Consider the following 57,671-nt stretch of genomic DNA (forward strand, 5'->3'; position numbering starts at 1 on the left):
CGTTGCCGACGCTTGCTTCTATTACATTGTTTCTAACGAATCTTCATAGATAATTGGATCAATTCCTGACGCTTCTCAGGACTCGAGTTCACATTGTCATACATTGCATCAATAGCTGCGCGGTTCTCGCGGTAGCTCTTCTCATGCTTGATTGTAGTATGAGACCATTCGATCAGAGCGTTCTCAGCAACAACAAGCTCGTTGTATGAATCGTGGAATCCCGTTGCTTGTACAAGCTCTTCCATGACCTCCTGAGTAATCTCCTGTAATGCGCGTTTAGCTGCAATTTCCTTTTCCAACACTTTTGCTCTATTCTCAAACATATTCTTGGCTTTCATGTAATCCAGCTGTGCTTTTGATAAAATCGGTTTCATCGATGGCTTTCACCTTTCAGAAAATAATATTTTCTACATTATTGTATCGTAAATCGGTGCAGATTACAAAATTTATGTCGCTGGTAATTGTTATCTTTACATCAAAACTCCGACCTGCGAATACTTTTCGCAGGCCGGAGCACTTTTTTATTCTTTAGTTAAAGTTCTTAGGGAAGATGCTTGTACTCTTCTGTAAGAGTGCCACAGTAATCTTACCAGCCTCTGCTCTAGTCAACTTACCCTTCGGGTTAAAGTTATAGACGGGCTTCTTTTGGCCTGTAACGGTCACAGCACTTCCTTCCATAATCTTAGCTTTAGATATAGCTTCAATTGCAGGACGTGAGTAGAAATCCATGTTGCTTGTATCAACAAATGATTTGCTTAAGCTTGCCAACAGTTTACTGTCATTCAACGACATCTTGAGTTTCAACGCCCTAGCTATCATTACTGCGGCTTGTTCACGTGTTAAGGCTTGATCAGGCCCAAAGAAGCCATCACTGAGACCTGTAACAATACCTGCCCTAGCAGCCGTCTCAATGTGTTTGAAATCCCATGTGGCCGCGACGGCTTCTGGCACAATATCAAAGAAGGTTTGTTTATTAGCATCATAGTTCAAAGGAATACTTAATGATTTCACCAACAATGTAGCAAATTCACCACGAGTGGTCAAATCGTCGGCTCCGAATGCATCTGCTCGAAGATTGGTCATAAATCCTTTGGAATACAATCCATTCATTATATTTCTGCCCCATGGATGATTCGTAATATCAACAAAACCACGGCGCAGCTTCATAACAGTGTAATAACCAAATTCATCGAATGGAACGGTGATGGTATGTTTTTTCGTATCTACGACCCCGCCCAAGTTCTCCCACTTACCTGAATCTGTATATCGGAATACTGTAATAGTCGATCCCACTTCATCCACAATGCTGGAGTTGAAAGTAAGCGTCAATTCACCACGTTGAGAAGGTACGATTTTTCTTGTTTGACTATACTGTGTAAAGTATCCAGTCTTTCCACTGGCATCCACGAAATGCGGGGTAACCCCGTTGGTCTCAAGATTAACGCCATCATTTCCTAGACCACCACTGAGCCAATAGATATCCGATACTCTCGAAAAGTTATTAGTAGAGACGGTTGATGTAAAGCGCAGAGCAAGATCCTGTGGAATCACAAGCTGCCCGCCCCCGCCTTCGGTTCTGTCGTCACTACCCGTTACGTTGATAATGTTCCCGTAATCATTCTTACGTTCAACAACGCCATCAGCGGGATCCGCAATACCAAACAACAGTTTTGTATTAGGATAATATTTTGCAGCACCAGAGCTAGTATATCCCTTCATAATCGTGCCTTTAGGGAAGTTCAATTCCAAGGTTTTATTAAAGACACTATACTTCGTAGCTACCTTCTCAGCCATATATTGTGTATCAATCTGCACTGCACTAGCATAATACACATTTATAGTATCGCTTATTGTGGAGTTAGCACGAACCACTTGTATCTTAATGGGATTCGATTTGTCTGCTTTTAAGCCCACATAATCATAGGTGAAGCGATCTTGATTTGGCAAATCCGTACGTTTAATTGCTTCTTCTTTGCCAATTATTACTTTAGTGGCACCTTCAGCCTCAATATCAAAACGAACAAAGTTTTTGTTAACAACAATTTGCTCACCTACCGTCGCTACAGGTGACAGAAGACGATATGGAGCAACTTCCCGCACTACTTCAAGACGTTGTGTAGTTCTTGCTCCTGTTTTGTTAATAAGCTCTAGGGTATAAACTTGACTTCCTGGGGCATCAAATTTAATGTCACGTAATCTTAAAATAAAGTTTTTAGCACTGCCAATGTAGTCATAATACAGACCATTTGCAGCCACTTCATCAGGATAACGTTTAGGACCAATAGGTCCATCGGATTCCGTACCGTCAATTAGCAGCTTATCCTGCCCCGTCGAAGTAAACACCAAAGTAGAGCCCTGATATAGATTCAGCGTTGTAGCACCACTACCTTGTAGTACCAAGTCGAATTTATCTTTGCTTGTTGTATATTTTTCATCCTTATATACAATCTCAGCTGGCAATGCCAGCATGGCATTACGCTCGACTTCATTAGAAAGGGTTGTAGTTGTAAAAGGTAAACGATTATCCCCTAAAGTAGGATGGAATTGTTTTACCCCAGAAATGTTGGTATCAATGATGTAAATTTTAAGTTCTTTTTTGATAATACGTTGGTTACCAGCATTATCTCTTGAGACTCCAGTAAACACGATTTTATTCTCACCGTATACCAGTGGCCCCGTCTGACTGATTGTCACAGTGAAATTAAAAGTTGTTTTATTTACTGTTGAGTTTTTTTCTACTTCAAGCTTAAAAGGATTGCTAGATAATGAGTTACTGTCTGTACCGTTAATTTGCACTTGTGCATTTTCTATATTTTCGAACCCGATATATTCCCCAGCGACATTAAGTTTTCTTTCTACACTGGAATCGAATTCGTAGGTCTGACCATCTTGCAGATTACTTACATATATATAGTTTTTCGATACATATGAAATATCAGCATTATAGAAGGATTCGGATCCTTTATAACGGAATTGTACCTTTTGTTGACCATTAGAGAACCCTGATATTTTATAAATATATTCATTTGTTCCTGTGCCTGCAGTTACATAATCTATGGATAGTGGTTTATTACTCAAAGGCAAATAGTTTGCAGTTATATCTGCTGGGGTTGTTGATCTATTTGTCTTCGCCATTATATAGAAACTATCCGTCTCCAACTGTTGGCCATTCAAAGGCAATTTAGAGATATTGGTAAGATCACCTGAGCCTGTATATCCAGGAAGGTAGTACATTTCTGTTATAACAGTCTCATTTTTCAAAAATTTATATGAATAAAGATGAGAACTGCTGTGGCTGCCATAATCTACAGACAATTTAAAGTCATTTACACCCGCCAAGATTTCTAAATCAGCTGCAGTCTTAAATTTAACCAATTTATACGTTGGCGTAACGCCATCAGGACCAGGAATTGTTAATTCTTCTGTCACAGCACTAATCGTTACAACTTTTTCGGAACTATTACCTTTATTAAGAGTTAGCACAGCATTTGTTGCAAACGGAGCCACGTTATATGGAACTAAGATCTGTCCAGTAAAACCTGCAACACTTGGAGTCAAATCAGCAGTCAACGTAGGCACATTATCATTTAAGATATTATAGTCCGCATTGTCGTGGTTGATGTTCAAAGAAGCGTACGGTTGATCCTTATCAAAGAAATATACGGATCTGTCTATTGTTATTGAATCCGAAGCATTTTGAATAACAATCTTAAGCGTACTTAATCCCGGACTCAAGTTCAGCGCGGGGGTGAAAAATGTTCCGTCTTCCAATAGGGAAGTTTGTAATGCAGTTCCTCCATTCACGGAGACACTGACTTTAGTGGCATTCGTTACTTTACCTTGAAGAGTAACTGTAGATACTGGTACGACAACTTGTGTTCCTTCATTTAAATTAAGCGCAGAAGGACCACCCAAAACTTTTAATTCTGTTACATAGGGCACTTTATCGTAAAGAACATAAAATGATTCTGAACGCTGGAGATTCCCTTGCATACCAGAAAAGGTCACCTTATTAAACCCTGTATACAAAACAAGACCAGATGCTACAAAACGGTTATCTGGGCTATTGGTATCTGTTGTTACCGCTCCCGTAGTCAGGTGAGTAGCATCTGTTACCCATTTATTAGATTGACTATCTTTTGTAAGCTGCTCTACAGTAACCTTCATCGTGGAAGATGTTACCTGGGAGTAGGTTCCTGTAATTGAAAAGGTAGGGCTACTTACTTTGTAAACACTAGAACGGTCAATAAGTCCCTCAGGATTAGGATTAGCAGTTGTTGCTACAACATCCTGTTTCAACAGAACAGTATTACGTAATGTGAGATCATCCGGACTGAAGAAAGTCGTAGAGCTCGTGGTAGCCGCTGCCGCTATGGGCGTGTATTTACCTGGGAACATAGAAACGATCAAAGCCGCCAGCATCAGCCAAACGAACGGTCTCTTAAAGCGTTGCATGTGTTATATCTCTCCTTTGAGTATAAATTCTCGTAAACCTTCACTTTGTTCTTTATCGGTCATAGGAAGCGATATTTTTAGGGAAAACAACAAAAAACTCATCCTAAAAGGGATGAGTTTTGTTAGTTATAGAAAATATTAGAATAATACCATTAATAAATTAAGATTTGGAACCTCTTTCCGGATTAGCCTTCATACGAATTCTTAAAAAGAAATCAATCAGCGGACGTTTAGTCTTACCGATCAAACCTGTAACTTCCGCACCGATCTGCAAGAAGAAGAGCATGATGCAGATGACTACAAAGGTAACCCAGTTCGCCTCGTAAAGAGCGGCAGAGGATTGAATAACAGCTAAAACTCCAAAAAATGCAGCAATACCATAAATAATGAGCACAGTCTGACGATGACTAAAGCCTAGCTCGCGAAGGCAATGATGCAAGTGACCTTTATCTGGTGCAAAGATTGGTTTCTTCTGCAGCTTACGGCGCACGATCGCAAAGAACGTGTCCGACAACGGTACACCAATAATAAGCAAAGGTGTAATAAACGAAACCACGGCAATCTGTTTAAACCCTAGCAAAGCAAGTAAAGCTAAGCAGAAGCCTAAGAACAGCGATCCCGTATCCCCCATAAAAATCTTGGCGGGATGGAAGTTGAAGAACAAGAATCCGATTATGCTACCCAGAAGCAACAGGCATAACATGGCAACCATCGTGTTACCCATCAAGAAAGCCATTACCGCAATCGTAGCAATCGCAATCCCTGATACACCAGCAGCAAGCCCGTCCAACCCGTCAATCAGGTTAACAGCATTGGTGACACCAACAATCCAGAAAATCGTAAGCGGGATAGCAATCCAGCTTTCCAATGAAGAATACGTATTGTTAAATGGAATATTCACAAAATCTACAGTAATACCAAAACCGAAAACTACAATACATGCTGCAACAATTTGGCCCAGCAGCTTCAACTTTGCTGATAATTCAAATCGGTCATCCAAACCTCCGATAAGTACAATCAGTCCGCCGCCACACAGCAGCGCTTTGATGAAGTTGGCCTCCCGCGGAGTGAACTCATATGGAATAATCGGCAATACGGCAAGCAGGCCTAACACAAACGCCAGAAAAATAGCTAATCCGCCAAGGCGGGGCATAATTTTCGTGTGCACTTTACGAGCATTCGGCACATCTGTCGCACCAATCTTAATGGCGAATTTCTTCACCAAAGGTGTGAGGCCAAGTGCGAGTCCCATGCATACGATAAATCCAGCGATGTATATGATTAACATTTGATCAGTCGACCCCCATTTCTCTACCGCATTGAATTATACGCTGTTACAAAAACAAATTCCAATCCCTTTTTTAGGCTATTCATCTGATTTTCTAGGTGAATATCGGCATTTGACTAGACTTTTGTTACTTTATCTTTCTCACGCACCACTTTTAATGCGAATTTCGGCAACGCAAGCATTCTTTTGTACCGCGTAGGCTCTTTTAATAAACGGTACAACCATTCAATTCTCATTTTTTGGAAAACTTTTGGTGCTCTCTTGCTCTTGCCAGAAATTACATCAAAGCTGCCGCCGACCCCCATCATGATCGGAACACCTAACTTGGATTTGTGTTTTGCAATCCATGGTTCCTGACTATCCGCGCCTCTGGCCACAAATAATAAGTCAGGATTGGTTTTAACAATTCCAGCAATAATTTCATCGTCCGATTCCGGACCAAAATAACCGTCATGATATCCTGCAATAATAACACGCGGATATTGCAATTGTAACCTTTCAGCGGTTTCCTGAATCACCTCAGGTGTAGAACCAAGGAGATATATCTTCCAACCATATCTTTCACCCTGTTGCATCAATTCATGTAACAGGTCAAAACCAGCTACCCGTTCGGTTACAGGCTCCTTACAATAATTAGCAGCCCATACCACACCGGTTCCATCTGGGACAACCAATTCAGCTGACTTCATTATCTCCATATAAGCTGGATCTTCCAAAGCAGCCATAACCATAATCGGATTAGCTGTAATCACTTGATGCGGGATACGGGTATGAACCGCCTCTGTCAAATAAGCAACAGTTGCTGCCATATCAACCTTGGAGACTCTAATCCCAAAAATAGGAACTGTAGGTACCGCGCTTTCTGCTTTCACTTTAGATCATCCTTTATGGTGGAAATATTCTACGATTTGCCGTGCTGGAGCCCCTGCTTCTTGAATCAACGAGGAGAGGATCGTCTCCCGCTCATTTCTCCATCCCTCTGCTGTTTCCAAAAGATGGCCTATCTCAGCAGCAACTTGTCCAGCATCTAATGATTGGGTCGTGCCCACAGGCTGACACCGAACTCTGTCTAGAAAATGATCAATTTTCGGATCATAAGAGATACCAATCAGCGGAACTCGCTGCCCTGCGGCATAAATCAGGCTATGAAGACGCATTCCGATCAGCACTTCACATTGCCCTACTTCCCGCAGCATGTGTTGCGGATGACTGGCATCTTCACAAATACTGACCTGCCCCCCATGCTGGCTTATATTTTCTTCCAGCTTCTCCATCACATAACGTGAGGCTTCAATATCAGATGGAAGATGAAACGGAAGGAATCTTAAATGCAATGGTTTTTCAAGATTCGCCTTAATCAAGCCTTGAGCAAGAGCGTCCAGCTCCTTGCGATCTTGTTCCCAATAACGTACCGAAATACCTACTACCGGAAGTGAATCTGAAGACTCTGGTAATTCAACAGCATCAGTCTCTTCAGGTAAAGATAAGCCCATCACCGGGTCAGGAACAACCTCTATGTTCTTCTGTTCTAATCCCATAGAAAGTAAAAGCTCGCGGGATTGTTCATCCCGCACAGAGATATAAGTACATTTGCGAAACACTGATTTGATTAATGGGTGGAAAAGCTTACGATGCACAGGTCCGATACCTTGAGCATAAATAAAGGTCGGTTTACCCATCCACTGCGCAAGCTTAATAATACCTAAATAGTAAGGAATACTCTTGCTTCCTGTTACATCTTGCAGCAAGCTGCCTCCACCGCTAATCAGACCAGAACTCTCATAAATAGCTTGACGGACTTCAACCAGCTTCATCCGGTGCACAGATTTCACTCCATATGTGGCGCTAGTCCACTCAGGATCGATGGACAAGACAATGGGTTCGATCTCTATACCTGCAGCTTGAGAATGTTGTTGCAGTGCAATCAATATAGATTGCAGTACCGCCTCATCCCCGCTGTTATGGAAACCGTAATAACCGGAAATAACTATCTTTTTAGGAGTGGCGACCATCGTTTCCAACACCCTTCTGCAATTTGCCATACGATTACGGCAATCACACCAATGATCAGTCCTAATCCAAGACCGAGCAAGCCACGAATGAGCGAGATCAGAACTGGCGAGTGAATATGAGCAAAGGTATCTACCATCGAGAGCTGACCGATTACAGCAATAATCATGATAAACGCTGCATTCCGATATCTAAAGGCCAAGAATGCGCCAAGAATTAATAACGGATGCGCTAGCAAGAACTCTTTATTACGCGGTCGAACACCAACCGTATTTTCCAAGAATGTACGTAAAACCATTTCCAGCGGACTCACACTGCCACCGTTACCTGTACGGGTCATGTAATAATAGCCAACAACCGCCAAAACAAAGGCAATAATAATCATCGCAAATGTGATTGGTGTCCGCAGCAGCTTACCTGTCTTGTTAAAGACAAAATCCCCGCGATACAAAAGCACGTAAAGTGCCACAAGACCGATAGGCGCCATATGAAGCAGACTGACACCACGGAACTGGTTGAGAACCAGGCTATAAGTAACATTATTAAGCAGTGCTATCATAAACGGCACAGCGCTCAAAGAGATCAGTGAAGTCTTAAAATAAAGCACTAAGCTATGTGTAAACCGGCGTTGCGGGCTCATAGCCTTATAGGTAAGGGGATTGCTCCGTAGAGGTGGTCCCATTTCATTAACCTTACGAATGGCAAGCACAACGGCAAGCGTTGGTGCACTTATCGCAGCGGCAAGCGCGAGCGCTTGTTCAAACATTTCAGGCTTCACTAGCATCAGGCCTGCACTTCCAATCAGACCTAACACCCAGGCAGCAAGCGTGAGCTGTGGAATGAAGTAAGAGACCAGCAGAGCCACTAAAGACACTGCTCCAACCACCGCAACTAGCTTAAAGTAACGTTGATAAGAGGAATCTACAACCTCAAATGCCGTAGCTTGTCCCAGTTTAAATCCATTGTCTTTAATCTGCTCAACAGCTCCGCCTGGTTCGCTTAGGCTGGTAATAAGGTTATCTAATGTATCTGTAACCTGTGCCTTAGCAGTATTTCTTGCAGGAATCGTGTTTAAGTAGATCATGCGGATATTCCGATCCTTTGTTGCCAGAGCGAAACGGTCCGAAATTACTTTTGGATCTAAGGCAGAATCTCCCTCACTAAGGGAATATAAACGTGTCACATTATAATCCAGCAAATAAGCGAGCCTGTTAAAGCCCTTTTGCTGTTTCTTAATATTCTCAATTGCTGCAATCCCCATTCCACGTTCCTTAAGGAGATTAGCAAAGTCAGTGATACTGCCAGTATCGGCATCATCATTAAACCCTTTAACAGACTCACCTTCAAATAGAATCCGTTTAACACCCAATTCCTTATAACGATCCAACAGCTTCTTTACCGTGGCTTCATTATAAGTCAGAGAATCCACAAGACGAGGTACAATACTGAATCCCTTGTTATGCAGCATGTCCAGTGTAAATGGATCGGGCTGCAGCGGCTTCAATGTAGCGTCTTCTAGCGGGGTCTCGATGATAAGACCCTGCTGTCCGCGGAAACTCCAGTCTCTTGAATTAATCCCAAGATTACTAAATGCTTCTTTAATTACAGGCGCTAAAGTATCGCTGTAATCAGCACTGGTAAAAAGAATATAGGTATAGTTTTCATTTTCAGGAATGATCGTGTCCGTAAGATTAGCTATATCAGCCGCACCCCATATCATTAGACGACGCGCCTTACGGTAATCTTCCAATGTGCTTTCGTAAATCGCCATGCTCTGTACACCAGCGTCTTTAAGGCGATCTAACTGTTCGGAAATATAATCTTGTGGATTTGCACGATAGCTGGCTACATCAACCAGATCACGATAATCAAATACAAATTCTACTGTCTTGGAAGACTTCTCCGTCTGCAGTCGATCATAGACCACAGGCAAGGCTGCTATAACGCCAACCACAACTATGATCCACAGCCACTTTCGGGAAGTAATATTCCAACGTTGCCATTTTTGCCGCACCAAAAGTACCTCCTCTTTCGCTTTAAAAACTCTTTTAACAAAAGTAGAAACGGATCGTCATCCTTTTAGAGACGGTACCCGTTTCTACGTAAAATATAATTCACAATATAGAAAGCACTCTATATTTATTATTGTCCCCCGTCAACGCGAGCCATAACCTGTTTCGACAGTGCAGCAACCTTATCCTTAGCATTCTGCAGGGAGTCACCCACTACTGCAAAATAAACCTTAATCTTAGGTTCTGTGCCGGAAGGGCGCAGGCAGAACCAAGATCCGTCAGCCAGCAAATACTTCAGTACATTTTCCTTCGGCAGTCCATTTAAGCCCAGGGAGTAATCCTGAATTTCTGTTACGGCAGATCCAGCAATTTCTTGTGGGGCATTAGAACGCCAATCATTCATGATTCCTTGAATTTGCGCAACGCCATCTTTGCCTTTCAGCGTACGGGACTCCAAGCTTTCCAAGAAGTATCCGAACTGCTTGTACAATTCCTGAAGAACATCATATAATGTTTTGCCTTGAGCTTTATAATAAGCACCTGCTTCAGCGATAAGCATAGCAGCAAGAACAGCATCCTTATCACGAGCATAATTGCCTGCAAGATAACCATAGCTTTCTTCATATCCGAAAAGATATGTGTATTCTCCGGATTGTTCGAACTGGGTCATCTTTTCTCCAATATATTTGAAGCCAGTCAGCGTATTAAATACAGTTGCACCATAATGAGAAGCTACAGCAGCCCCCATTTCACTAGTAACGATAGTCTTTACAACCGCACCATTGCTAGGCAGCTTTCCTTGTTCCTGCAAACGACTCAAATAGTAATGAATCATCAGTGCTCCGGATTGATTGCCGGACAGAACAACGAATTTACCTTCATTGTCGCGAACTACCGCACCCATACGGTCTGCATCAGGATCTGTACCAATCAAAAGGTCAGCATTCAACTCTTCGCCCAGCTTCATAGCCAGCGTAAAAGCTTCACGTTCCTCCGGGTTCGGCGATTTCACTGTAGAGAATTCAGAATCCGGCTGCTCTTGCTCAGGTACAACATGCACCTGGGTGAACCCGATTTTCTCAAGTACACGGCGGACTGGCAAATTACCTGTACCATGCAGCGGAGTGTATACGATTTTAAAGTCTTTTCCAAGCGTAGAGGCAATCTCTTCACTTGCAAGACTGACCGCAGCAACAGTATCAGTAAACGCTTCGTCATCCTTCTCTCCTAGCCAGTGCAACAGCCCTTGAGCTTCAGCTTCTTCTTGCGAAATCCGCTTTACACCATCAAAAGTGTCAACCTCTAGTATGTAAGAAATGACCTTTTCGGCTTCGTGTGGTACAAGCTGTCCGCCTTCCGAATTATAGACCTTATAACCATTGTATTCAGGAGGGTTATGGCTCGCAGTGATTACAATACCACCCGTTGCTTTCAAATAACGCACGCTGAATGACAGCTGTGGTGTTGAACGAAGGGAAGTAAACAAATGCGCCTCGATACCATTAGCAGCCAGTACGAGAGCAGCCTCAAGTGTGAATTCAGGCGAGAAACGGCGAGAGTCATGCGCGATAACAACCGAAGGTCTGCCTTCTCCAGTATGCTTTTCTAGAATATAATTAGCGAAGCCTTGTGTAGCTCTGCCAACAGTATAACGATTGATACGATTGCTGCCCGCACCAATAACCCCACGCAAGCCGCCTGTACCAAACTCTAAGTCTCTGTAAAAACGCTCTTCAAGCTCCTGTGGCTCATTCTCCAGAGCGCGAAGCTCTGCCTTTGTAGCCTCGTCAACAGAAGGGTCCTGCAACCAGCGGGATAATGTGTCTGCCGCTTTCGCACTTAATTGAGTCATATGAATCTCTCCTTTAGATATATTTATAGAAAAATAAAATATTTAGCTCAGAGCAAACATAATTTCTCCAGAGGCTACAACCTTACCTTCAACGGAAGCAGTAGCTTGTCCTTTTCCGATGCTGCCCTTAAGGCGGGTGATCTCTACTTCAAGAGTAAGTGTATCGCCTGGTACCACTTGACCACGGAAACGGAATCCGTCCAGCCCAGCTAAAAAACCGATTCGGCCGCGATTAGCCTCTACTCCCAGGATAGCAACCGCACCCACTTGTGCAAGGGCTTCAGTAATCAGTACACCCGGCATTACCGGATAGCCCGGAAAGTGACCTACAAAGAACGGTTCATTGATCGTTACATTTTTGATTCCTACAGCTTTTTTGCCCATTTCAATCTCGATAATTTTGTCCACCAGCAGAAATGGAGGCCGATGGGGGATGATTTCTTGAATTTGGTTGATATCCAGCATTATGACAAAACTCCTTTCGGATGTTGCACATTTTCTTTTATTCTTTGCCGAAATGCATAAAATTAGGCAGGTTCGGTAAAAACTATATTTATCCTTCACCAACTGCAGAAGTGGAGGTTGAGATAAGGGGCTTTCTCCACCGGATGCGGCAGCATGGCGGAGAGGGCCCTTTTTGCTGCCCGAGGCCCCCCACCATTATACATTTTTCAGCATAAAAAAGAAAACTCCCTTGTATAACAAGGGAGTGGTTAAATCATCTTCATTTATGGAGCAAAAACCAAATCATATACATGTCTCCACGTGCTCCACTGCAGAGCATCGCTTAACTCTTTCTTACCCAGGACAACGTAACCGACGGCCAGGCCGCCTCCAAGTGCAGCTACGAGAAGCAAGGGAATAAGAACCCATTGTATCATGGTCCATTTGGAGATCCCTCGTGGAGAGGGTTCTTTCTTCTCTTCCGATTTAACTTTTTCCTGTCGATCCATTCCTTCACCTCTACGCGCGCATGTTATTGGCTAGACCAAACATCTGATCACTGGACGAAAGTGCCCGAGCTACGAGTTGATACGTGCGTTGAATCTGCATCATTTCTGTCATTTCTGAGGTCATATCGACATTCGACTGCTCCAGCCATCCTGAGCGCACTCCAATTCCAGATGCCTCGCCTGCCGCTCTTTGTACAAAAGCCTGCTGTGCTGTAACTCCATCTGCAAGCATATAGAAATTCCCGTCGACAGCCTTTAAGGCATTCTGTGTCTTAGGTTCTACTATCATTATAGTACCCGCTACCTGAACAGGTCCATTCTCTGTCTTTTTTGTTAACACACGACCAGATTCATCGATAGCAGCATTCACACCTACAGGAACCGTTAGAGGTTTGCCCTCTGTATTTAAAACGGAGTTTCCTGTGTTATCAACCAATACCATCTTTTTGGCATCAGTCGTGTCAGGAATAAAGTGAAAATCACCCTGACGTGTATACGCCGTAGTACCATTGACCTGAACACCAAAAAGCCCGTTGCCCTGAATGGCTAAGTCGGTCGGACTCCCTGTTTCTTTAAGGGGTCCCTCTTCCCAATTCGTTGAGATCGAAGGCACATAAGTCCCAAAACCCATATTAAAGCCTAGGGGTGTAGAACGGCCCGGTTGGTCATAATCATCTGATTGCTGTTGTACACGAGTCAGCACGTCCTCAAAAGAGCCCTGCTTGCTCTTATAACCATTGGTATCCATGTTGGCTAGATTATCCGCTATAATATCAAGCCGCTGCTGAAGGCTCGACATGGAGACTGCTGCACTAATCGTTGAGTTGTTCATAGATCAAACCTCCTATAAGCTCTACCTGTAAAGCTCATTCCTAAGCACTGCCTATACCCTGCCAACTTCACTTACAGCCTTCTGCAAGCTGCCATCATAATATTGAACAATCTTCTGGTTCGCTTCATAAGCCCGATAGGCGGCATTCAAATCCACAGTAACCTGAGTAGGATCTACATTGGAGCTTTCCAGGTAACCTTGGCGTACTTGCATGTTATCTGTTCCGTTAGAGAAACGGATATCTGCCGCCTCTACATCATCAGCGTGAAATACACCATTACCATCACGTACAAGCTCCTGTGGCTTTGTTACTACACTCACACCAAGCTTGGTCCCTGTCGGAAGTCCTGTTACTGGATTAAGCAAATTACCCTGCCCGTCCACTTTAAGGGTGTCCTGATTTCCTGTCAAGACAAGGGGCTTGCCTGTGGAATCAAGAACCTTGAAGCCACCACTGCTCAGTACCTCTCCTGTAGCCGCGTTTATTGAGAAGCTCCCATTTCGCGTATACAGATTATTCCCTTCAGCATCCTGTACAGTAAAGAAGGCCTGTGGACGATAAACAACCTCACCCTCAGGGCTTACATATTTGCCTGAACCATCAAAGGAGATATTTTGACCTGTCACTGGATCAGCTACTTGCAAATCCGTAGATAAAGCAAAATCCATGGTCTTGCCGCTCTCCCTTAAATCACCCTGTAAATATTGGGATATCGATTGTTCTGCAAAAACCCCAGTGTTAAGGCGCCCCACTGGCTTTGTATTGCCATTACTCATAGCAGAGATCAGTACATCCGGAAAAGCATGATTGACACTGTCAACCTGCTTGTACCCCGTTGTATTCAAGTTAGCGATGTTCTGTGTTGCCGTATCATGTCTACGCTGCTGTGTAACCATACCTGCAGCGGCTGTATATAATCCTCTTATCATGAAGGTAGTCCCCTTCCGAATCTTTTGCTACCTTTTATATCGGCTGCTTAGAACTTTTTCTTAACGACCTTGTCCAAATTATCTAGCATTATTCCGGTTCCCTTAACTACACAATGCATCGGGTCTTCCGCTATCCACACCGGAACATGTAATTCTTCTGAGAGGAGCTCGTCCAATCCATTAAGTAAAGCGCCACCACCAGTTAGAACAACACCCCGGTCAATAATATCTGCTGATAGCTCAGGCGGTGTACGTTCCAGAACGGACTTAGCAGCTGCCACAATAGAAGAAACCGGATCCCATAGTGCTTCTTTTACCTCGCCTGAAGTAATAGTGAGCGTCTGAGGGAGTCCACTTACCATATCACGACCACGAATATCCATTTCAGCCTGCATCAGGCCTGGACGCACGGTGCCAATTGTAACCTTAATATCCTCTGCCGTACGTTCACCGATTAACAGCTTATACTTTTGTTTAATATATCTTAAAATGGCCTCATCGAACTTGTCTCCTGCGACTTTAATCGAAGAAGCGGTAACGACGTCGCCCATAGAAAGTACGGCTACATCCGTCGTTCCGCCACCGATATCGACGACCATGTTCCCACTAGGCTGATAAATATCCATTCCCGCTCCGATTGCAGCGGCTTTTGGCTCTTCCTCCATAAAAACTTCCTTAGCCCCGCTCCGCTCTGCCGCTTCCCGTATGGACTTCTGTTCCACAGATGTAATATTTGTAGGGGCGCAAATCAGAATACGGGGCCGTGCGTACCAGGACCGGCCGCCAACGCGGTCGATAAAATACTTGAGCATCATTTCTGTGATTTCAAAATCTGCAATGACACCATCCCGGAGAGGACGGATTGTTATAATATTTCCAGGTGTACGTCCAACCATGCGACGTGCCTGTTCTCCCACCGCAAGGACTCTCTTCGTATCACTTTCAAGTGTGACCACGGAAGGTTCATCCAGAACGACTCCCCTTCCCTTAACATGTATGAGCACATTGGCCGTGCCGAGGTCGATTCCGATATCCTTGCTAAACATAATGAAAGAGCCCCCAAAGTGTTATTTTAATTGAAAAAACAGCAGTTAGTACTAAATTTAAAAATACCATACTTTAGGGGAAGTACACAATGTATTAAAGCTGAATATTTCCTTAAATTTCCGAAAATCTCATGGCTTTGATGCTACAGCAACCTCACGTTTTTTCCCCGTCGATTTTTTATATTTGATTTTTGTGGCTTCTCCCCCCCGAAGATGTCGGATGGACTTGTGATATTCGAGAATGTGCTTCACCTGATCGGCCAGATCAGGGTTGATCTCTGGCAGACGCTCAGTTAAATCTTTATGCACCGTGCTCTTTGAAACGCCAAATTCCTTGGCTATGGTCCGGACCGTATGCCTGGTTTCCACGATGCAGCGTCCGATTTTGATCGTACGTTCCTTGATGTAATCGTGCACGCTCCCGCCTCCCAACTGTGGATAGTTTGGTACATTATATGAGGGGCGGGCTTATATATTCGCGCTTTCAAGACATGACAAGCTATGGAGGGCTCATTTTATTTAATGGACAACCTAATAACCCGTGTTATTAGCATGATGAAAAGCCGTCGTTCTCCCTTTAGGTCAACAACCGTTTCCCGCGTAAACAAAAGGCTCATCACAAACACAACCTTAAAAATCCTTATATACACAAAAAAATAGGGGGCTTTCGCCCCCTGCTATAGAAATTTTTATCGCTGTGGCAGTAAATCCGATGGATTGACTACTTTGCCATCTTCGTACACTTCAAAGTGTACATGATTTCCAAGGTCCTTTTCGATCTCACTGCGACCAGCTGTGGCAAGAGTATCTCCTTGCTTCACTACATCGCCTTGTTTAACTTTTGTTTCACCAAGACTTTGGTATACAGTCTTCAAATTACCTTGATGGGTAATTTCAATCACTTTACCTAATACCGCAACATCTTCCACTCTGGTCACTTCACCGCTGAGCGCTGCTTTAACATCGAACGTATTGTTGTCTTCACGGGCAATATCGATTCCGACATTAGGAATAAATTTGTCGTTATATTGCACCATAGCGGCAACGTGATTGTCCTCTGTACCATTCTCATCATAATACGGCTTAACTACTTCTACTTCACCTGGATTAGCTACTGGCCAAGTCATACTTTCCGTTGAAGCAACAACTTCAAGTGCATCTGGACCTCCGGTTGTTGTACCAGCTTCGTTAGCGGAAGTTCCTACTTGCTGCGAAGTGGCGGCGGTGTCCTGGTTGAGCGGCTTCTGGCCGGCATCCTGATAGACCCACACCAAGGTTAGTATAATTGCCGCTGCCGCCGTGTAGACTGCTGGGAATACCCAACGTTTAGATACCAGTCTGTTCCATGAAGAAGGTTTTGCACCAGGTAAATCTCCCTGAGTTTTTTTGAGAGATTCATCTTGGTTTGTTTTGTTTTTGTCTTGTTCATTCATATGGTTATCACCTCAGTAACCAGTGTTACCGGGGTTTTCTCTTTTATACGTATCTTTCAAGTTATTTTTTCAGAAGAGTTGAGATTTGTGTAAATGAGATACCACTATAATAGTGTTTGAGAATTTGGGTAGCAGTTCCACCCTCTTTAGCCATCCCATTTGCCCCCCACTGGCTCATCCCTACTCCATGCCCATTTCCGAAGGTCGTGATTAAGATCTTATTCCCCTTACGACTCCAACTGAATTGGCTGGATCGTAGGCCCAGCTTCTCTCTCACTTCACGTCCAGTAAATATAGAGCCTCCAATTGAGACCTCTTTAATCCGATGTCCAGTGGTAAGAGACAACACTTCCATAGGTAATCTCGAAGATGATGAAATCTTCGTTGTAGTTCCTGAATTGGTAGTTTCTTTGGAGGCTGGAATGACTTTATCGTTCAGACCCAATCTAGTAAGTATTTCAGCAACAGTAAAGGTGTTAGTCACTGCATAGTTTGGGGTAATCTCTTTCTCCCAAGGACTCGTCACACTGCGCAGATAGGGAATTGCTGCATTCCAATACTCTTCTGAGTTCTCAGTATATCCTCCACTGGAGGCGAAAAAGGAGGCCGTTATCGGCTGCCCTTTATAAGTCATGATCACTCCGCGCGTCTCAAGGACCGCGCGCTGCAGCTTTGCGAGGTCGGCGCTTCTTCCGCCGAGCTTCCATTGCCGTTCCAGCGTGTCCTTAGATATGTAAGCCTGATGGCTTACCGTATCGGTTACATCCGCCTCCGGAACGGGTACGCCGCTTCTGTCGCCAGCCACCAGGCGGCGCATGATAAAGGTGCGGGCCGCTACGGCCTGCGCTTTGAGCGCTTCAAGCTCAAAGTCGGCCGGCATCTCGGCCGCAAGCACGCCGCGGACGTAGTCCTCCAGCGGCAATGTCTCTATTTGTCCGCTGTGCGACAAATAGACAGAGACGTTCGGCTGTGGCGCTTCCTGCGCAGCCGTCTCCGGCGCCGCCGGAGGGGCCGTGACTGCTGGCACGGCCACAGGCGCCGGTTGTCCCCGGTGTAGCGGGACAACCGCCAGCGGAATCAGCAGCGCCGCCAGGAAAGGCGCTGCGAGCCAGGCGACGGGGATGAGTCGCCTGCGCCGGGGAGCAAGGGGACGCGAGTGCCAGCGCGTTGTCTTGTTTCTTCGCAAGTAGCGGAAATCTTTCATCTCTATGGCTCCTTCCGTGAATCACTGGTGATTCTTATAGATATGAATTTGCAGCAACTGCTAGAACACAATTTGAGAGAAAGAGAGTTCCTGTCCTCAATCTATTACTAGACCACAGGCTATTAAATTGCATACAAAAAAATCCTCATCAAATGAGGATTCCATAAAAAAAGACCAAGCTGCAAACTGCAGCCTGGTCTCTCCTAATGATTGATATTATACCCAAGTTGGTTGAACCTGAAAGCGTGGTTTAACCTCTTCGTTTTTAGTCGATTCACTCTTGGATACTTCCGGTTTAAGAACTTCATCCTTCACGGTTTGCGCTGAAGTATCTTCCATGGAGATGCGCCAAATTTCCGCACCCAGTCCGGACAGTTTCTCAGCCAAATGAACATACCCGCGGTCAATATGATGAGTTCCGCTTACTTCAGTAGTGCCCTCAGCAACCAGACCTGCCAAAATAAGCGCAGCTCCCGCACGCAGATCCGTAGCACAAACCTTAGCTCCGACCAATTGTGCATTACCTGTAACGATCGCCGAGCGACCTTCGATTTTAATCTCAGCGTTCATGTTGTGGAATTCATCCACATGCATAAACCGGTTCTCAAATACAGTTTCTGTAACGACACTGGTACCTTCAGAACGCAGCAATAATGCCATCATTTGCGACTGCATATCCGTAGGAAAACCTGGATACGGCAAAGTCTTCAAATCAACAGCTTTGAGAGGCTTGTCACTGATTACACGAATACCGTTCTCGTCAGGAATAATGGTTACGCCCATTTCTTCCATCTTAGCAATAACAGGACCTAAGTGATCAGCAATTGCGCCTTCCACATATACATCGCCACCGGTAATTGCTGCAGCCGCCATGTACGTACCTGCTTCGATACGGTCAGGGATTACATGATGTTTGACCCCATGCAGACGTTCTACCCCTTCAATACGGATAACACCTGTTCCCGCACCGCGTACGATTGCGCCCATACCATTCAAGTAATTGGCCAGGTCGACAATCTCAGGCTCCTTAGCCGCATTCTCGATAACGGTCACGCCTTCGGCTAGTGTAGCTGCCATCATTATATTTTCGGTCGCACCTACGCTTGCTACATCCAAATACACTTTGGCACCGCGCAGGCGTCCGTTGCTTTTCGCTTCAATGTAGCCCTGGCCGAGACTAATCTCCGCACCCAGTGCTTCAAACCCTTTCAAATGCTGATCAATCGGTCGTGTACCAATGGCACAGCCGCCTGGCAGGGAAATTCTTGTCTGACCAAGTCTAGATAACAGTGGGCCCATGACTAAAAAAGACGCCCGCATTTTTCGAACCCATTCATAAGGTGCTTCACAGGATGTGATATTTGTAGCATCCACCTGGATAATATCGTTCTGATATGTAACCCCTGCACCCAGAGATTCCAGCATTTTTGATATCGTCATCACATCATCAAGCGGAGGTGCGTCTACAATGACGCTTACTCCTTCTTCTGCCAATAGAGAGGCGGCTATGATCGGTAATACGGAATTTTTTGCGCCGCTAACTTTCACGCTCCCGGTCAATCTGTTGCCACCGCGGACGATAAATTTGCTCATTTTCGGTTTCCCTCCGCGTCCATTATTTCTTAAATTATTTTTTTAGATTAAAGTAATTGCAAAAAAGTTCTCTACTCCATCAATACGCCCATTTACTCGGGCATGTTCCTTAAAGTTCAGTGTTGACATAATAAAACCTTATTATTCGACACCTTTTGACCACTGCGACCTAAGACACTTATAACCAAACTACATCCCCTTAAAACATATATCGGATCATCCCACTCCAGCTCAGGTAATCCAGGAAGAACCCCGCTACAAAACGACCAAGTACAATGGCCAACAGCAAGTGCAGCAGCCTTCCCTGAGGACTCTTGGGATATCTTATGACCAAATCGAGCTTAAGGTTCTGCAATGCCCACCAAGATAATACAACACTGAGCAAAGATACAATCATTGAGACCATACTGCTGGTTCCAACTGCGCTAGACAACCCACCCGACAATATATCCTCCATGCTAACCCTCCGTGTTCGTATTACTCGGAAATCGACTCTTATATCATACTTGTGAAGGGCAAAAGAATCCAGTACTTTTACAAATTTTTAAACAATTCAACGCCATTATCCAAAATAATGAAGAAATTTTAACCTTTTTTCAATAGATTACTATAATAAAAAGCAGTCAAACCCTAAGGCTTGACTGCTTTTATCCTACTGTTGTCCTTTTCCAGTGGACACTTTAATCCGTGTAACAGCGCGTTGCAGCGCCAATTCCGCACGGCGGTGATCGATATCATCTTGTTTGCTCCGAGTCTGGAGACGGCGTTGAGCCCGTTCTCTAGCCGCTTCGGCGCGCTCAACATCGATATCTGTTGGCAGCTCGGCACTTTCAGCCAGCACGGTTACTTTGTCCTTATGCACTTCAACGAACCCGCCATGAACAGCGATGGAGATCGTAACACCGTCCGATTTGACGGATAACGGAGCAACCTGAAGTGGAGTCACAAGCGGAATGTGTCCCGGCAAAATACCCAACTCGCCTTCGACCCCTCTTACAATCAAGCTATTCACTTGCTTGGAGTAAACGAGATGCTCCGGCGTGACAATTTCCAACAAAAAGGTATTCACTTCCATTCCTCCTTAAAGCTTTACATTGTAAAGCTCGCTTCGAAAGCATGCACTAAGCTTTACGAAGTAAAGCTTGCATCGAAAGCATTAGCTAAGCTCAGGTTACATCGATTTCGCTTTTTCTACTGCTTCTTCAATCGTACCTACAAATAAGAAAGCTGCTTCTGGAAGATCATCATGCTTACCATCCAGGATTTCCTTAAAGCTGCGTACAGTTTCTTTGATTGGTACATATTTACCCTTAAAGCCAGTGAACTGTTCAGCCACGTGGAATGGCTGCGACAGGAAGCGTTCAACTTTACGAGCACGAGCTACGATAACCTTATCATCCTCACTCAATTCATCCATACCCAAGATGGCAATGATGTCTTGAAGCTCGGTATAACGTTGCAGCAATTGTTTAACACCTTGTGCCACGTTGTAATGTTCTTCACCAACAATTTCTGGAGCGAGCAAACGCGAGCTGGAAGCCAGTGGGTCAACCGCTGGGAAAATCCCCTTCTCGGAAATTTTACGCTCAAGGTTAGTTGTTGCATCCAAGTGAGCAAACGCTGTAGCCGGAGCAGGGTCAGTGTAGTCATCCGCCGGTACGTAGATTGCTTGAATCGATGTAACTGAACCTTTTTTAGTCGATGTGATACGCTCTTGCAGCTGGCCCATTTCAGTAGCCAGAGTCGGCTGATAACCAACCGCAGATGGCATACGGCCGAGAAGAGCGGACACTTCGGAACCCGCTTGGGTAAAGCGGAATATATTATCGATAAAGAGCAGCGTATCGCGGCCTTCCACATCACGGAAATATTCCGCCATGGTCAAACCGGTCAAAGCTACACGAAGACGTGCACCTGGAGGCTCGTTCATTTGTCCGAAGACCATTGCTGTCTTCTTAATAACGCCGGAATCCGTCATTTCGTGATAAAGGTCATTACCTTCACGAGTACGTTCACCGACACCTGCGAATACGGAAATACCACCGTGCTCTTGGGCAATGTTATTAATCAATTCTTGGATTGTTACTGTTTTACCTACGCCGGCACCGCCGAAGAGGCCGACTTTACCACCCTTAGCATAAGGTGCGAGCAAGTCGATAACTTTAATACCTGTTTCCAAGATTTCCGCTTGTGTTGACAATTCGTCAAATGTTGGTGCGAGACGGTGAATCGGGTTCTTTTTCTCAGCAAGAACTTCACCAGCGTTATCAATTGGATTGCCAAGTACGTTAAATACACGGCCTAATGTCGCTTCCCCTACAGGAACCGAAATTGGACCTCCTTGATCGATTGCATCCAGTCCACGAACCAGACCATCAGTAGAAGACATCGCGATACAACGTACCAGATTGTCTCCCAAGTGATTGGAAACCTCAAGTGTTAGGTTAAGCTGACGACCATTGTCCAAGACGGTTTCAATTTTGATAGCGTTGAAAATCTCGGGCAACTGGCCGCGTTCAAATTCAATATCGACAACCGGACCCATAATGCTTACAACGCGTCCTTTGTTCATCTTCTTTTCCCTCCTCGAAAGCTGTTACATCAAGAAGAAACGACGTTGTCGTCATATAAAGATGACAACCGTTTCTCGTAGAAATATAAGCATTTTGTATAGTGTAAAACCATACTTTCTTATATTTTAAGAAGAACTTACAGTGCCGTTCTTAAGGAGCTATGCACCCTAAGCAAGCGACACTGTTTCTCGTAAAACACAAGACAAGTTAAGCACTTAGTTTAACTTTTCTTGTATTTTAAGACTGCGCGTTCGCTCCGGCCACGATCTCGGTAATTTCCTGCGTAATTGCCGCCTGACGGGCACGGTTGTACGTAAGGGTAAGTTCTCCGATCATTTTCGACGCGTTCTTCGTTGCACTGCCCATAGCTGTCATTTTCGCCCCCAGCTCACTGGCCTTGCCATCCAGAATAGCGCTATAAATCAAAGTTTCAGCGTACTTTGGAAGCAATACTTCTAGCACGCCTTCCGGTGAAGGTTCATATTCGTAGTTTGCAGAAGCTTCATGATGCTCTTGATTCCCTACTCCATCCATAGGCAACAGTCGCTCAACGGTTGGGATCTGGGTGATAGCATTGACGAATTGATTGTAACAAACATACAACTCATCATACGTACCATCTACAAACTGCTGTACTGCCGAATTCGCGATAGATTTGATGTCAGCAAACTTCGGCGCATCCGATAGCTCAGTGACTTCCTGTACAATCGGATATTCACGGCGACGTAGAAAGTCACGGCCCTTACGACCAATAACAAATAATGCGTACTCATCTTTGGACTTATGCTTCTCCGCGATGAGCATCGTCACCTTACGCAAAATATTAGCGTTGTAACCACCTGCAAGCCCTCTATCAGAGGTAACGATTAGATAACCAGTCTTCTTCACAGGGCGGCTAACCAGCATAGGGTGTTGAACACCTTCGGTGCCAGCAGCAATGCTCGATACAACCTCTTTTAGCTTCTCAGCATAAGGACGGGCGGCAATTGCCTTCTCCTGAGCTTTTCTCAGCTTGGATGCGGCTACCATTTCCATCGCTTTTGTGATCTGTCTTGTGTTTTGAACACTCTTAATTTGACGTTTAATATCACGCATGCTTCTTGCCATGATTTCACCACCTTAGAGCTTTGACGGAGTCAAAGCTAACTTCGTAAGCATCATCTTAGCTTTAACGGAGTTAAAGCTAACTTCGTAAGCATTCTCTTAACTTTGACGAAGTCAAAGCTACTTCATAAGCACAGCCTGAGCTTCGGCAGAGCCAAAGCTCACTTAGTAAAATCCGTTAAAGTCATCTATATTAGCTAGTAGCGAAACCTCTTTTAAAGGTATCAATCGCTGCTTTAAGAGCGGCTTCGTTATCAGCTGTCAAATCTTTTGTATCCCTGATGGATTGAGCTACATCAGCAGCACTGCTATCCATGTAAGCAAGGAATTCCTTTTCAAAACGTTTTACGTCTTTAACTGGAATATCATCCAAATATCCTTTTACAGCTGTGTACAAGCTAAGCACTTGATGCTCAACAGACAACGGCTGATTCACACCTTGTTTCAGAACTTCCATCATACGTGCCCCGCGATTCAGACGGGCAAGTGTAGATTTATCAAGATCTGAGCCGAACTGTGAGAAGGCTTGAAGTTCGCGATATTGGGCAAGATCCAAACGGAGCGAGCCGGCTACCTTCTTCATCGCTTTGATTTGAGCGGAACCCCCTACACGGGAAACGGAGATACCGACGTTGATCGCCGGACGTTGACCAGAGTAGAACAGATCGGATTCAAGGAAGATTTGACCATCTGTAATCGAGATTACGTTCGTAGGAATGTAAGCTGATACGTCAGATGCCTGTGTTTCGATAAATGGAAGTGCGGTTAATGAACCACCACCAAGCTCATCACTAAGCTTAGCTGCACGCTCCAAAAGACGGGAGTGCAAGTAGAATACGTCACCTGGGAATGCTTCACGACCCGGTGGACGACGAAGCAGCAAGGACAATTCGCGATAAGCCGAAGCTTGTTTCGAAAGGTCATCGTAAATGATCAGTACGTGCTCGCCCTTGTACATGAAGTATTCGCCCATTGCGCAACCTGCGTATGGAGCAATATACAACAATGGAGACGGCTCGGAAGCCGATGCAGTTACAACGATTGTATATTCCAAAGCGCCATGACGGCGAAGAGTTTCTACAACCTGTGCTACTGTGGATTGCTTTTGACCAATGGCAACATAAATACATTTCATGCCGTTGCCTTTTTGGTTGATAATCGCGTCAATTGCGATTGCAGTCTTACCTGTTTGACGGTCACCAATGATAAGTTCGCGTTGTCCACGACCGATTGGTACCATCGCATCAATGGCTTTAAGACCTGTTTGCATCGGTTCATGTACCGATTTACGATCGATAACACCTGGTGCATTATTTTCTACAGGACGGAATTCAGTTGTAGCAATTGGGCCTTTGCCGTCAAGCGGCATACCAAGTGCGTTAACTACACGACCGAGCAGAGCTTCACCAACAGGAACTTGCATAATTTGTCCTGTACGTTTTACTTGATCGCCTTCACGAATTTCCTTGTACTCACCCAGAATAACAACACCGACGTTGCTTTCTTCCAGATTGAGCGCCATGCCCACTACTCCGTTGGAGAACTCTAGCAATTCGCCTGCCATTGCGTTTTCCAGACCGTAGACACGGGCGATACCGTCGCCGACTTGAATGACGGTGCCGACTTCGGCAACTTCGATATCGGCTTTATATTCCTCAATTTGACTTTTGATCAAAGTGCTGATCTCTTCAGGTCTGATGCCCAATATCCTCACCCCTATCTTCTATGCTTATCATTAAAGGATTTCTCGAGACGCTCCAATTTGTTAGACAGACTGCCGTCATACAGCGTATCGCCGATATAAACTTTCAGTCCTCCCAACAGGCTTGGGTCCACCACATTCGTAATCCGGATTTTACGGTTTACGAGTTGGCCGAATTCTGCAGCTACAGCTGCTTTTTCTTCTTCACTTAAAGAATAAACAGAGTATACCTTAGCATCACCAATGCCAAGAGCGTCTCCTTCAATCTTGATATACGTATCCAGCAGATCGGCAAAAATATCGGTTCTGCCTCGCTCTACTAACAATTCTACAATGTTCATCACGATGGGAGAGAGCTTATCTTGAAGCGCTGTGCGCAGCACTTTCAGCTTGTCGGACTCCGAGATGCGCGGTGCAAGAATAAACCGCTTTATCTCTTGGTCGGAATGTAATAATCCAACCACTGCCTTAAGCTCTTCTTCTACTTCAAGGGTAATCCCTTTCTCTACCGCTGCACTGTACAATGCTCTAGCGTAGCGCTTGGCAACTACCGTATCGCGGCTCATGATTGGCCTCCTACCTCTTTGAGGTATTGGTTCACAAGTTGCTCCTGCTCGCCGTTAGCACTAACTTCTTTCTTAAGAAGTTTAGAAGCAATACGAACAGATGCCGTTCCAATTTCGCTGCGCAACTCTTCCACTGCTTTGTTCTTTTCGTTCTCGATATCGCGCACGGCCTCTTCTTTGACACGTGCTGCATCTGCTTTGGCTTGTGCCAAAGTTTGTTCTACCTGTAGATTGCTTGTGATTTGCGATTGTTGAATAATCTGTTGAGCTTCCTGGCGTGCACTGTTCAGCGCTTGCTTCTGCTCTTCCACATACGCGACCGCTTGTTCTCTAGTCTTCGCAGCTTCGTCCATTTGCTGCATTACCAGCTCACGGCGTTTCTCCATAACTGCAAAAAGTTTGCTGAACGCATACTTGCTAAGCAAGAAATATAAAATCCCAAAGGCGACAATTGAAAATACTATGTTTGTCCAAACAATATCCACTGAGGTCACTCCCTTCCGTTACCGCGTCATGCGGACGTATACAAAAGTAAGGCGCGGATGGCATCGGCCGTCCCCGCCAAACCGTAACTACGGTTTATTAAGTAAACATAATCAGGAATGCGATAACTGTTGCTGCCAACGGAATAACTTCGACGATACCTACACCAATAAACATTGTTGTTTGCAAAGCATTTTTCGCTTCTGGTTGACGAGCGATGGACTCAACTGTTCTACTAACGATCATACCGTTACCAAGACCTGCGCCAAGTGCACCCAATCCAACCGCTATTGCTGCTGCTAAAAATTCCATTTGTAAATATCCTCCTTTAATTTCGGTTCATATTTGTGTTTAATGATATAAGATATCTCCCACGAAGGAAAATCAGACGATAGCCGTTCTCTTCGCAGCAGTTCATTAATGTGCTTCTTCTTCGTGAATCGTCATCTGTGCGATATAAACCATCGTCAGAATCGTAAAGATAAACGCTTGTAGTGCCCCGACGAAAATACTGAAGCCCTGCCATACAGCCAGGAACGGAATACTGAGAATCCCCAGCTTCAAAATGACTGTAATCAGTACTTCTCCGGCGAAAATGTTAGCGAATAGACGAATAGCCAACGCTACAGGTTTTGCCAGGTTTTCGATAATGTTCAGTGGCAAAAAGATTGGAAACGGCTCGATGTAGTGTTTGAAATAATGTTTGCCGTTGAGCTTAATGCCCAGAAAGTTCATAAGTACAAATACTATGATTGCCAATCCTGCAGTGACGTTAATGTCAGCAGTTGGCGACTTGTACCATAAAATTTCTGCATGCTCACCATTCGCCAAGTTCTTAGTTGCTTCAATCACGTGGCCAAACACTGTTACAGGTCCATGCGCCTCAGTTACAACGGAGAAAGGCAATCCAAGTAGATTGGAAACAAAGATAAACAGAATCAATGTCAACCCTAAAGATATGTAAGGTTTTCCTTTCTTCAGATCCATGGCACTGCTTATGACACCCTCTACAAATTCCACAACCCATTCCATGAAGTTCTGAAGCTTGGATGGATTTTCAACGGAAAGCTTACGAACCGAAAGCATAACCAGAACAAACACCACTGTACAACTGATCAGAAGCATCAACACGGCGGATAAATCTATCGGTATTCCCCCGACAAATATTTTCGGCATGTCATGCATAGTATCATCCCCCTTTCTCTTTAATCTGGTTAAAGCTTATTCTTCACACTCAGATATATCCCCGCAGGAATGGCGAGAAGCTGAGGAATGAATACGCCCGAAACAGTTGCTACCAGGGAGAAATGCTCAATCTTGACCGAGAACATGGTGACCAAAATTGCGAAGCTAATCCGTGTAACAAAACCGAGGCTGAAGGCATTCCCTTCGTTGCTCGCAATCGACTGCGTAACCCGTCGAACCTTGACGGCCAGATAACGAAAGTTTACCAATCCCGCCACCAGACCCAGAGTCATGCCCAGTGTAATTGCCCGGGTCTCATGATGAAGCACCCAGCCCATTAAGAGTCCTGCCATAAGGACGAGCGTAACTCTAGTGACGGTATTGATCATGGGAGTCATATTATCCATTCTGCTCCCCCAAAAATTTTTTAATTAACAAGGCGACATTCACAATTCCCAGAATCATTCCAGTTATAGTGCCAATGGCGAGCCAATATTTCGGCCCCTCCATCAGGTCTTTCAGCCATCTTGCCGCAAAAAAACCAATAAGAATGTAAGCGGCAAGCAAAGTGCCTGCACTTCCAATGACAAGCGCGGTCTGTAACAAGCTGTCCTTGCTATTTTGTTCTTTCATGGGCTACAATCCCAACTAATTTTACTGAATTTCCTGAGTCTTTGTCAATTCATTGAACATTGCCTAAAAACCCTTGAAAACATGAAAATAATCACAGCAAAACGTTCCAAAACCATATAAACCGTACAGTTTCACTGTATGTTGATTTTAATCAGATCAGATATTAGTTTAATTGAAATTATTTATTTTTTGTGAACATTCTGTGAAACTCTTCAGGACGTTCCTTATTAACACCAAAATGGTGCAAAATCGCATTGACAATCCGTTGGGAAGCCTTGCCATCTCCATACGGGTTGGCGGCCCGACTCATCGACTGATAGAGCTCGTTATCAGTCAAAAGAGCATGTGTCCGTTGATACACCTTCTCCTCGTCCGTGCCCACAAGTTCCAGCGTTCCAGCCTCTATCCCTTCGGGACGCTCCGTTGTATCACGAAGCACAAGAACAGGCACTCCATAAGAAGGAGCTTCCTCTTGCAGACCGCCGGAATCGGTCAATATCAAGTGGGTATGCGGATAAAAATTATGCAGGTCCACGACATCCAGCGGATCAATCAGCTTAATTCTTGGATGTCCTCCCAGTATCTCATGCGCAGGTTCCTTAACGGTAGGACTCGGATGCACAGGGTAAACAATGGCGACATCTTCGAATTCATCAGCGATTCTTTTAATAGCTCGGAAGATATTACGATGCGGTTCACCTTGAGATTCTCTGCGGTGAGCGGTCATCAAAATAAGTCTTTTTCCTGAAGCAAAATCCAAAACAGGATGCCGGTAATCCGGCTGTACGGTATATTGAAACACATCAGTTACGGTGTTGCCTGTGATATAAATACTTGATTCTTTTTTGTTCTCGTGTCTCAGATTGTTAGCTGACAAATCGGTTGGAGCGAAATGCAGATCAGCTAACACACCTGTGAGTTGACGGTTCATTTCTTCAGGATACGGAGACAATTTGTTCCATGTCCTAAGTCCTGCTTCTACGTGCCCAACCTGAATTTGCTGCAGGAAGGAAGCGTAACTAGCTAAAAACGTTGTTAAGGTGTCCCCATGCACCAGCACGAGGTCAGGTTTAACTTCTTTCAGTACAGGTTCCAAACCTTCAAGCACACGAATAGTAATCTCATTCAAGGTCTGACGGTCCTTCATCACGTCCAAATCGTAATCAGGGGTGATATTAAACACTTCCAACACTTGATCGAGCAGTTCTCTATGCTGTGCTGTTACACATACTATTGATTCGATATGCTCAGGATGCTTCTTCAGTTCAAGAACCAGAGGAGCCATCTTGATCGCCTCGGGGCGCACTCCGAAAATAGTCATTACTTTGATTTTGGACATAACCCCTACCCTCTCATCAAATATTCTCGCATTACTATACTTAATACTTAATTACTTATTACTTGGTTCCATAAAGACGGTCACCAGCATCACCAAGACCTGGCACGATGTAACCATGTTCATTCAAATGATCATCAAGCGCTGCAACATAAATATCAACATCCGGATGAGCTTCCTGAACTGCAGCAACACCTTCTGGCGCTGCAATCAAGTTCATCATTTTGATCTGTGTACAACCACGGTTCTTCAGTGAGGTAATCGCAGCAATTGCGGATCCGCCTGTAGCAAGCATCGGGTCAATTACTATCAACTCACGTTCCTGTACATCAGTTGGAAGCTTGATATAATACTCCACTGGTTGAAGAGTGTCTGGATCACGGAAAAGCCCTACATGTCCTACTTTAGCCGCAGGTAGAAGCTTCAGTACACCTTCAAGCATACCTAAACCCGCACGAAGAATAGGAATAAGCCCCAGCATTCTTCCCGAAATCACTTTGCTTTCCGTCTCAGTGACCGGTGTTTGTACCGTAATGGTCTCTAGTGGAATATCACGTGTAATCTCATAAGCCATCAATGTGGCAACTTCGTCAACATGTTCTCTGAAATCCTTCGTGTTTGTTCTAACGTCGCGAATAAATGTTAGTTTGTGTTGAATTAAAGGATGATCGCAAATCACCAATTTTCCCATTTACTGTCCCTCCGGTAATTGTAAGTCTTGTCTATAGCCATAGAAAGCGCTTTGCTTCTCAGTGGCTAAATCCTGTCTATTATAGCACTCCCGCCGCTGCATTTCACCTCAGAATGGTACTTGAACTCACATTGAACATATTCCTTTGTATTTCCTTGTTTTTAAAGGTAATGATTGGCTTAATTAGGAAACCAATCACTTATAAAACCTAGATTATGTTGTGCAACTTTGGCTTTTTCATACTATTCACATTATTTTCACTAATTTTATTGAAAGTTCCATGAACTTTCATGATTAATTTCATTCAATTTCATCTAATATCTACTGTAATATTTGTGAACAATATGCAACAAAAAAGCCTCCATCAAACCCGGAAGAGGGTATGGATGGAGGCAGAATCATTTCTTATTAGAAGCAAAGATTTAGTATTTCAACTCTGGATAAAGAGGGTATTGGTCAGTCAACTCAGCCACTTGACGGGCAGATTCTGCCAAGTTTGCCTCATCCTTCGGATTCTTTAGAACATTAGCAATGATACGTCCAATACTGACCATCGCCTGCTCGTCCATACCACGAGATGTGACTGCAGGTGTACCAATACGAATACCGCTTGTTACGAAAGGACTTGTAGGATCAAATGGAATTGCGTTTTTATTCACAGTAATTCCGATGGAATCTAGTACTTTTTCCGCATCTTTTCCGGTAATGTTCAGATTACGGGTATCCAGCAGCATCAAGTGGTTATCTGTACCTCCAGATACAATGTTAACCCCTTCGCTGATCAACGTTTCTGCAAGAACATTAGCGTTCTTCACTACATTTTGAGCATAAGTCTTAAAGGATGGCTGCAATGCTTCACCAAATGCGACTGCTTTTGAAGCAATTACATGCATCAGAGGTCCACCTTGGGAACCAGGGAATACCGCTTTATCAATAGCAGCTGCCCATGGCTGTCTGCACATAATCATACCTCCGCGGGGACCGCGCAAAGTCTTATGCGTAGTAGTTGTAACGAAATGAGCATGAGGAACCGGGCTCGGATGAAGACCAGCAGCAACCAATCCTGCGATATGGGCCATATCTACCATAAATAGCGCACCCACATCATTGGCGATAGCGCCAAGTTTTTCGAAATCAATAATACGCGGATAGGCACTAGCACCAGCTACAATCATTTTTGGACGGTGTTTGAAGGCTGCTTTACGTACTTCATCATAATCAATTAGGAAAGTATCTTCTTGTACTCCATAAGCAACGAAGTTATAAAGCAATCCTGAAGCATTAACTGGGCTACCGTGTGTCAAATGACCGCCGTGAGCCAAATTCATTCCAAGAACAGTGTCGCCAGGCTTAAGCGCAGCCAGATAAACTGCCATATTTGCTTGAGCGCCGGAATGTGGTTGTACGTTGACATGATCCGCGCCAAACAATTCTTTTGCACGATCACGAGCAAGGTTCTCAACGATATCTACATCTTCACAGCCACCATAATAACGTTTACCTGGATAACCTTCTGCATATTTGTTCGTAAGCACGGAGCCCATAGCCTCCATTACGGCTTCGCTAACGATATTCTCTGAGGCAATAAGCTCAATGTTGGCACGCTGACGTTTCAGTTCCAGTTCCATCGCTTCCAGTACTGCCGGGTCACTCTTACGCAATTGTTCCATGTTCTTATTTCCTCCCTAGTGTGTGTAGATATGTTGTATTTAAGTAGAAACGATTTGCCCGCCATAAAGAGACTTAGGTCTACGTTTCTGCAAAAAATATAAAAACTAAAGTTCGTTAATCACAAAACTGGGAACCACTTTGTTCTGGAGCACGATATACCGCACGTTCACCGCCAATTAGTGGGGGTCTGGTCCATGCCGCATTCACTCTGGCTGCACCAATGTATCGTAGAGTCGGACGGAAAGGAACGGCTACCCGCCGTAAATGCATTCCTATCAGTGTCTCGCCAATATCTAAACCAGCATGAGCTTCTATCGTTTCCGCCAAAACAGGATCTTTCATAGCGTGATAAGCAGCCGTAGCCATCGAACCTCCAGCACCTCGTATAGGTACAGCTGATACTTCCTTCACACCAAGTGACTCTAGCAGAGAGCGTTCCATGACAAGTGCACGATTTAAATGCTCGCAGCACTGATACACCGGATGAAATCCTTTTTCCGCTGCTACTAAACGAACACCTTCAAGCAGTTGTTCTGCAACTTCAAGTGCACCACCAGTTCCAATCCGGACACCAGCAACTTCACTTGTGCTCACTCCGACGACAACAATTTTGCCTGACCCAAGGTTACCAGCCTCCGCCAACTCCCTTAACACAGTGACGGTGGCTTCAGTTAATGATAGCTCCACAACTTCGTCCATCACTCTACCTCCTCAAACTTCAAACAAGCTTATTTTAAACAAAAAAGAGCAGTCCGCAGGTAGCTGCGGATTTGCTCTTTTGCCCAGGCGACCGGCCGTTTATTCCGATGCTCCATCGTGGTTTGATCCACATTTGTCGCCAGTTACATCGGAACCGATTATTTGTAACTTCATCTTAAAGCAAAGTGAACTGAAAATCAACCATTTACAAATGGCGGAAGGTTTCCAGCTTATCCAGCAAACTGAAAAGCGCAGTGCGAATCTCAGCAGCAGTTAGCTCATAGTCCTCACGCGTGCCACCAAATGGATCAGAAATATCGAAGCTCGGAATACGCTGGCGAATCTCAATCATCCGCTGCAGATCCGTTGCATTCGGTTCACCACCAAGTGCTAAGCTCAACTCCGCATCTGCGTAAAGGCTGTCCAATTCCTTGATATCTTCCGTCACCGCATCTTCATCATGCACGTATTCCTTCAATGTATAGGTTTTCGTTACAGCATCTGGAAAATACTGCAGCAAATGCTGCTTATGCCCACCCGTCAAGGTCAGCACAAGGTCGGCCCAAGCGACAGCTTGACCTGTCAATTGTGACGACTCCATTGAATCATGAATTCCTTCTTCCTGCAGTATAGCTGCAGCATGTCTTGATATAGAAGTACCGGAAATGGCGGATACACCTGCAGACCGCACTTCCAGGTCGATTCCACGTTCCTTCGCGAGCTTTCGTAAAAGCCCCTCAGCCATAGGACTTCGGCATGTATTCCCGGTGCAGACGAATAAAATATGCAGCATGTTTTGCACCCCCATGAAATTAAATATTCTAATGCCGTTATTGTATCAAAAGATGAATAGCAAGCCAAACCCCAGAAGTATTGCACCGCCTAGCGCTTCTCCATAATCCCCTAGACCACGACTGACATGCCGTCCAATTAGCAACCCTAGAATCGACATTAGTCCCCCGCAAGCACCGAAGGCTAAGATGGTCAAAAGTACTCCATTCACAAACATCCCCAGTGATACACCCACAGAGAAAGAGTCAATACTGACACTGAGCGAAAGAAGTATCATCCCCCACAAGGTTCGATGATCCATAGCTCGTGAGCTTCCTGTGTCCGGACGAAAGGAGTTGTACACCATATGCCCGCCCAAAAGAACTAGAAGACCTCCAGCAGCATAAGTCGTTACTTGACCTAACAGGTGTCCGACATAACTTCCTGTCAATAAACCCAGGAGAGGCATCAGCATATGAAAAACAGCAATGAGCAGACTCATTTGCAGAATATGCAGCAGACGAATACCTTTCATCCCGATCCCTACACCGAGCGAAAAAGCATCCATCCCTAATGCAACCGCCATTATAGTAATGGTAACAATCTGCCCCCATTCGGTATATACATCTCCTAAGCCCATGCTTAACCCCCCAAGTCCGAAATATCTTGTACAACAACGATATGCGGACAAGGGGGTAATCATGACTTCATATGGGAGTCATATACGAAAAAGCAATGCCGTGGTTATCCGGCGTCGATGACAGATCCGCCGGCGGCTTTCATAAGCCGGTTCATGATTGCAGCGCCGAGGCCGGTATACGGGCAAGCCTCGGCTAAGATGTAAGTCGCTCCCGCTTCATCGAAGCGCCGCAAAGCGGCATATAGGGAGCGGGCCCCTTCCTCCGGCGAGGATAACGAGCCGAGGGAAAGGACACAGGCGGCAGGGTCGGCGGGATAAAGGGCCTTATGCTCCTCGAAGATGAGCAAGCCCGTGACCTCGCCGTTTAGCTGCGCCGCCTGAAGTTGACTAGCGGCTTCGTCCGCCACGCGCTGCGGGGAAGAGCCACGCACTACAGCAAGCCAGCCGCGCGGTGCGTAGTGCGTGTACTTCATTCCCGGCGCGCGCGGCGCAGAAATGCCGCCAGCAGCATCCGCACCATGCTGCTCAATAGATGCGGTAGCCCTTTCGAAAGGCTCACGATTGTTAACATTCAGGCAATCCGCTGAAGATTGCGCGGTAGTTGCTTTAGCTGTGATTGGCTCAGCAGTACTGAAATCAATAACAGAGTTTGTCGTCCCCGAATCAGCCAAGACAGTAGCGGTTGCGGTAGCGGCAGCAGTTGTCTCAGCATTACCGGACTCTGAGCTTACAGCTTCTGCTCCCACCACTGCAGCCAATTGCTCCGAAGTAATCCCGCCGGGGCGCAGCACAGCAACTTTTCCGTCAGGCTGTACCTGCACGACTGTTGACTCTAGTCCAACTCCAGCAGCACCACCATCAAGGACGCCATCAATGTATCCAGCCAAATCTTCCATCACATGCGAAGCTAATGTCGGGCTCGGGCGACCCGAACGATTAGCACTGGGCGCCGCAACTGGACAACCTGCGGCACTTATCAGTGCTAGAGCTACCGGATGATCCGGCATCCGCACACCAACCGTATCCAAACCCGCCGTCACACAGGGCGACAGTACACCTTCACGAACAGGAAGCACAACTGTCAGCGGACCAGGCCAATAAGCTGCCATCAGCACGGCTGCCTTAGGATGCACCTCTACAACAAGCTCGTCCAAAGCTGCCGTATCCGCAATATGCACAATTAACGGATTGTCAGAGGGCCGTCCTTTTGCCGCAAAAACAGCCTCAACTGCCGCCGTATTTCGGGCATCCGCCCCTAACCCGTAGACGGTTTCGGTTGTAAAAGCCACGGTTCCGCCTTCACGAAGCATTGTTGCTGCCTCCGCTATCGCCAGCTTGTCAGCTTCATTCGGCTGAAATACCTCAGAGTTCGTTCCCTCAGCGGAATTCAACTTCCAGTATACAGTCTCATCTCTATTTCCACTCCGCCGCTGAACGGCGAATAAAGGATTATTGTGTTCATTCATTCTCATCACAGGCTTTCTAGAAGATATAATTTAGCTTAGCAAAAAAACGGCCCCTGTAGGGAGCCGTGATAGATCTGCTTATAAAATAGTAACACATCTGGGGTCTTACGACCATAATCCACTGATCCAGTTCCAAAGGTTCTGCAGCAGCTCCCAGACGAAGAACCGTACCTCTGGCTCAGCAGCAGTTTCTCCTGATGAAGCACTTCCTGCCGAGGAATCAGCCTGCACTGTTTTTGCAGCTGCTGATTTCACCTTAGCACTGTTATCCGCACCAGCAGCGGACACTGTTTTTGTACCTTTGTCAGCAGCAGGTGCTGCCGCATCTCCAGAGCCTGCATCGATAAAGCAAAGCGGAGGAAACAGTACACACCACCAATTTTGCCCCTTGCCCGCACCAAGTGTGACCCGAACAGCTTCATACTCCCCAGCAGGATAGACGGTGCCACCGTATAATTTGGTTGGAAAAGGGACTACGCCCAGCTCCACTTTATAGGAATATTCAATGCCCCGTTTCTCCAGCTCTGATCCAACCAACGCGTTAAGCTCCGGCAGATGATTTCTAATCAGAGCACGTGCCTGCTCCAAGCTCTGTGGATCCTCAAGAGCGGATACCCACTGGTTCATTTGCTCCACAATTTTATCGCGAATTTGCCGTTTCACCAGCTGATCTTGCGCTCCGTCAGAATTAGCTAGAATACGTAACCGGATAGATTCTTGGGGAATAGATACTTCAGCTACTGCAGCATCGGTTTTTTGACCTTCCCAAGCCATCATGAGGACCATAAAAAAACAAATTAAAATGGCAGTATACTTAAAAGTTACACGTAAGGAATCTCTTTTATCCATATGATTATCGTTCATTTGTTGCAGCCCCTCTCCTCTTAACTCTCATGCTAGTAGTATGCCCGGAGATAAGAGACTGCAAACCTATGAATCTATTAAATTTATAACTTCAATGCCAGCTCCTTATGCAGCTGCAAATCTTCCTCTACATCCTGCCCATAAAGATGCACGCTCATCACGACCCCCATGCTGGCCATATTAATCAGAAGAGACGTGCCTCCATAACTGATAAACGGAAGTGTTATTCCTGTCAACGGCATCAGGCCGATAAAAGCTCCAACATTCTCAAGAATTTGATACAACAGCATAGCCGTAATTCCAATGATTAGAAATGGACCGCTACGCTCCTTACTCTCGAGAGCAATCAATATCATCCGATGCAGCAAAATAAAAAAGAGCAAGAGCAGCAGCGCAGACCCCACAAATCCAAACTCCTCGGCAATCTGCACGAATATCGCATCCGAATAGGTATATGGAACACGATTATTCTGCACAGAGCTGCCCTGCATATATCCCTCTCCACTCATTCCCCCGGAGGCTATAGCTATTTTGGCATTTTTCGTGTGATAGCTTGCCTTATCTGTCGCTAAATCAGGTACCAGCCAAGGGTCAAACCGCTCCACTAAATGATCCTTACCAATGCCTTCAAAAAAATTGACTGCCTCATCATGATAGTTTATGTAGCTCAAAATCCCAGCAAGGCCGATCCCACCCACTATAAGCAAACCGATGAGTGCATGCGACAATTTGATATTCCCGATCCATAGAAGCCCAATCAATATTACGATGTAGCTAAGGGCATTTCCCAAATCATTTTGCATAATGACTATACCAAATGGAATGAACGTAAGAATGGTGAGAGGAACAATCCCTTTCCAGAAGGTTAAGGTAGAGCCTTGTTTTCGAATTAAGATCGATGATAAAAAAAGAATTAATACCAATTTAAACAGCTCGGCAGGCTGAAACCTAAGTCCACCAATCTCAAGTCCCAATTGAGCACCGTTCTCTACTTTACCAATAAAACTAACCGACACTAACAAGACTAAGCCCAAGAGATAAATATAAAGTGCATGTTTAACAAATATCTTAAAGTCCACAAAAGCGAGCACAATAAAAACTACAAAACCTAAAATATAGTATTTAAGCATTTGTAAATGAAATCCATCCAATTTCATCGGAGGCGTTATTCTTCCATTGGTTACACTGTATATTGAAAAAATACTAATCACCATCAGCATAATCAGAACAGTAACGATTACCTTATCAATCCTTTTGAACTTTTGAAGCATCTGCAAGCCCCTTACTCTGTTAAGGTTTCAACTCTCCTCTCTCAGGGAAAGTCGTTCCTTTCTATTGTAGAACATTCGTGAATATAATTCCAAATTTATGTAGCCAATCTATAAAATATCTTTCTATTAAAATTACACTCTGACGTGATTTTACTCTATGATCCAAACCTAACGGACTCCGTAGACTTTATTTATGGATTTATTGCTTCACGGGAACTTTTGCGGACTCCAGAGTCGTTATTACTTGCCATTTTGCAGTAAATCCAGTCTTTTTGATCAAATAACGTCTTTGCGGTCCGATACTATCCAATACGTAGTTAATATTCGAGTATAAGGGCATCTGAGTCCGAGTCAGGATACAAATACGAATACGAATTGCTTCCAGCTTGCTTACCTGAAACGGTCCGTATTATATTACACCAATCCGACGAAGCCGTCCTCCATCAAAAAAGAACCGCCAGCACCCCTATTAAACAATAAGGACCTGACGGTTCTACTTTATTTCATGGTTACACCTGTTTGGCAGCTGCATAAGGAGTAGGTTTAGGAAAATCCTCTTCCACTTCTTGCCCGTGCAGGCGCACACTCATTACCAGCCCGATGCTGGCCATATTAATGAGCAGTGATGTACCCCCGAAGCTGATGAAAGGTAACGTAATACCAGTCAATGGCATCAAGCCGATAAATGCGCCGATATTCTCAAAAATCTGATACAACATCATCGCGACAACACCGACAATCAGGAAAGGGCCAGCTCTATCCCTAGACTCCAGCGCAATCAGAATCATCCGGTGAATCAAAATAAAGTACAGCAGCAACACAAACGCCGAACCTACAAACCCAAATTCTTCGGCAATCTGCACAAAGATAGAATCTGAATACGTATATGGCACCCGATCCGTCTGAACGGAGCTGCCGTTCATGTAGCCTTCGCCACTCATTCCACCTGATGCAATCGCCAGCTTGGCGTTTTTAGTATGATAAAGGGCTTTGGCTGTTGCCTTGTCTGGAACAAGCCAAGGATCAAAACGTTCAATCCAGTGAGATCGTCCAATATCCGTAAGAAAGGTTTTAATTTCATCATGATAATGGATATAACTCATAATTCCCGCAATCGCAGAACTAGCCACGATGACCAGCCCGATTAATGCATGCGTGTATTTAATATTGCCAATCCACAACAGACCCGCAAGAATCACAACGTAAGACAAGGCATTCCCAAGGTCATTTTGGGTAAGGACAATAAGGAACGGAAACAAGGTCAGAAGGCCGAGCGGCACAACATCCCGCCAGAACAGAAGCTTACTCTTATTCTTGCGGACAAGCATGGCTGCCAGAAAAAGAATTAATATCAGCTTGAACAGCTCTGCAGGCTGCAGACTCAGGCCCCCCGGCAGGGTCAACCAGCCTTGCGCATTATTTTTGGTCTCGCCCAAAAAGCTGACGAGCACCAGCATCCCTATCCCAAACAGATAAATATATATCGCATATTTCACTAATATTCTGTAATCCAAAAAGGTCATTCCAATAAAAGCTACAAAACCAATAGCATAATACATCATCATACGAATATGATGTCCGTCCAGCTTCTCTCTTCCATGAGTAACGCTATATATGGCGAAGATGCTGACCACCATGAGTAATAACAGAACGACTACAATAGCACCATCAATCTTTTTAATCTTCTGAAGCACGCTCTGCCTCCCTACTCTATATCTGGGCTTTCTTTATGATCCCCTAAGAAATCCTGCTAAATTCTATTGTAAAGGAAGTCGGATTGAAAATACAATTTCTCTACTCCGGACAAAATGAACCCTCTGCATAGCAGGCAATATTATCTCGTTATGCCTAGCACATGACGCGGGATTCCAGCCAGATCATTAATGGTGATAATCTCGGTCCAATGGCCCGCTGCCGCAAGGAGTGCAGCGACTTGCTCAGCTTGACCGAAGCCAAGCTCAAAGCCGATCAGGCGCGGCGGTGCCGGGAGCAGCGTCAGCTGCTCCATCATGCGGCGGTACGGGTCCAGCCCGTCCGCTCCGCCATCCAGCGCAGTGCGCGGCTCATGGTCGCGCACCTCACGCTGCAGCCCGGCGATATCCTCGCCGGGGATGTATGGCGGGTTGGAGACGAGAATATCCGTCTCCATCCCCGCGAACGGCTCGAGCAGATCGCCGAGCCGAAAGTCCACAGCTGTGCCATTGCGCAAAGCGTTGCGCTCGGCCACAGCCAGAGCCGCCGGCGAAATATCGCCGGCGCAGACCCGCCACGCCGGCGCTTCCGCCGCCAACGTGACGGAGATCGCACCGCTGCCGGCGCCGATATCGACGGCGGTCAGCGGTCTTGCGGCGCGCACGTCCCCCGCGCCGCCCGCGCTATCCAGCGCCGCTTCGCCCGGCGTTACGATGCCGTCCGGCCAAAGCTCCGCGCCGTAACGTAAAATCGCCTCGACGAGCAGCTCCGTCTCCGGCCGCGGAATAAGCACGTCAGGCGTCACCTCAAAAGGCCGCCCGTAGAATTCTTGCTCGCCGATGATATACTGCACCGGCTCACCAGCGCCCCGGCGGGTAACTTCCGCCTCAAATGCTTCCTTAACCGCAGCTGGAAAAGGATCTGCCAGCGCCATGTAATAAGCTGCGCCAGACACTCCAAGCACATGCTCCAGCAGCAATTGTGCACTGCGCTGCGGTTCATTGCAGCCGCTCCGGCTCAAAAAAGAAGAAGCCTCCGCAAAGGCTTCCCGGATGCTTTTGACTTCCGACATGACATATACGCCATCGTTCAAAGCATTATTCTCCATTATCCATATTATCCATCAAGTCAGCTTGTTCAGCGATTGAAAGGGCTGAGATAATTTCAGTGATTTCTCCGTTCATAACCTGCTCCAAACGGTGCAGTGTCAGGCCAATACGATGGTCTGTAACCCGGCTCTGCGGGAAGTTATACGTCCGAATGCGCTCACTACGGTCACCCGTACCTACTTTGCTCTTCCGTTCCCCAGCATACTTCGCTTCTTCTTCCTGCCGTTTCATATCAGAGATACGGGCACGAAGCACTTGCAGCGCTTTTTCTTTATTGGAGTTCTGTGACTTACCGTCCTGACAGGTAGCAACGATGCCTGTAGGTACATGGGTTACACGTACTGCAGACTTGGTCGTATTTACAGACTGTCCGCCTGCACCACTTGAACAGAAGGTATCCACGCGAATATCTTTATCATGGATCTCGATCTCAAAAGCCTCAGCTTCCGGCATCACAGACACCGTAGAAGTAGAGGTATGAATACGACCTCCGGATTCGGTCGCTGGGATACGTTGTACGCGATGCGCACCACTTTCGTATTTCAGCTTACTGTATGCACCACGGCCGTTAATAAGGAAGATTACCTCTTTGAATCCACCAAGATCACTCGCGTTAACATCCATTAACTCAACGCGCCATCCTTGTGCATCAGCATAACGAGTGTACATCCGGTAAAGATCTGAAGCGAACAATGCTGCTTCATCTCCACCCGCTGCACCACGAATTTCAACGATTACGTTCTTATCATCATTCGGGTCTTTAGGCAGCAGCAATACGCGGATTCTCTCTTCCAGCTCCACTTGACGTTTGGAAAGGTCATCAATTTCCATCTTGACCATTTCTTTCATCTCATCATCAAGCTTTTCGCCTTGCATCTGCTTAGCAGCTTCAAGCTCTTCCATTACACTCTTATATTCAGTATACGCCTCAAATGCGGGCTGTAGGTCTGATTGTTCTTTGGAATAGTCCCTCAGTTTCTTACTGTCGTTTGCAACATCCGGATCACAAAGCAGTTCACTGAGCTTCTCATAGCGGTCCGCCAGGGATTGCAATCGGTCCAACAAGGGAATTCACCTCTCCTGATTCAATTTCAAATTCGCAAATATAACATCAAATTTGTACTGTCATAAAAATAGATATACGACTTTATATTATACCAAAGATATTGTGAAATGGCTACAGTTCCGTACGCACAATACCTTAATAAAAAGCTTATATTTTTAAAAAGGATCATCCCAGCAATAGAAACTCCCACTGCTCGAGATGACCCCTTTATCATTCGTACACTTAAAACTTCTTAAACGTTAAAACGGAAATGCATTACGTCGCCGTCTTGCACCAAATATTCTTTACCTTCAAGACGTAGTTGACCACGTTCCTTCGCACCGTTCATGGAACCAGCTGCCACAAGATCCGCGTAAGCCACTACTTCAGCACGGATAAATCCGCGTTCGAAATCTGTATGAATCACACCGGCAGCTCCAGGTGCCTTGGTGCCGCGGTGAATCGTCCACGCCCGAACTTCCTGAACGCCTGCTGTGAAATACGTATACAAGCCAAGCAGTTTATAAGCCGCTTTAATCAACCGGTTAAGGCCGGATTCTTCCAGTCCCAGCTCTTCCAGGAACATAGCTTTATCTTCGCCTTCAAGCTCAGCAATTTCTGCTTCCACCTTAGCACTGATCGGAACCACTTCTGCACCTTCAGTAGCTGCAAAATCGCGAACTTGCTGTACATAAGGATTGTCCTCAGCACTTGCCACTTCATCTTCACTTACATTCGCCGCATACAGCACTGGCTTCAATGTTAACAGATGAAGATCGCGGATAATAAGCTTCTCGTCATCAGACAATTCTATACTGCGTGCAGGTTTATCTTCGTAGAGCACTTCTTTGACGCGTTCTAGCAGTTCAACTTCTTGAGCGTATTTCTTGTCGCCGCCTTTGATATTCTTACGGGAACGCTCAATCCGCTTCTCAATGCTCTCAATATCAGCAAGAATCAGCTCCAGATTAATGGTCTGGATGTCGCTGATCGGATTTACTTTTCCATCAACGTGGGTAACGTTCTCATCTTCAAAACAACGAACCACATGCACGATAGCATCTACTTCACGGATATGGGCCAGGAACTTGTTGCCTAGTCCTTCTCCTTTACTCGCACCACGCACGAGACCCGCAATATCAACAAATTCAAAAGCAGTAGGTACGGTCTTGTTCGGCTGTACCAGCTCAGTCAGTTTATCAAGACGTTCATCTGGAACTTCAACAACACCAACGTTAGGGTCAATGGTACAAAAAGGGTAGTTAGCGGATTCTGCTCCCGCTTGCGTTATCGCATTAAACAATGTGGATTTTCCTACGTTAGGAAGTCCGACGATTCCAGCTTTCAAAGCCATTTATATGACAACTCCTATTTTCAGCTAAATTGATCATCCGAATAAGCTATACGATCTAAACCATTATATATTAGAACATATTCGCCAGCAACACCGGATGTCAAGCAGATGTGTCCGAACGCGCAAGCTCTAATACCTTTTTTATCGCCGGCTGGTCCAGTAATGGCTTAGATTTATCTGGATCAACCTCCACATCAGGCACAGTCTTTACCTCTTCATTACAACTTCCATCAGAATTCAGACCCATTTCAAAGGAAAACCTGAATACATAACCGCTATTTGGCAATGCAACAACAAGCGGATCTATCCCTAGTCCATCCCCACCTGTCCTGCCGCCTACAACCGTTGCAAACCCGGTGCCTTTTGCAAAGGCTGCAAGACCTTCCGCTGATGAATACACAGAGCTATCTACCAGCAAATAGATTTTCCCTTCAAATCCAACAGATTTATTAGGAGTTACTACATCATTTATTTTTCTATATGTCTTGAACATCTTTAAAGCCTCAGATGGCAGATTAGGCAGTTGCTCATCTTTGATGCCGGAAATAGGTTGTTGCCCGGCTGTGATCTGACGTGCCTGCATAAAAGTCTCCGCATATTTGCCTCTTGTATAAAGGAAGTAAGTATTATATTCGATAGGTTTATTAATCAACAGAGGAACAATATGAATTCTCCAATAATTACTGTTTCCTCCGCCATTTCCGCGGATATCTAATATTAAGGTCTTATAGTCCTTTACCTCTATTAAAAAATCATGGATCTCGGAGCTGTCCATCTCCATGAGACTCCCGTCAAAGCTTTGCATGCCGAGATAAGCGATTCGATCGGGCTCTATAATGACTTTTTTTACATTCCCAGAAGTCTTTTTTGTTACATCTCCTACTCCATCTCCACCATTATGCATATCATTATTGAGTTCATTAGAGCTTTGCTGCTCCGCTAAAGGTTTCTGGTTGTAACGGGCCAATACGTTAGGCTGTTGAACCACGTCGATCCAAGGTTCATAACCAAAACCTGCTTGAACATAGGTATGTAGATACCAAGGATATTCCTCCTTGGATATAAAATTCGTATGCCCATTGTTTAATCTGCTAAGGACAAATCTCATTCGTCTCAAAAACTCATCATCCGATTTCACGGCTGCTATTTTATTGCGGTATTCCTCTTTTTTAGCAAGCCAATCCTCTCCATTGAGACGTTTATTCACCTCTAGGAAAGGATAGTTCTCCTCAATAATCTTCCACATATAATCAAAATCCTCTAGCCTTTTTTCTACTGTCAATGAAGGCAACGCTACTTTCGATTGTTCTTCAACTACAGCTGAAGAGGCTAGCGGTGCAACCGGACTTGCCTGGACTTGCTCAGACTCAGATTTCTTCTTTCCTGGTAAATCGCCACTGTTGCAGCTAACCAGTAATAGTAATACTACTGCGGAAACAACCACCCACGATACAGTCCTTGGCCTCACCTTAATCCCCCCTTTTCTCTCTTTATGACTCAATCTATTTTCAGGAATTTATTTTTAATCATATTTTCCTAATCATCCTAAATCAAATATATTTATCACAATTATTTACATAATAATTCAGTAGAAAAACAAAAAAAGACCTCTTTCGAGGTCCTCACACTTATGGACTACAGATCTTTAGACATCGTGATGTCAGTTACGATATACCCCATTTTTTTGTATAGCTCAAATGCGCGATTGTTCTGGCCGAAGACGTGCAACCCGATTTTGGTAACATTCATCTCCCGGGCTTCTTCATCGAGTGCGATCATAGCCTGCTTGCCATAACCCTTACTCTGGAACGGTTCAAAAACATAAAAATCATAAATGAAAGCCTCGCGGCCACCACGGCCTTCACTTACGTTAAACCAGATATAACCCACCTGTTCATCACTGCTTATTTCTACTATGGAATATAGATAAGCACCATCTGTGTGCAGCCCTTTTGGCAAAGAGCGTGTTATAGCTTCCTCAGACAGCTTCATCGCGATCTCTGGATCCCAAGCACCGGCGCTGATCTTATCTTCCGCATAATCCCGGGTAGCTTGACCTAAGAAAAATTGAAAGGCCGACTCATCCATATGGATCAGTTTAATCATAATCTTACTCACTTCCTCGCTTCAATATTTACCATCCTATTTACGTATTAAACGGGAAGTTCCACGTAAAGTTGCTAAATCTGGAGCGCCAATACCAAACATTGCTATTTTTAGCTCCAGTTCTACCTGTGCTAATGCAGCATCCAGCGCCTCTTCAGAATCGACAGCCGGCCCTAACAGATTGCGGCCAAAGCCTGCCAGATCAGCTCCAAGTGCCAATGCTTTCGCTGCATCCACGCCATGTTTCAGTCCGCCGCTGCCAATCAAAGCGCCCTGCGGAGAAACTGCGCGCACCTCTGTGATACAATCAGCTGTTGGAGTGCCCCAATCTGCGAAAGCCTCCGCCGCTGCCCGCCGTATAGGATCTACACTGCGGAACTTCTCCACCTGACTCCAAGATGTCCCGCCTGCACCCGCAACATCAATAAAAGCCGCTCCTGCATCATAAAGACGTGCAGCTGCATCTCCATCAATGCCCCAGCCTACTTCTTTCACACCTACAGGGACCTCAAGTGCCCGGCATACCTTCTCTATCTGCGATAGCAAAGAGGCAAAACCAGTGTTCCCTTCCGGTTGAAAGACCTCTTGCAGGCCATTCAGATGCAGTACAAGAAAATCAGCACCTGCGATATCCACAGCCCGGCGACATTCCTCAATCCCAAAACCATAGGACAGCTGTACAGCACCAATATTGGCGATAACCGGAATATCAGGCGCTTGATCCCGCACATAAAAGGTTGCCGTAAGCTCAGAACGCTCCACTGCCGCCCGAACCGAACCTACACCCAGCGCCCAACCACGACGCTGCGCAGCTGCGGCTAACCGGGCATTAATCGCTCCTGTAGCTGCACTGCCACCTGTCATCGAGCTGATGAGCAGCGGTGTACGCAGCTTACGATCCAAAAACGTAGTCTGCAATGATATATCGTCGAAATTCAGCTCTGGCAGAGCATTATGCTGAAATCTGTAATGTTCAAACCCTGTAGTCACACCGACGCCACCTACTTCTTCATTTAGGCAAAGCCGTACATGTTCAATTTTGCGTTCGCCTGTCTTCGATGTAGGCAATAAAGATCTTTTGTCAGAAGCCTCTGCAGCCGGTAGGTCCTTGCCATGATCTGCGCCAGACTGCCTAGTCGCATCATATGGCACGGCCTCTTCTGGCGTATGATTCATGCTGCGTTCCTCCTATTTCCAAACTCGATTTATTATAACATATCCCTACAGATGAATTTACAATATGAGGTTAGCGATTACAATTCTCCGGTTTCGTAATCATTAATTTCATAAACATCGTACTAATTGCTCAAACTCATTATAGCTAGCCGAATGTTATTTCATTACTGTTAAGGATATTTGGGCTGCTTCATTTCGCTCCACTAGGTGTTAATAGGTTGGTAATACACCGGAGCATAACAATCACAAGGAAGTGCTCTGCAATAATTTCAGGAGGAACTTCCATGAATTCAGATCGTCAGCAACCCGTTCACCCCTATAAACCTAAAGAAATAAACTACTCTCCCGGTTTAACTACGAAGAAACGTTCCGGTTCACGCCGCCGTACAATGGTGTTATGGGCTGTCTTCATTCTAATTCTCTGGCTAATCGGCGTAATGACTTACCAGACCCACAAACCTTTACCCCGCGGCATTTCCTATGAAAGCCCTATATACAAAACCAATCATGTATCCTTCTGGCACGACCTGACCTATTCGGACGGTACAGCCACGGGCACTCAAGAGAGTCAGATTCTTTCGAGGATTCTACAAATTATCGAGGAGTCCAAAGAATTTTTGGTGATTGACCTCTTTCTTTTCAATGATTATACCCATAAAGATCAGTCATTTCCTCCGGTCAGCCGAATGTTGACGGACAAGCTTATTTTACAAAAAACAACTTATCCTGAGATGGAGATCGTCTTCATTACAGATGAGGTTAATACCAATTACAACTCTGCACCCAATCATCTTCTGGAAGAATTGAAGGCTGCGGGGATTAAAGTGATTTTGACCGATGTAAATGCTCTACGCGATTCTACGCCTGCTTATTCCGCTGTCTGGCGTACCTTTATTCAATGGTTCGGACAGTCGGGCGAAGGCCGGATTCCCAATCTTATGGCCAGCGGAGGACCGGATATTACCGCACGTTCTTATTTGAAGCTACTTAATGTGAAGGCTAACCACCGTAAGGTAGTTGTTAGTGAGAATACCGCTCTAGTCTCCTCAGGAAATATCCATGATGCCAGCGCCTATCATTCCAATATCGCTCTGGAAGTACAAGGCCCAATTATTGCTGATATTCTCCAGACGGAACAAGCCGCGGCCAATCTTTCGGATGCAGGGCCACTACTCACTTATGAGCCAGACTTCACCAAAGAGAAGGATCAGCACTCTGAAGAATCTATGGAGGTCCGCTATTTAACGGAAGGAAAGGTATATAAATATGCACGGCAAGCCCTTCAATCTGCGCAGAAGGGTGACACCATTTGGATGGGTATGTTCTACCTTGCCGATGATGCCATTCTCGATGAATTGGTAGAGGCTACCAAACGAGGGGCTACGGTAAAATTGATACTGGACCCCAATCAGAACGCCTTCGGCCGTGATAAAATCGGCATTCCTAACCGTCCAGTTGCCATGAACTTGAACAAGCGTACAAACGGAGAGATCTCTATTCGCTGGTACAATACGACCAAAGAGCAATATCATCCAAAGTTGCTCTTCATTGCCAAACAGACTGGAAGTTCCATCATACTTGGCGGTTCCACCAATTTTACGACACGCAATCTGGATGACTACAACCTGGAGAATAATCTGTGGGTATCTGTAAAACAAGATCAGCCTCTTTATACCGAGATGGAAACCTACTTCAATCGACTGTGGAATAACGAGGACCATGAGTATACTCTGCCTCTTGAAGCTTATCAGGGGGAAGTAACTTGGTTCAAGTACATTCTGTTCCGGTTGCAGACCACCTTGGGTTTAACCACTTTTTAAAGCAAAAACCACCGCAGATGAGGGATAACACCCTCTGCGGTGGTTTTTGGGTTATAGTAACGGTGACATAAGCCGAGCAGCAGATTCCAGTATACGGATCACCATACGCTTATTCATAAATTCCTCATGCTCAATTAAGCTGGTAGATAATAAATCCCGTTCAAAATCAGCAACAATACGAGCAACGCTCTCCGTCTGAATCAGTAGTGCATTCACTTCAAAGTTAAGGTGGAAGCTGCGCATATCCATATTGGCCGTGCCAATGGTCGCTATTTCACCATCAACGATAAGCAGTTTCGAGTGGATAAATCCCTTTTCATATTCATAAATCTTCACGCCAGCTTCCAGCAACGCCGGAAAATAAGAGTGTGAAGCCAGAAACGGAATCCATTTATCCGGCTTAGCCGGAAATAACAATCGCACATCTAAACCAGAAACAGCAGCTACACGCAGTGCAGTTAAGATGTCCTCATCAGGAATAAAATATGGACTGGCAATCCACACCGATTTCTCGGCAGAAGTGATCATGGAGAAGAAAATGTTTTTGAGCGCACGACGTTCGTTATCCGGCCCACTAGCAATAATCTGTACGGCACCATCACCTGTCATAAAGCGAAGCTGCGGAGTAAGATAGTCTTGCTCCAGTATTTTTTCGCCCGTAGTGTGCATCCAATCTTGCAGGAAAATAATTTGCATCGTCCGTACCGCTTCGCCTCTAACCAACATATGTGTGTCACGCCAAAATCCATAAGTCTTACTGCGGCTTAAATATTCATCGCCTACATTGAGACCCCCCATGAATCCGACATCGCCGTCGATCACAACAATCTTACGGTGATTCCGGTAATTCACACGGCTGGAAAAAAAGGATGTTGAATTTCCATACGAAGCCACCTGAACCCCGGCATCACTCATTTCCTTCAAAAAAGCTTTGGAAAGCTGAAAACTGCCAACGGCATCATACATAAATCTGACTGCAACACCGGCGCGAGCTTTATCGATCAGAATTTGTTTAATGCGTGTTCCAATGTGGTCCGCCCGGAAGATGTAATACTCCATATGAATGTGATGTTTAGCTTGACGGAGCTCCAACAATAACGTACCAAACGTCTCTTCACCATTAGTGAGGATACGTGTTTCTGATGCGAAGGAAATAGGAGTACGTGCTAAAGTTTTGGATAACAGCAGCAGTTTTTGGCGCGAGGGATCAAAGACTGACCAATCTTGGTGCGTACGTAAAGCGTCATTCTCAATTCTTTCGTAGGCCATAAGGTCTCTTTGTGCCTTTTTATCATATTTACGGCGTTTGAACACATTTTGCCCAAATAGAAAATAGAAGACCAGTCCCAGCACCGGGATCAACGCAAGCAATAAGATCCATGACATTGTTGTAGAAGGATTACGGTTCTCCATAAAAATAGCCAAGCTAATCGAAATCACTGTCAGAGTGGAGAAGATACTAATAATCGTTCCCGCAGTACTCCCAAAAATGCCGAAACCAAAATAATAAAATGCTATGAATGCCCCAATGATAATTATAGATTGAAGTCCTCTTCTCATACTCTACCTACCTTCTTATTCATACAAGCAACACGAAATTGACACATTTTATATATTACATGAAGAACACATTTCTTCCTAGCAAATTACTGTTTAAAATCTATTTACGACAAAAATGTAACCCTTCTGTTCCGATATTTGTAATGCCTGGTTGTATAGAATATAATTATTTTGACCAACTAGTCAATTATAGAACCGGGTAGTCAGAAAGGAGGTTAATCCTTTAATGAATGATAAAACTGTTGATAAGCAGGAGCAGATTATTAAGATTGCTATGCAGTTATTCGCTGTAAAAGGCTCCTCGTCCACATCCATGCAAGAGATAGCTGAATTATGCGGGATTTCGAAGGGCAGTTTATATCTGGTATTTAAATCAAAAGAAGAACTGGAGCGCAGTATCTTCCTTTATTGTTATCGGATGATTCGGGATCCCTTGTTACGTGAAGAACAGGAAACCCGACGAACACCACGTGAGAAGCTTAGGAATCAGATAGAAATTCTGCTAAGTCATGTGTACGAATTACGTGAGTTCTTGCAGCGTCAAATTCAGGAGGTTGCGGGCAAAGGATTTGATACTGAAGTCCCGGACTGGCTGCGTAGAAACAACGCTTCCTTCTTAAGATGGTTCCAGGTAAAAATGGAGTTGCTCTACGGAAAAGACGTCGTTCCCTATACCGGAGATTTATGTATGATCGGACATGGTCTCATCAAATCTTATATTGCGGTTATTTTTCGTAAGGATACGCAGGTACCTATTGCCGATATGGCGGATCATCTAATGAATTTAATGGATATGATCGTGTCTGGCTTGCTTACTAGTAAACAGGCTCCACTAATCAACTCTGCTACTTTAGCAAACTGGATGGCGGAGAATGAGGAGAACAAACGAAAAAATCCATTACAGTTCATTAAAGAAATGAAGACTGCGATCAGTAAACTAGATAGTATAGCATCCGAAGAAGCAGCCGATCTGCTGGAATCGCTCAACATTCTGGAAGGTGAAGTGCTTATCCCTCACCCGCGAAAAGCAATCATTCAGGGGATGCTGTCCAACCTCCAATCCTGCTCTGAGCTCACAGCAGAATTGGAAGAGCTGAGGAAGCTAATTGCCTCAATTCCGCACAATTCATGTGTATTTCGTTAATTGACTCTAAGAAGAGTTCGGTAGAGAGAAAGTCATGGATAGTGAGTATTATGATTTTTTATAATGGCGCCCTATTTCGTAAAGAAGAGGGCCGAGAGGAGCAGAAACGAAACTTATGAAAAGCTTAATTAATTTCTCGCTCAGGAACAAATTTGCCATTTGGCTTCTGACGATAATTATTGTGTTTGCCGGTTTATATAGCGGACTGACGATGAAGCAAGAAACCTTGCCTAATATTAGTATACCCTATCTTAGCGTAACAACCATTTATCCGGGGGCCGCACCAGAAGGCGTCGTTAATGATGTCAGCAAACCGTTGGAGCAAAAGCTCCGCAATGTGGATGGTGTAAAGACGATCACCTCCACTTCTTTGGAGAATGCCTCCAGTATCCAAATTGAATTCGATTATGGAACAAATCTGGATAATGCTACAGCAGCAGTGCGCGAATCACTAAATGAAGTCTCATTGCCAGACAATGTGCAGAAGCCTTCCATTTCCCGCTTTAGTCTTAGCTCAATGCCTGTTGTCTCCCTCAGTCTTTCTAACGGGGATACCCAGGATCTTGAGGAACTGACCCGTATTGCTGAGAACGATATTCGCCCGGCCCTGGAGGATGTTGAGGGTGTCGCTTCTATCCAAATCTCTGGTCAATACGTCAAAGAAGTATCACTCAAATTCAATCAAGATAAGCTTAATCAATATGGACTGACCGAAGATACCGTTAAAGGTATCATTCAAGGCTCTTCCCTCCGTGTTCCCCTCGGACTATTCGAGATGGACAAGGCTCAAAAGGCAGTTGTCGTGGATGGCAACATCACTACCGTTGAGGATCTTAAAAATGTGACCATTCCGGTAATGCCAACTGGCGCTAACGCTGCTGGTGCTGGAGCTACTGGAGCTACTGGAGCTGCCGGCGTTGATGCTGGTGCTGCTAACGGAGCTGCTGGTGCTGGAAATGCTGTTCCTGGCGGAGCTGCAAGTATGGGACTTCCAACCGTGAAGCTCGGAGAGCTGGCCACGATTGAGGTTGTGGGCAATTCCGAATCCATCTCCCGTACAAATGGTAAAGAATCGATCGGTATTCAGATTGTCAAAGCCAATGATGCCAACACTGTTGATGTTGTAAATGGCGTTAAAGACAAAACTGAAGAATTAAAAGCACAATATAAAGGCATTGACCTTACTGTTCTACTTGACCAAGGTAAGCCCATTGAGGACTCCGTAAATACGATGTTGTCCAAAGCGGTATTTGGTGCCTTATTCGCAGTAATTATCATTTTGGTGTTCCTGCGGAATATTCGTTCGACGATTATTTCTATCATCTCTATTCCATTATCCCTGCTGATCGCAGTGCTGTGTCTGCGGCAGATGGACATTACGCTTAATATGATGACACTGGGAGCGATGACGGTCGCGATTGGGCGGGTAGTCGATGACTCGATTGTAGTCATAGAGAACATATATCGACGGCTCTCCTTATCTGGTGAGAAACTGAAGGGTAGAGAATTAATCAGTGCGGCCACACGTGAAATGTTCGTGCCTATCATGTCCTCTACAATTGTAACCATCGCGGTGTTCTTACCACTTGCTTTGGTTAGTGGTATGGTTGGTGAGCTGTTCTTGCCTTTCGCTCTAACCATGGTCTTCGCCCTGCTCGCTTCATTAGTAGTTGCGATTACCCTAGTTCCTGCAATGGCTCACTCGTTGTTCCGTAATGGATTGAAAGGTAAAAAAACTCACAGCGAGAAACCAGACAAACTTTCTGCTGGTTATCAAAAGATTCTGAACTGGTGTCTTTCTCATAAGCTCGTTACTTTTGGAGTTGCCGTTCTTCTCCTTGCAGGCAGCTTGTTCTTAATCAAACCTATTGGGGTAAGCTTTATGCCATCCCAAGAGGATAAAACCGTAATGCTTACTTATTCACCAAAGGCTGGACAACGGATTGAGGAAGTTCAAGAGCAAGGTCTGAAAGCTGAAAAATACATTTTAGCGCAGAAGCATATAGACAAAATGCAATATTCCATTGGCGGCGGAAGCCCGATGGGTATGGGTGGATCCAGCAATTCAGGACTATTTTTCATCGTTTATGATAGTGACACTCCTGATTTTGAAGCTGTTAAAGAGAAGCTTATTGAAGGTTTGACCGCAGAAGTGCCAGATGGTGTATGGGGTGACATGTCCGCTCTGATGAGTGGAGGCATGGGTGGAAGCACTCTGACCGTGAATGTATTCGGAGATGAACTGGATCAGCTGAAGCCAGTCGCGGATGAGATTGCCTCAATCGTACAGGCTGACACCACTAATTTCAAAGACGCAGAAACAAGTCTCAAGGAAGCTTACGATCAATATACGATTGTAGCGGATCAACAGAAGCTTAGCTCCCTTGGACTTACAGCCGGACAAATTGCGATGAAGCTGAGTCCAGCAGGCACACGTCCAGTGCTCACAGAAGTAGAATTGGACGGCAAGAACTACAAAGTCTATATCGAAACAGATAAAGAAACGTACAAGAGTATTAAAGAAATGGAAGAGGCTACTTTGACTTCCCCACTAGGCATCTCCGTGCCAATCGGGCAAGTCGCTAAAATTGAAAATGGCTCCTCCCCTGACTCGATTACTCGTATGGACGGTAAAATGAAGGTAGATGTTACTGCCGAAATTATTTCGAGTGACGTGAATAGCGCTTCGAACAGCGTGAAAGAAAAAATAGACGCTATGGAATTGCCTGATGGTGTAACTGTTACCTTCGGCGGTGTAACCGAGCAGATCAATGATACGTTTGGTCAATTAGGAATTGCTATGGCGGCTGCTATTGCCATCGTATACTTCGTGCTTGTGGTTACATTTGGCGGTGGATTAGCACCATTCGCTATCCTGTTCTCACTTCCTTTCACAGTGATCGGGGTACTCGTTGCCCTTCTGATCGCTGGAGAAACCTTAAACGTGTCCTCGCTCATGGGTGCGCTGATGTTGATTGGTATCGTAGTAACGAATGCGATTGTCCTTATCGACCGCGTTATTCATAAGGAAAAAGAAGGACTCACTACGCGTCAAGCCTTGCTTGAAGCAGGTGGCACACGTTTACGTCCAATCCTGATGACTGCACTTGCAACGATCGGTGCATTGCTGCCATTGGTTACTGGACTTGAAAACAGTGCAGGAATTATCTCCAAGGGCCTCGGCGTGACCGTAATCGGTGGTTTGGTCAGTTCCACGCTTCTGACACTTGTAGTAGTGCCAGTCGTGTATGAATTCCTGATGAAATTCCGCAGCAAAAAGGTAATTGATTAGAACTATGATGTGAACAAGTAAATAGGCTCACACGAGAGGCTGTCTCCAAAGTAGTGAATTCTACTTATGAGGCAGCTTCTTTTTTTAGTAAAAGGCTGCACAGCGGATTCTTGCCTTAGCCAATAGACTGTGTGCTGTGCCAATTGTTCAACGCCATTAGGTTGGGTGGTGAGTAGGGAGAGTTGAGCGGTGAAAAATACGTGATGAGTGATAGCTAATGTACTGTGGGTGCTGTATGATATGCGGTGGACGAAGTACCGTGGGTGATGTGCGGAGTGGATCTTAAACTAATTAGGGCGAAAATCCCTGAAAAAAGCCAATATTCGCTCTAAATGAACGAAATTAGGGAATTCCTCCCTGATAATAAGGGGGATTTCTTTAATTACCGCCGAATCAGCTATATTTTAGGGAGGTTTTCCCTAATTATTAGTCTAATGACCAGAAACTCTAGAATTTCAGGGAGAAACTGCCCAATTATTCTATCGGCACTTGAGTTAGGCAACAATAAGGCGCTTCGGTTGGTACTTCAATTACTACTTCAGTTGGTGCTTCAGCCTCTACTTCTATCGGAGTTTAATTAGATCATCACTAGGATGCTTCCCACGGTACTTCTATTTGTGCTTCTACAGAGCTTCTATTAAAGCTTCATATCTACTTGACCAGCACGCAAAAGCCCGACCTATCAATTAGGCCGGGCTTTCTAATATTAAATGCTTGTAGCTGCACTGCTCTCCAATGAAGCTCTCCAGGAACGAAGCATTTGCAGATCAAGTGGCAGAAACTCCTCAAGCATATGTGAGAGACCTAGATATAGCGGACTATCCGTTGCTGCATTCAGTTTCTGACAGAACTGCGGTGTCCATTGCAGTAGATGCTTTTCCAAAAAGGACTCCTGAATATCAAGTAGCTCCATAGCACTTCTTATTGAAAAGCTATTGTAAAGCATACGCTCATGCATGACTGCCATAAATTCGAGCTCAATAGCAATATGATCATCGGCTTCACCATTACACTTATTGAATACAATTCCAGCGGAGGTGTACACATCCGCAAGCACGTTACAGAAATCCTCCGAGCGTCCTAAAATCGCTGCTTCGCGCAATTTAAAAGAACTAACGGACTGTTCTTGCATAAGCCGTTTATATTCTTTGCTCTCTTTCTCGCATATCATTGGCAGCTTGTTCGGTTCCTGACTCAAATAGCGCTTCAGCTCCCGACCGCCTTCCGTCATCTCAGCCGCTACACTCATCTGGCGATTGCGGCTCCATTGAGCCACTAGAGAGAGTGATGGTTTTCTACCCAAAAAATCCACTAAAAGCTGATATATTAATCCCCGACTTTCCAACCAACGGCTAAAAGCCTCCGGAACGGTGAGCGATGGAACAGTATGTGTACTCATTTTGCAAATCCTCCTCAATGGTTTCCCGGTCACTCTCCGTCACATTACCGACGTGCGGTTTCCGGTATCCTATCTGTTTTCGCAAAAGTGAACGTTAAAACTAATCCGCACCTAGATTATATCGGATATTAAAAGCGCTTTCCGTGAGCATTCTATGTCTAAAAACTTTATTTGTCGTACTTTTGTCACACTTTCCGTTGTTCAATATGCGTTATCTTCTTATCTAGTTTGTCCAGTTTTATGTAATGAAACCCTGTCGTCCAGAACTTTGCTCATTGACGTGAATCCAAGCGATCTTTAAAATTCTAAACAAGTATAAACATCTTCGCGTTCTGTCCTATTAGGGACGTTATGCGTGTATACGAGAAAGTATAAGAGCAATTTATCAGCCAGATTTAAAGGAAGGGAGCAACGCCATGGAGCCGCTGACGGACCCTTTTGGACGTTTACACGATTACATCCGCATTTCGGTTACCGACCGCTGCAACCTGCGTTGCATCTATTGTATGCCAGCGGAAGGGATGCAATTCCAACCGCAGGACGAGATTTTGAGTTACGAGGAAATTACCGCAGTCGTTAAGTCGCTAGCCCCTCTTGGATTACGTAAAGTACGACTAACTGGTGGAGAACCTCTTGTCCGCAAAGATCTGGAAAAGCTTGTTGCTATGATATCTGCGATCCCAGGTATAGAAGATATTTCGCTGACTACAAATGGTTTAATGCTTCCAGCCAAAGCAGCACAGCTAAAAGAAGCCGGTCTGTCACGGGTAAACATCAGCCTAGACTCCTTACGGCAGGATCGATTTTCTATGATTACTCGTGGCGGCGAAGTCGCCAAGGTATTAAAGGGGATCGAGGCCGCACAAGCCGCCGGACTTCAACCGATAAAGCTTAACGTTGTATTGATGAAAGGAATTAATGACGACGAAATCAAAGACTTCATCTCCCTTACGCTGGAGAGTCCTCTAAATGTACGCTTTATAGAATACATGCCGATTGGCAGTGCTACTGATGCTTGGCGCCAAACTTATCTGCCTCTGGAAAGGGTTGTAGAAGCTTGTACTGAGGCTGGTTGGGAAACGGAAGCGGCAGAAATGCCCTCCGGGAATGGCCCTTCCCAGAATCGGCGGGTTGTCGGAGCCCCTGGTACATTCGGCCTGATTCATCCGGTGAGCGAGCACTTCTGCGATAATTGCAACCGCCTGAGACTTACCGCAGATGGGCACATCAAAGCTTGCCTATATTGGGCAGATGAATACAATGTCCGTCCTTTAATAAGAGATCCTGCTGCTGTGCAGGCCTTATTCCGGAAAGCGCTGGGCAACAAACCCCATAATCATGAAATGGCCTTAGCTCTGGAGAAAAAAGCACAGAGCCACACGCCGACAGCTCGGCGCATGTCTCAAATTGGTGGATAAACGTCCATCCCGGTATTATAGTTCCTCTTTTAATTGCATAAATACAAAAAACGCCGCTTTCCCACTGAACGATCTGGGAAAGCGGCGTTGTGCTTAAAGCTTAGCGATGAGCTATTCAATCACTATTAGAGAGATAGAGCTTCGAGCAGCTTAGAAATAGTCGCCGCCGCCTCGGCTCTTGTAGCCTTTTTCTCAGGACGGAAGGTATTGTCTTCGAATCCACCCAGAATACCGGCTTCAGCTGTTTTTCACATACAGCAAGTTTATTTCATTCGTACTGGCAAGCTCACCTTGAACGCTGTCCCTTCCCCCGGGCGACTATTTGCAGTTACCTTACCTTCATGCAGCTCAACGATTTTTTTAACCAATGACAGACCTAGTCCACTACCGCCACCACTTGCGGTTCTAGCTTTATCTGCCTTATAGAAACGCTCGAAAATCCGAGGCAGATCTTCCTCCGAGATGCCAATCCCGCTATCTTGAATCTCCACCTCTACCTGCTCATCCACCATGCGAAGGCTAATATGGATGCAACCGTTCTGCGGAGTAAACTTGATACTGTTATGCAGCAGATTAGTCCAAACCTGACTCATTAAATCTTTTACAGCAGATACATTCACTTCTTCCAGTTCAGCCTCTACCTCTATTTTTTTCTCCAACCACTGTGGTTCAGAAGCCAGAATCGTATCTCTAAGCTGCTTATCCAGGCGGTAAATCTGATTTTCAAACGGAAAATTGCCCGATTCAAGCGCGGACAGCTTCAATAAATTATCACTGAGCCCAGATACACGGGTACTCTCAGCCACTATAATATTAAGGTAGTGCCTCCTGCTCTTCACACTCAGAGTTTCATCCTGCAGTGCAAGAGCAAACCCCCGAATAGAGGTTAGCGGAGATTGAATTTCATGCGATACATTAGAGATAAAATCCTGACGCATGGTCTCCATCTGGCTCAGTTCGCTGGCCATTACGTTGATACTCTCTACAATCTCACCGAAATCACCGTAGTCCTTAGTATTATCCAGTACCACATTGAAATCACCCTTAGCAATCCGCCCTAAACCTTCGATAATCGATTTATAAAAAACACGTTCCCAGCCCCGGAATAACTTGGAGGTTACCAATGCCATCAAAAACAAAATCACAATTCCGACCATCACGCCGATTAACTGGGTCAAATACTCCGAAGAGGGGCGTCCAACCCTGCCATATATCCAGTTCATCAAGAAATAAGCTGCACTCCAGCTAATCCCAACACCACCGAAGTAAATAAAAGTCATCCCAATCCGCTTA

51 protein-coding genes and 1 riboswitch (1 of these 52 running past the window's edge) are annotated in these 57,671 nt (G+C 45.2%); of the genes, 4 read left to right on the forward strand and 47 right to left on the reverse strand.

Annotation, left to right across the window (positions count from 1 at the left end):
* Positions 1-32 precede the first annotated feature (32 nt).
* From MHB56_RS12555 to fni, 43 genes are all read right to left on the reverse strand, one after another.
* Positions 33-374 (reverse strand): hypothetical protein, encoded by a 342-nt coding sequence (locus tag MHB56_RS12555; RefSeq protein WP_076201899.1) that lies wholly within the window; start codon positions 372-374, stop codon positions 33-35.
* Positions 375-528: 154 nt separating this feature from the next.
* Positions 529-4,455 (reverse strand): S-layer homology domain-containing protein, encoded by a 3,927-nt coding sequence (locus tag MHB56_RS12560; RefSeq protein WP_340977903.1) that lies wholly within the window; start codon positions 4,453-4,455, stop codon positions 529-531.
* A gap of 160 nt (positions 4,456-4,615) precedes the next feature.
* Positions 4,616-5,743: a glycosyltransferase family 4 protein gene (locus MHB56_RS12565; RefSeq protein ID WP_036681523.1), complete on the reverse strand. Its 1,128-nt coding sequence runs from the start codon at positions 5,741-5,743 to the stop codon at positions 4,616-4,618.
* Positions 5,744-5,859: 116 nt separating this feature from the next.
* Positions 5,860-6,615: a WecB/TagA/CpsF family glycosyltransferase gene (locus MHB56_RS12570; RefSeq protein WP_280753185.1), complete on the reverse strand. Its 756-nt coding sequence runs from the start codon at positions 6,613-6,615 to the stop codon at positions 5,860-5,862.
* A gap of 6 nt (positions 6,616-6,621) precedes the next feature.
* Positions 6,622-7,755, reverse strand: a complete 1,134-nt coding sequence (gene csaB, locus MHB56_RS12575) for a polysaccharide pyruvyl transferase CsaB (RefSeq protein ID WP_280753238.1) — start codon at positions 7,753-7,755, stop codon at positions 6,622-6,624.
* On the reverse strand, positions 7,731-9,767 hold the full coding sequence (locus MHB56_RS12580) for a DUF5693 family protein (RefSeq protein ID WP_076123918.1): 2,037 nt from the start codon (positions 9,765-9,767) through the stop codon (positions 7,731-7,733). Before MHB56_RS12580 ends, csaB begins: the two co-directional genes overlap by 25 nt.
* 128 nt (positions 9,768-9,895) lie before the next feature.
* Positions 9,896-11,617, reverse strand: coding sequence for a phospho-sugar mutase (locus tag MHB56_RS12585; RefSeq protein ID WP_076219973.1), 1,722 nt, complete (start codon positions 11,615-11,617; stop codon positions 9,896-9,898).
* Between the two features lie 42 nt (positions 11,618-11,659).
* Entirely contained in the window at positions 11,660-12,082 is a 423-nt protein-coding gene (gene fabZ, locus MHB56_RS12590; RefSeq protein ID WP_036681536.1) for a 3-hydroxyacyl-ACP dehydratase FabZ, read from the reverse strand.
* 263 nt (positions 12,083-12,345) lie between these two features.
* The gene (locus MHB56_RS12595; RefSeq protein ID WP_036681538.1) at positions 12,346-12,570 is read right to left on the reverse strand and encodes a DNA-directed RNA polymerase subunit beta; all 225 of its coding nucleotides are present in this window, start codon (positions 12,568-12,570) and stop codon (positions 12,346-12,348) included.
* A 10-nt stretch (positions 12,571-12,580) separates the two neighbouring features.
* Positions 12,581-13,402 (reverse strand): flagellar hook-basal body protein, encoded by an 822-nt coding sequence (locus MHB56_RS12600; RefSeq protein WP_076099680.1) that lies wholly within the window; start codon positions 13,400-13,402, stop codon positions 12,581-12,583.
* Between the two features lie 51 nt (positions 13,403-13,453).
* On the reverse strand, positions 13,454-14,332 hold the full coding sequence (locus MHB56_RS12605; protein WP_038573634.1) for a flagellar hook-basal body protein: 879 nt from the start codon (positions 14,330-14,332) through the stop codon (positions 13,454-13,456).
* A gap of 47 nt (positions 14,333-14,379) precedes the next feature.
* Positions 14,380-15,378, reverse strand: a complete 999-nt coding sequence (locus MHB56_RS12610) for a rod shape-determining protein (protein WP_036681546.1) — start codon at positions 15,376-15,378, stop codon at positions 14,380-14,382.
* 129 nt (positions 15,379-15,507) lie between these two features.
* Positions 15,508-15,795 carry a sporulation transcriptional regulator SpoIIID gene (gene spoIIID, locus MHB56_RS12615; protein ID WP_036681548.1) on the reverse strand — a complete coding sequence of 96 codons (288 nt, stop codon included), beginning with the start codon at positions 15,793-15,795 and terminating at the stop codon, positions 15,508-15,510.
* A 272-nt stretch (positions 15,796-16,067) separates the two neighbouring features.
* Positions 16,068-16,811 carry a M23 family metallopeptidase gene (locus MHB56_RS12620; protein WP_076123922.1) on the reverse strand — a complete coding sequence of 248 codons (744 nt, stop codon included), beginning with the start codon at positions 16,809-16,811 and terminating at the stop codon, positions 16,068-16,070.
* Between the two features lie 61 nt (positions 16,812-16,872).
* A complete protein-coding gene (gene spoIID / locus MHB56_RS12625; RefSeq protein ID WP_076276919.1) occupies positions 16,873-18,015 on the reverse strand; it encodes a stage II sporulation protein D in 1,143 nt (380 codons plus the stop codon).
* 216 nt (positions 18,016-18,231) lie between these two features.
* Complete coding sequence (gene murA / locus MHB56_RS12630; protein ID WP_076123926.1) at positions 18,232-19,608, reverse strand: UDP-N-acetylglucosamine 1-carboxyvinyltransferase; 1,377 nt, start codon at positions 19,606-19,608, stop codon at positions 18,232-18,234.
* Between the two features lie 199 nt (positions 19,609-19,807).
* On the reverse strand, positions 19,808-20,065 hold the full coding sequence (locus tag MHB56_RS12635; RefSeq protein ID WP_036681556.1) for a DUF1146 family protein: 258 nt from the start codon (positions 20,063-20,065) through the stop codon (positions 19,808-19,810).
* Between the two features lie 195 nt (positions 20,066-20,260).
* A complete protein-coding gene (locus MHB56_RS12640; RefSeq protein WP_036681559.1) occupies positions 20,261-20,677 on the reverse strand; it encodes a F0F1 ATP synthase subunit epsilon in 417 nt (138 codons plus the stop codon).
* 102 nt (positions 20,678-20,779) lie between these two features.
* Positions 20,780-22,180 carry a F0F1 ATP synthase subunit beta gene (gene atpD, locus MHB56_RS12645; RefSeq protein WP_036681562.1) on the reverse strand — a complete coding sequence of 467 codons (1,401 nt, stop codon included), beginning with the start codon at positions 22,178-22,180 and terminating at the stop codon, positions 20,780-20,782.
* Between the two features lie 238 nt (positions 22,181-22,418).
* Entirely contained in the window at positions 22,419-23,288 is an 870-nt protein-coding gene (atpG, locus tag MHB56_RS12650; protein ID WP_036681564.1) for an ATP synthase F1 subunit gamma, read from the reverse strand.
* A 190-nt stretch (positions 23,289-23,478) separates the two neighbouring features.
* Positions 23,479-24,990, reverse strand: coding sequence for a F0F1 ATP synthase subunit alpha (gene atpA / locus MHB56_RS12655; RefSeq protein WP_036681566.1), 1,512 nt, complete (start codon positions 24,988-24,990; stop codon positions 23,479-23,481).
* 11 nt (positions 24,991-25,001) lie between these two features.
* Positions 25,002-25,553 carry a F0F1 ATP synthase subunit delta gene (locus tag MHB56_RS12660; protein ID WP_076123928.1) on the reverse strand — a complete coding sequence of 184 codons (552 nt, stop codon included), beginning with the start codon at positions 25,551-25,553 and terminating at the stop codon, positions 25,002-25,004.
* On the reverse strand, positions 25,550-26,038 hold the full coding sequence (gene atpF / locus MHB56_RS12665; RefSeq protein WP_076123930.1) for a F0F1 ATP synthase subunit B: 489 nt from the start codon (positions 26,036-26,038) through the stop codon (positions 25,550-25,552). The genes MHB56_RS12660 and atpF overlap by 4 nt, the downstream gene beginning before the upstream one ends.
* A gap of 97 nt (positions 26,039-26,135) precedes the next feature.
* The gene (gene atpE / locus MHB56_RS12670) at positions 26,136-26,348 is read right to left on the reverse strand and encodes a F0F1 ATP synthase subunit C (protein WP_036681574.1); all 213 of its coding nucleotides are present in this window, start codon (positions 26,346-26,348) and stop codon (positions 26,136-26,138) included.
* A gap of 105 nt (positions 26,349-26,453) precedes the next feature.
* Positions 26,454-27,221, reverse strand: coding sequence for a F0F1 ATP synthase subunit A (gene atpB, locus MHB56_RS12675; protein ID WP_036681575.1), 768 nt, complete (start codon positions 27,219-27,221; stop codon positions 26,454-26,456).
* Between the two features lie 29 nt (positions 27,222-27,250).
* Positions 27,251-27,628 carry an ATP synthase subunit I gene (locus MHB56_RS12680; RefSeq protein ID WP_036681578.1) on the reverse strand — a complete coding sequence of 126 codons (378 nt, stop codon included), beginning with the start codon at positions 27,626-27,628 and terminating at the stop codon, positions 27,251-27,253.
* Entirely contained in the window at positions 27,621-27,854 is a 234-nt protein-coding gene (locus MHB56_RS12685; RefSeq protein ID WP_036681579.1) for an AtpZ/AtpI family protein, read from the reverse strand. Before MHB56_RS12685 ends, MHB56_RS12680 begins: the two co-directional genes overlap by 8 nt.
* A 178-nt stretch (positions 27,855-28,032) precedes the next feature.
* Entirely contained in the window at positions 28,033-29,193 is a 1,161-nt protein-coding gene (gene wecB / locus MHB56_RS12690) for a non-hydrolyzing UDP-N-acetylglucosamine 2-epimerase (protein ID WP_341143634.1), read from the reverse strand.
* A 58-nt stretch (positions 29,194-29,251) separates the two neighbouring features.
* Positions 29,252-29,881: a uracil phosphoribosyltransferase gene (gene upp / locus MHB56_RS12695; RefSeq protein ID WP_036681583.1), complete on the reverse strand. Its 630-nt coding sequence runs from the start codon at positions 29,879-29,881 to the stop codon at positions 29,252-29,254.
* Positions 29,882-30,303: 422 nt separating this feature from the next.
* On the reverse strand, positions 30,304-31,551 hold the full coding sequence (glyA, locus tag MHB56_RS12700) for a serine hydroxymethyltransferase (protein WP_341143635.1): 1,248 nt from the start codon (positions 31,549-31,551) through the stop codon (positions 30,304-30,306).
* A gap of 115 nt (positions 31,552-31,666) precedes the next feature.
* Positions 31,667-32,251, reverse strand: a complete 585-nt coding sequence (locus MHB56_RS12705) for a TIGR01440 family protein (protein ID WP_341143636.1) — start codon at positions 32,249-32,251, stop codon at positions 31,667-31,669.
* Positions 32,252-32,325: 74 nt separating this feature from the next.
* Positions 32,326-32,408, reverse strand: a riboswitch (ZMP/ZTP riboswitch).
* 48 nt (positions 32,409-32,456) lie between these two features.
* A complete protein-coding gene (locus MHB56_RS12710) occupies positions 32,457-33,044 on the reverse strand; it encodes a low molecular weight protein arginine phosphatase (RefSeq protein ID WP_036681588.1) in 588 nt (195 codons plus the stop codon).
* A 45-nt stretch (positions 33,045-33,089) separates the two neighbouring features.
* On the reverse strand, positions 33,090-33,662 hold the full coding sequence (locus MHB56_RS12715; protein WP_076182070.1) for a manganese efflux pump MntP: 573 nt from the start codon (positions 33,660-33,662) through the stop codon (positions 33,090-33,092).
* A 104-nt stretch (positions 33,663-33,766) separates the two neighbouring features.
* Positions 33,767-35,128, reverse strand: coding sequence for an L-threonylcarbamoyladenylate synthase (locus MHB56_RS12720; protein WP_341144372.1), 1,362 nt, complete (start codon positions 35,126-35,128; stop codon positions 33,767-33,769).
* Between the two features lie 105 nt (positions 35,129-35,233).
* On the reverse strand, positions 35,234-35,977 hold the full coding sequence (spoIIR, locus tag MHB56_RS12725) for a stage II sporulation protein R (RefSeq protein ID WP_076099806.1): 744 nt from the start codon (positions 35,975-35,977) through the stop codon (positions 35,234-35,236).
* A gap of 98 nt (positions 35,978-36,075) precedes the next feature.
* Positions 36,076-37,263: an FtsW/RodA/SpoVE family cell cycle protein gene (locus MHB56_RS12730; protein ID WP_341143637.1), complete on the reverse strand. Its 1,188-nt coding sequence runs from the start codon at positions 37,261-37,263 to the stop codon at positions 36,076-36,078.
* 509 nt (positions 37,264-37,772) lie between these two features.
* Positions 37,773-38,957, reverse strand: a complete 1,185-nt coding sequence (locus MHB56_RS12735; protein WP_076123938.1) for an FtsW/RodA/SpoVE family cell cycle protein — start codon at positions 38,955-38,957, stop codon at positions 37,773-37,775.
* A 140-nt stretch (positions 38,958-39,097) separates the two neighbouring features.
* Positions 39,098-40,027 carry a peptide chain release factor N(5)-glutamine methyltransferase gene (gene prmC, locus MHB56_RS12740; RefSeq protein ID WP_341144373.1) on the reverse strand — a complete coding sequence of 310 codons (930 nt, stop codon included), beginning with the start codon at positions 40,025-40,027 and terminating at the stop codon, positions 39,098-39,100.
* Positions 40,028-40,052: 25 nt separating this feature from the next.
* On the reverse strand, positions 40,053-41,129 hold the full coding sequence (prfA, locus tag MHB56_RS12745) for a peptide chain release factor 1 (RefSeq protein ID WP_036681601.1): 1,077 nt from the start codon (positions 41,127-41,129) through the stop codon (positions 40,053-40,055).
* A 233-nt stretch (positions 41,130-41,362) separates the two neighbouring features.
* Positions 41,363-42,463, reverse strand: coding sequence for a redox-regulated ATPase YchF (ychF, locus tag MHB56_RS12750; RefSeq protein WP_341143638.1), 1,101 nt, complete (start codon positions 42,461-42,463; stop codon positions 41,363-41,365).
* A 100-nt stretch (positions 42,464-42,563) separates the two neighbouring features.
* The gene (locus tag MHB56_RS12755) at positions 42,564-43,931 is read right to left on the reverse strand and encodes a S41 family peptidase (RefSeq protein ID WP_312151055.1); all 1,368 of its coding nucleotides are present in this window, start codon (positions 43,929-43,931) and stop codon (positions 42,564-42,566) included.
* Between the two features lie 167 nt (positions 43,932-44,098).
* Positions 44,099-44,569, reverse strand: coding sequence for a GNAT family N-acetyltransferase (locus MHB56_RS12760; protein WP_232061473.1), 471 nt, complete (start codon positions 44,567-44,569; stop codon positions 44,099-44,101).
* A 36-nt stretch (positions 44,570-44,605) separates the two neighbouring features.
* Positions 44,606-45,745 carry a type 2 isopentenyl-diphosphate Delta-isomerase gene (fni, locus tag MHB56_RS12765; protein ID WP_081391782.1) on the reverse strand — a complete coding sequence of 380 codons (1,140 nt, stop codon included), beginning with the start codon at positions 45,743-45,745 and terminating at the stop codon, positions 44,606-44,608.
* A 389-nt stretch (positions 45,746-46,134) separates the two neighbouring features.
* On the opposite strand from fni, the gene MHB56_RS12770 reads away from it, so the two are divergent.
* Positions 46,135-47,565 carry a phospholipase D family protein gene (locus MHB56_RS12770; RefSeq protein WP_428323534.1) on the forward strand — a complete coding sequence of 477 codons (1,431 nt, stop codon included), beginning with the start codon at positions 46,135-46,137 and terminating at the stop codon, positions 47,563-47,565.
* 51 nt (positions 47,566-47,616) lie between these two features.
* Here MHB56_RS12770 and cls read toward each other — a convergent pair whose 3' ends face one another.
* A complete protein-coding gene (gene cls / locus MHB56_RS12775) occupies positions 47,617-49,125 on the reverse strand; it encodes a cardiolipin synthase (RefSeq protein ID WP_076123942.1) in 1,509 nt (502 codons plus the stop codon).
* A 226-nt stretch (positions 49,126-49,351) separates the two neighbouring features.
* Between cls and MHB56_RS12780 the strand changes: the two genes are divergently transcribed.
* The gene (locus tag MHB56_RS12780) at positions 49,352-50,269 is read left to right on the forward strand and encodes a TetR/AcrR family transcriptional regulator (protein WP_341143639.1); all 918 of its coding nucleotides are present in this window, start codon (positions 49,352-49,354) and stop codon (positions 50,267-50,269) included.
* Positions 50,270-50,384: 115 nt separating this feature from the next.
* Positions 50,385-53,561, forward strand: a complete 3,177-nt coding sequence (locus MHB56_RS12785; RefSeq protein ID WP_341143640.1) for an efflux RND transporter permease subunit — start codon at positions 50,385-50,387, stop codon at positions 53,559-53,561.
* Positions 53,562-54,267: 706 nt separating this feature from the next.
* Here the strand turns inward: MHB56_RS12785 and MHB56_RS12790 are convergent.
* Positions 54,268-54,960 (reverse strand): TorD/DmsD family molecular chaperone, encoded by a 693-nt coding sequence (locus MHB56_RS12790; protein WP_076123947.1) that lies wholly within the window; start codon positions 54,958-54,960, stop codon positions 54,268-54,270.
* Between the two features lie 416 nt (positions 54,961-55,376).
* Here MHB56_RS12790 and moaA point away from each other — a divergent pair, with 416 nt between their 5' ends.
* Entirely contained in the window at positions 55,377-56,378 is a 1,002-nt protein-coding gene (gene moaA / locus MHB56_RS12795; protein ID WP_341143641.1) for a GTP 3',8-cyclase MoaA, read from the forward strand.
* Positions 56,379-56,503: 125 nt separating this feature from the next.
* On the opposite strand, the gene MHB56_RS29855 is transcribed toward moaA, so the two are convergent.
* On the reverse strand, positions 56,504-56,608 hold the full coding sequence (locus MHB56_RS29855; RefSeq protein ID WP_081383200.1) for an S-layer homology domain-containing protein: 105 nt from the start codon (positions 56,606-56,608) through the stop codon (positions 56,504-56,506).
* Between the two features lie 33 nt (positions 56,609-56,641).
* Positions 56,642-57,671, reverse strand: partial view of a HAMP domain-containing sensor histidine kinase gene (locus tag MHB56_RS12800; RefSeq protein WP_340393023.1) — the 3' portion only. It continues 23 nt past the right edge of the window; 1,030 of the gene's 1,053 nt are visible here — the last part of the coding sequence; its start codon lies beyond the right edge, outside the window; its stop codon occupies positions 56,642-56,644.

The organism is Paenibacillus sp. FSL H8-0315 (assembly GCF_038005365.1).
Lineage (GTDB): Bacteria > Bacillota > Bacilli > Paenibacillales > Paenibacillaceae > Paenibacillus_AQ > Paenibacillus_AQ odorifer.

Coding starts and splice junctions, on each gene's coding strand:
- MHB56_RS12555 (WP_076201899.1), bottom strand. CDS start 374: ATGAAACCGATTTTATCAAAAGCACAGCTGGATTACATGAAAGCCAAG.
- MHB56_RS12560 (WP_340977903.1), bottom strand. CDS start 4,455: ATGCAACGCTTTAAGAGACCGTTCGTTTGGCTGATGCTGGCGGCTTTG.
- MHB56_RS12565 (WP_036681523.1), bottom strand. CDS start 5,743: ATGTTAATCATATACATCGCTGGATTTATCGTATGCATGGGACTCGCA.
- csaB (WP_280753238.1), bottom strand. CDS start 7,755: ATGGTCGCCACTCCTAAAAAGATAGTTATTTCCGGTTATTACGGTTTC.
- MHB56_RS12585 (WP_076219973.1), bottom strand. CDS start 11,617: ATGACTCAATTAAGTGCGAAAGCGGCAGACACATTATCCCGCTGGTTG.
- fabZ (WP_036681536.1), bottom strand. CDS start 12,082: ATGCTGGATATCAACCAAATTCAAGAAATCATCCCCCATCGGCCTCCA.
- MHB56_RS12595 (WP_036681538.1), bottom strand. CDS start 12,570: ATGGATCGACAGGAAAAAGTTAAATCGGAAGAGAAGAAAGAACCCTCT.
- MHB56_RS12600 (WP_076099680.1), bottom strand. CDS start 13,402: ATGAACAACTCAACGATTAGTGCAGCAGTCTCCATGTCGAGCCTTCAG.
- MHB56_RS12605 (WP_038573634.1), bottom strand. CDS start 14,332: ATGATAAGAGGATTATATACAGCCGCTGCAGGTATGGTTACACAGCAG.
- MHB56_RS12610 (WP_036681546.1), bottom strand. CDS start 15,378: ATGTTTAGCAAGGATATCGGAATCGACCTCGGCACGGCCAATGTGCTC.
- MHB56_RS12620 (WP_076123922.1), bottom strand. CDS start 16,811: ATGAATGAACAAGACAAAAACAAAACAAACCAAGATGAATCTCTCAAA.
- spoIID (WP_076276919.1), bottom strand. CDS start 18,015: ATGAAAGATTTCCGCTACTTGCGAAGAAACAAGACAACGCGCTGGCAC.
- murA (WP_076123926.1), bottom strand. CDS start 19,608: ATGAGCAAATTTATCGTCCGCGGTGGCAACAGATTGACCGGGAGCGTG.
- MHB56_RS12635 (WP_036681556.1), bottom strand. CDS start 20,065: ATGGAGGATATATTGTCGGGTGGGTTGTCTAGCGCAGTTGGAACCAGC.
- atpD (WP_036681562.1), bottom strand. CDS start 22,180: ATGAACAAAGGACGCGTTGTAAGCATTATGGGTCCGGTTGTCGATATT.
- atpG (WP_036681564.1), bottom strand. CDS start 23,288: ATGGCAAGAAGCATGCGTGATATTAAACGTCAAATTAAGAGTGTTCAA.
- MHB56_RS12660 (WP_076123928.1), bottom strand. CDS start 25,553: ATGAGCCGCGATACGGTAGTTGCCAAGCGCTACGCTAGAGCATTGTAC.
- atpE (WP_036681574.1), bottom strand. CDS start 26,348: ATGGAATTTTTAGCAGCAGCAATAGCGGTTGGATTGGGTGCACTTGGC.
- atpB (WP_036681575.1), bottom strand. CDS start 27,221: ATGCATGACATGCCGAAAATATTTGTCGGGGGAATACCGATAGATTTA.
- MHB56_RS12680 (WP_036681578.1), bottom strand. CDS start 27,628: ATGGATAATATGACTCCCATGATCAATACCGTCACTAGAGTTACGCTC.
- MHB56_RS12685 (WP_036681579.1), bottom strand. CDS start 27,854: ATGAAAGAACAAAATAGCAAGGACAGCTTGTTACAGACCGCGCTTGTC.
- wecB (WP_341143634.1), bottom strand. CDS start 29,193: ATGTCCAAAATCAAAGTAATGACTATTTTCGGAGTGCGCCCCGAGGCG.
- upp (WP_036681583.1), bottom strand. CDS start 29,881: ATGGGAAAATTGGTGATTTGCGATCATCCTTTAATTCAACACAAACTA.
- glyA (WP_341143635.1), bottom strand. CDS start 31,551: ATGGAACAATTGCGTAAGAGTGACCCGGCAGTACTGGAAGCGATGGAA.
- MHB56_RS12705 (WP_341143636.1), bottom strand. CDS start 32,251: ATGGACGAAGTTGTGGAGCTATCATTAACTGAAGCCACCGTCACTGTG.
- MHB56_RS12710 (WP_036681588.1), bottom strand. CDS start 33,044: ATGCTGCATATTTTATTCGTCTGCACCGGGAATACATGCCGAAGTCCT.
- MHB56_RS12715 (WP_076182070.1), bottom strand. CDS start 33,662: ATGGGCTTAGGAGATGTATATACCGAATGGGGGCAGATTGTTACCATT.
- MHB56_RS12720 (WP_341144372.1), bottom strand. CDS start 35,128: ATGAATGAACACAATAATCCTTTATTCGCCGTTCAGCGGCGGAGTGGA.
- spoIIR (WP_076099806.1), bottom strand. CDS start 35,977: ATGGATAAAAGAGATTCCTTACGTGTAACTTTTAAGTATACTGCCATT.
- MHB56_RS12730 (WP_341143637.1), bottom strand. CDS start 37,263: ATGCTTCAAAAGTTCAAAAGGATTGATAAGGTAATCGTTACTGTTCTG.
- prmC (WP_341144373.1), bottom strand. CDS start 40,027: ATGTCGGAAGTCAAAAGCATCCGGGAAGCCTTTGCGGAGGCTTCTTCT.
- ychF (WP_341143638.1), bottom strand. CDS start 42,463: ATGGCTTTGAAAGCTGGAATCGTCGGACTTCCTAACGTAGGAAAATCC.
- MHB56_RS12760 (WP_232061473.1), bottom strand. CDS start 44,569: ATGATTAAACTGATCCATATGGATGAGTCGGCCTTTCAATTTTTCTTA.
- fni (WP_081391782.1), bottom strand. CDS start 45,745: ATGAATCATACGCCAGAAGAGGCCGTGCCATATGATGCGACTAGGCAG.
- MHB56_RS12770 (WP_428323534.1), top strand. CDS start 46,135: ATGGTGTTATGGGCTGTCTTCATTCTAATTCTCTGGCTAATCGGCGTA.
- cls (WP_076123942.1), bottom strand. CDS start 49,125: ATGAGAAGAGGACTTCAATCTATAATTATCATTGGGGCATTCATAGCA.
- MHB56_RS12780 (WP_341143639.1), top strand. CDS start 49,352: ATGAATGATAAAACTGTTGATAAGCAGGAGCAGATTATTAAGATTGCT.
- MHB56_RS12785 (WP_341143640.1), top strand. CDS start 50,385: ATGAAAAGCTTAATTAATTTCTCGCTCAGGAACAAATTTGCCATTTGG.
- MHB56_RS12790 (WP_076123947.1), bottom strand. CDS start 54,960: ATGAGTACACATACTGTTCCATCGCTCACCGTTCCGGAGGCTTTTAGC.
- moaA (WP_341143641.1), top strand. CDS start 55,377: ATGGAGCCGCTGACGGACCCTTTTGGACGTTTACACGATTACATCCGC.